This window comes from Candidatus Saccharibacteria bacterium, assembly GCA_016700315.1.
Classification (GTDB): Bacteria; Patescibacteriota; Saccharimonadia; order Saccharimonadales; family SZUA-47.
In genome coordinates this window covers 343,503-400,897 of the sequence record CP065013.1, presented here as the reverse complement: position 1 = coordinate 400,897, position 57,395 = coordinate 343,503, and the positions used below count along the sequence as shown (strand labels likewise).

General features: G+C 45.5%; 56 protein-coding genes and 4 tRNA genes (2 of these 60 cut by a window edge). 31 read left to right on the top strand and 29 right to left on the bottom strand.

Features of this window, described 5'->3' with window-relative positions:
• The 6 genes from IPO96_01995 to IPO96_01970 all read left to right on the top strand — a co-directional run.
• Window positions 1–958, top strand: the 3' portion of a protein-coding gene (locus IPO96_01995) for a glycosyltransferase family 4 protein (protein ID QQS65304.1). 179 nt of this gene lie to the left of the window's left edge; only the last 958 of its 1,137 coding nucleotides appear in the window; the start codon falls outside the window, past its left edge; its stop codon occupies window positions 956–958.
• Window positions 958–1,341: a hypothetical protein gene (locus IPO96_01990; protein QQS65303.1), complete on the top strand. Its 384-nt coding sequence runs from the start codon at window positions 958–960 to the stop codon at window positions 1,339–1,341. The genes IPO96_01995 and IPO96_01990 overlap by 1 nt, the downstream gene beginning before the upstream one ends.
• 144 nt (window positions 1,342–1,485) lie before the next feature.
• Window positions 1,486–1,971 carry a hypothetical protein gene (locus tag IPO96_01985; protein ID QQS65302.1) on the top strand — a complete coding sequence of 162 codons (486 nt, stop codon included), beginning with the start codon at window positions 1,486–1,488 and terminating at the stop codon, window positions 1,969–1,971.
• Window positions 1,972–2,073: 102 nt separating this feature from the next.
• A complete protein-coding gene (locus tag IPO96_01980; GenBank protein QQS65301.1) occupies window positions 2,074–2,661 on the top strand; it encodes a hypothetical protein in 588 nt (195 codons plus the stop codon).
• A gap of 102 nt (window positions 2,662–2,763) precedes the next feature.
• A complete protein-coding gene (locus IPO96_01975; GenBank protein QQS65300.1) occupies window positions 2,764–3,534 on the top strand; it encodes a hypothetical protein in 771 nt (256 codons plus the stop codon).
• Window positions 3,535–3,536: 2 nt separating this feature from the next.
• Window positions 3,537–6,614, top strand: coding sequence for an SGNH/GDSL hydrolase family protein (locus tag IPO96_01970; GenBank protein ID QQS65299.1), 3,078 nt, complete (start codon window positions 3,537–3,539; stop codon window positions 6,612–6,614).
• A 73-nt stretch (window positions 6,615–6,687) separates the two neighbouring features.
• Here the strand turns inward: IPO96_01970 and IPO96_01965 are convergent, their stop codons facing one another.
• From IPO96_01965 to rpmH, 4 genes are all read right to left on the bottom strand, one after another.
• Entirely contained in the window at window positions 6,688–7,152 is a 465-nt protein-coding gene (locus IPO96_01965) for a KH domain-containing protein (protein ID QQS65298.1), read from the bottom strand.
• Window positions 7,152–8,129 carry a YidC/Oxa1 family membrane protein insertase gene (locus IPO96_01960; GenBank protein QQS65297.1) on the bottom strand — a complete coding sequence of 326 codons (978 nt, stop codon included), beginning with the start codon at window positions 8,127–8,129 and terminating at the stop codon, window positions 7,152–7,154. The genes IPO96_01965 and IPO96_01960 overlap by 1 nt, the downstream gene beginning before the upstream one ends.
• 65 nt (window positions 8,130–8,194) lie before the next feature.
• Window positions 8,195–8,530, bottom strand: a complete 336-nt coding sequence (gene rnpA / locus IPO96_01955; protein ID QQS65296.1) for a ribonuclease P protein component — start codon at window positions 8,528–8,530, stop codon at window positions 8,195–8,197.
• A gap of 12 nt (window positions 8,531–8,542) precedes the next feature.
• Window positions 8,543–8,683, bottom strand: coding sequence for a 50S ribosomal protein L34 (gene rpmH / locus IPO96_01950; GenBank protein ID QQS65405.1), 141 nt, complete (start codon window positions 8,681–8,683; stop codon window positions 8,543–8,545).
• A 342-nt stretch (window positions 8,684–9,025) separates the two neighbouring features.
• On the opposite strand from rpmH, the gene dnaA reads away from it, so the two are divergent.
• The 4 genes from dnaA to recF all read left to right on the top strand — a co-directional run bounded on the left by dnaA (window position 9,026) and on the right by recF (window position 13,227).
• Complete coding sequence (dnaA, locus tag IPO96_01945) at window positions 9,026–10,417, top strand: chromosomal replication initiator protein DnaA (protein ID QQS65295.1); 1,392 nt, start codon at window positions 9,026–9,028, stop codon at window positions 10,415–10,417.
• A gap of 241 nt (window positions 10,418–10,658) precedes the next feature.
• A complete protein-coding gene (gene dnaN, locus IPO96_01940; protein ID QQS65294.1) occupies window positions 10,659–11,753 on the top strand; it encodes a DNA polymerase III subunit beta in 1,095 nt (364 codons plus the stop codon).
• Window positions 11,754–11,809: 56 nt separating this feature from the next.
• On the top strand, window positions 11,810–12,163 hold the full coding sequence (locus IPO96_01935; GenBank protein QQS65293.1) for a four helix bundle protein: 354 nt from the start codon (window positions 11,810–11,812) through the stop codon (window positions 12,161–12,163).
• Window positions 12,163–13,227 (top strand): DNA replication and repair protein RecF, encoded by a 1,065-nt coding sequence (gene recF, locus IPO96_01930; protein ID QQS65292.1) that lies wholly within the window; start codon window positions 12,163–12,165, stop codon window positions 13,225–13,227. Before IPO96_01935 ends, recF begins: the two co-directional genes overlap by 1 nt.
• Here recF and IPO96_01925 read toward each other — a convergent pair.
• The 8 genes from IPO96_01925 to IPO96_01890 all read right to left on the bottom strand — a co-directional run bounded on the left by IPO96_01925 (window position 13,224) and on the right by IPO96_01890 (window position 24,352).
• Window positions 13,224–14,684: a hypothetical protein gene (locus IPO96_01925; GenBank protein ID QQS65291.1), complete on the bottom strand. Its 1,461-nt coding sequence runs from the start codon at window positions 14,682–14,684 to the stop codon at window positions 13,224–13,226. The two genes, recF and IPO96_01925, sit on opposite strands and share 4 nt — an antisense overlap.
• Window positions 14,681–15,985: a hypothetical protein gene (locus IPO96_01920; GenBank protein ID QQS65290.1), complete on the bottom strand. Its 1,305-nt coding sequence runs from the start codon at window positions 15,983–15,985 to the stop codon at window positions 14,681–14,683. The genes IPO96_01925 and IPO96_01920 overlap by 4 nt, the downstream gene beginning before the upstream one ends.
• A complete protein-coding gene (locus tag IPO96_01915) occupies window positions 15,982–16,539 on the bottom strand; it encodes a hypothetical protein (GenBank protein QQS65289.1) in 558 nt (185 codons plus the stop codon). Before IPO96_01915 ends, IPO96_01920 begins: the two co-directional genes overlap by 4 nt.
• Window positions 16,539–19,748, bottom strand: coding sequence for a hypothetical protein (locus IPO96_01910; protein QQS65288.1), 3,210 nt, complete (start codon window positions 19,746–19,748; stop codon window positions 16,539–16,541). Before IPO96_01910 ends, IPO96_01915 begins: the two co-directional genes overlap by 1 nt.
• Window positions 19,749–19,751: 3 nt before the next feature.
• Window positions 19,752–21,683 (bottom strand): DUF87 domain-containing protein, encoded by a 1,932-nt coding sequence (locus IPO96_01905; GenBank protein QQS65287.1) that lies wholly within the window; start codon window positions 21,681–21,683, stop codon window positions 19,752–19,754.
• Window positions 21,684–21,780: 97 nt separating this feature from the next.
• The gene (locus tag IPO96_01900) at window positions 21,781–22,239 is read right to left on the bottom strand and encodes a four helix bundle protein (protein ID QQS65286.1); all 459 of its coding nucleotides are present in this window, start codon (window positions 22,237–22,239) and stop codon (window positions 21,781–21,783) included.
• Complete coding sequence (locus IPO96_01895) at window positions 22,239–23,048, bottom strand: hypothetical protein (GenBank protein ID QQS65285.1); 810 nt, start codon at window positions 23,046–23,048, stop codon at window positions 22,239–22,241. Before IPO96_01895 ends, IPO96_01900 begins: the two co-directional genes overlap by 1 nt.
• A 23-nt stretch (window positions 23,049–23,071) precedes the next feature.
• The gene (locus tag IPO96_01890; GenBank protein ID QQS65284.1) at window positions 23,072–24,352 is read right to left on the bottom strand and encodes a PrgI family protein; all 1,281 of its coding nucleotides are present in this window, start codon (window positions 24,350–24,352) and stop codon (window positions 23,072–23,074) included.
• 123 nt (window positions 24,353–24,475) lie between these two features.
• On the opposite strand from IPO96_01890, the gene IPO96_01885 reads away from it, so the two are divergent.
• A complete protein-coding gene (locus tag IPO96_01885) occupies window positions 24,476–25,258 on the top strand; it encodes a hypothetical protein (GenBank protein ID QQS65283.1) in 783 nt (260 codons plus the stop codon).
• A 20-nt stretch (window positions 25,259–25,278) separates the two neighbouring features.
• Here IPO96_01885 and IPO96_01880 read toward each other — a convergent pair whose 3' ends face one another.
• Complete coding sequence (locus IPO96_01880) at window positions 25,279–28,674, bottom strand: hypothetical protein (protein QQS65282.1); 3,396 nt, start codon at window positions 28,672–28,674, stop codon at window positions 25,279–25,281.
• Window positions 28,675–28,850: 176 nt separating this feature from the next.
• Between IPO96_01880 and IPO96_01875 the strand changes: the two genes are divergently transcribed.
• The 8 genes from IPO96_01875 (at window position 28,851) to IPO96_01840 (ending at window position 32,773) form a co-directional block, all read left to right on the top strand.
• Window positions 28,851–29,363 (top strand): hypothetical protein, encoded by a 513-nt coding sequence (locus IPO96_01875; GenBank protein ID QQS65281.1) that lies wholly within the window; start codon window positions 28,851–28,853, stop codon window positions 29,361–29,363.
• Window positions 29,364–29,418: 55 nt separating this feature from the next.
• Entirely contained in the window at window positions 29,419–30,054 is a 636-nt protein-coding gene (locus IPO96_01870; protein ID QQS65280.1) for a hypothetical protein, read from the top strand.
• 1 nt (window position 30,055) lies between these two features.
• Entirely contained in the window at window positions 30,056–30,364 is a 309-nt protein-coding gene (locus IPO96_01865) for a hypothetical protein (protein QQS65279.1), read from the top strand.
• A 2-nt stretch (window positions 30,365–30,366) separates the two neighbouring features.
• Window positions 30,367–30,756: a hypothetical protein gene (locus IPO96_01860; GenBank protein QQS65278.1), complete on the top strand. Its 390-nt coding sequence runs from the start codon at window positions 30,367–30,369 to the stop codon at window positions 30,754–30,756.
• Window positions 30,756–31,235, top strand: coding sequence for a hypothetical protein (locus IPO96_01855; protein ID QQS65277.1), 480 nt, complete (start codon window positions 30,756–30,758; stop codon window positions 31,233–31,235). The genes IPO96_01860 and IPO96_01855 overlap by 1 nt, the downstream gene beginning before the upstream one ends.
• Before the next feature lie 10 nt (window positions 31,236–31,245).
• Window positions 31,246–31,713, top strand: a complete 468-nt coding sequence (locus tag IPO96_01850) for a hypothetical protein (GenBank protein QQS65276.1) — start codon at window positions 31,246–31,248, stop codon at window positions 31,711–31,713.
• Between the two features lie 58 nt (window positions 31,714–31,771).
• Window positions 31,772–32,221 (top strand): hypothetical protein, encoded by a 450-nt coding sequence (locus IPO96_01845; protein QQS65275.1) that lies wholly within the window; start codon window positions 31,772–31,774, stop codon window positions 32,219–32,221.
• Window positions 32,222–32,362: 141 nt separating this feature from the next.
• Window positions 32,363–32,773, top strand: coding sequence for a hypothetical protein (locus IPO96_01840; protein ID QQS65274.1), 411 nt, complete (start codon window positions 32,363–32,365; stop codon window positions 32,771–32,773).
• Window positions 32,774–32,891: 118 nt separating this feature from the next.
• Here IPO96_01840 and IPO96_01835 read toward each other — a convergent pair whose 3' ends face one another.
• Entirely contained in the window at window positions 32,892–33,515 is a 624-nt protein-coding gene (locus tag IPO96_01835) for a transposase (GenBank protein ID QQS65273.1), read from the bottom strand.
• A gap of 169 nt (window positions 33,516–33,684) precedes the next feature.
• Window positions 33,685–34,176, bottom strand: coding sequence for an Hsp20/alpha crystallin family protein (locus IPO96_01830; protein ID QQS65272.1), 492 nt, complete (start codon window positions 34,174–34,176; stop codon window positions 33,685–33,687).
• A 215-nt stretch (window positions 34,177–34,391) separates the two neighbouring features.
• Between IPO96_01830 and IPO96_01825 the strand changes: the two genes are divergently transcribed.
• Window positions 34,392–35,069 carry a ComF family protein gene (locus IPO96_01825; protein ID QQS65271.1) on the top strand — a complete coding sequence of 226 codons (678 nt, stop codon included), beginning with the start codon at window positions 34,392–34,394 and terminating at the stop codon, window positions 35,067–35,069.
• A 285-nt stretch (window positions 35,070–35,354) separates the two neighbouring features.
• Here the strand turns inward: IPO96_01825 and IPO96_01820 are convergent, their stop codons facing one another.
• The 6 genes from IPO96_01820 to IPO96_01795 form a co-directional block, all read right to left on the bottom strand.
• On the bottom strand, window positions 35,355–36,527 hold the full coding sequence (locus IPO96_01820; protein ID QQS65270.1) for a hypothetical protein: 1,173 nt from the start codon (window positions 36,525–36,527) through the stop codon (window positions 35,355–35,357).
• Between the two features lie 341 nt (window positions 36,528–36,868).
• A tRNA-Ser gene (locus IPO96_01815) sits at window positions 36,869–36,958 on the bottom strand.
• Window positions 36,959–36,971: 13 nt separating this feature from the next.
• Window positions 36,972–37,062: transfer RNA gene (locus IPO96_01810), tRNA-Ser, on the bottom strand.
• 192 nt (window positions 37,063–37,254) lie between these two features.
• Window positions 37,255–37,331, bottom strand: a tRNA-Arg gene (locus tag IPO96_01805).
• A 74-nt stretch (window positions 37,332–37,405) separates the two neighbouring features.
• The gene (locus IPO96_01800; protein ID QQS65269.1) at window positions 37,406–37,945 is read right to left on the bottom strand and encodes a hypothetical protein; all 540 of its coding nucleotides are present in this window, start codon (window positions 37,943–37,945) and stop codon (window positions 37,406–37,408) included.
• Between the two features lie 214 nt (window positions 37,946–38,159).
• Window positions 38,160–38,252 (bottom strand) — tRNA-Ser (locus tag IPO96_01795).
• Window positions 38,253–38,577: 325 nt separating this feature from the next.
• On the opposite strand from IPO96_01795, the gene IPO96_01790 reads away from it, so the two are divergent.
• From IPO96_01790 to IPO96_01780, 3 genes are all read left to right on the top strand, one after another.
• The gene (locus tag IPO96_01790; protein ID QQS65268.1) at window positions 38,578–38,973 is read left to right on the top strand and encodes an HIT family protein; all 396 of its coding nucleotides are present in this window, start codon (window positions 38,578–38,580) and stop codon (window positions 38,971–38,973) included.
• Between the two features lie 20 nt (window positions 38,974–38,993).
• Window positions 38,994–39,164: a hypothetical protein gene (locus IPO96_01785; protein ID QQS65267.1), complete on the top strand. Its 171-nt coding sequence runs from the start codon at window positions 38,994–38,996 to the stop codon at window positions 39,162–39,164.
• A gap of 72 nt (window positions 39,165–39,236) precedes the next feature.
• Window positions 39,237–40,085: an HAD-IA family hydrolase gene (locus IPO96_01780; GenBank protein ID QQS65266.1), complete on the top strand. Its 849-nt coding sequence runs from the start codon at window positions 39,237–39,239 to the stop codon at window positions 40,083–40,085.
• A 252-nt stretch (window positions 40,086–40,337) separates the two neighbouring features.
• Here IPO96_01780 and IPO96_01775 read toward each other — a convergent pair whose 3' ends face one another.
• A complete protein-coding gene (locus tag IPO96_01775; GenBank protein ID QQS65265.1) occupies window positions 40,338–42,881 on the bottom strand; it encodes a valine--tRNA ligase in 2,544 nt (847 codons plus the stop codon).
• A 758-nt stretch (window positions 42,882–43,639) separates the two neighbouring features.
• Window positions 43,640–44,746, bottom strand: coding sequence for a tRNA (adenosine(37)-N6)-threonylcarbamoyltransferase complex transferase subunit TsaD (tsaD, locus tag IPO96_01770; protein ID QQS65264.1), 1,107 nt, complete (start codon window positions 44,744–44,746; stop codon window positions 43,640–43,642).
• A 401-nt stretch (window positions 44,747–45,147) separates the two neighbouring features.
• Here tsaD and murE point away from each other — a divergent pair, with 401 nt between their 5' ends.
• Window positions 45,148–46,467: a UDP-N-acetylmuramyl-tripeptide synthetase gene (murE, locus tag IPO96_01765; protein ID QQS65263.1), complete on the top strand. Its 1,320-nt coding sequence runs from the start codon at window positions 45,148–45,150 to the stop codon at window positions 46,465–46,467.
• Window positions 46,468–46,542: 75 nt separating this feature from the next.
• On the opposite strand, the gene IPO96_01760 is transcribed toward murE, so the two are convergent.
• A complete protein-coding gene (locus IPO96_01760) occupies window positions 46,543–46,872 on the bottom strand; it encodes a hypothetical protein (protein ID QQS65262.1) in 330 nt (109 codons plus the stop codon).
• Between the two features lie 21 nt (window positions 46,873–46,893).
• A complete protein-coding gene (locus IPO96_01755; GenBank protein ID QQS65261.1) occupies window positions 46,894–47,760 on the bottom strand; it encodes an amidinotransferase in 867 nt (288 codons plus the stop codon).
• A 79-nt stretch (window positions 47,761–47,839) separates the two neighbouring features.
• Here IPO96_01755 and IPO96_01750 point away from each other — a divergent pair, with 79 nt between their 5' ends.
• The 5 genes from IPO96_01750 to IPO96_01730 all read left to right on the top strand — a co-directional run bounded on the left by IPO96_01750 (window position 47,840) and on the right by IPO96_01730 (window position 51,927).
• Window positions 47,840–48,379 (top strand): hypothetical protein, encoded by a 540-nt coding sequence (locus IPO96_01750; GenBank protein QQS65260.1) that lies wholly within the window; start codon window positions 47,840–47,842, stop codon window positions 48,377–48,379.
• Window positions 48,380–48,479: 100 nt separating this feature from the next.
• The gene (locus tag IPO96_01745; protein QQS65259.1) at window positions 48,480–49,205 is read left to right on the top strand and encodes a hypothetical protein; all 726 of its coding nucleotides are present in this window, start codon (window positions 48,480–48,482) and stop codon (window positions 49,203–49,205) included.
• A 115-nt stretch (window positions 49,206–49,320) separates the two neighbouring features.
• Window positions 49,321–49,587 carry a co-chaperone GroES gene (locus tag IPO96_01740; GenBank protein QQS65258.1) on the top strand — a complete coding sequence of 89 codons (267 nt, stop codon included), beginning with the start codon at window positions 49,321–49,323 and terminating at the stop codon, window positions 49,585–49,587.
• 39 nt (window positions 49,588–49,626) lie between these two features.
• Complete coding sequence (groL, locus tag IPO96_01735) at window positions 49,627–51,267, top strand: chaperonin GroEL (protein ID QQS65257.1); 1,641 nt, start codon at window positions 49,627–49,629, stop codon at window positions 51,265–51,267.
• Window positions 51,268–51,354: 87 nt separating this feature from the next.
• On the top strand, window positions 51,355–51,927 hold the full coding sequence (locus tag IPO96_01730) for a hypothetical protein (GenBank protein QQS65256.1): 573 nt from the start codon (window positions 51,355–51,357) through the stop codon (window positions 51,925–51,927).
• A 145-nt stretch (window positions 51,928–52,072) separates the two neighbouring features.
• Here the strand turns inward: IPO96_01730 and IPO96_01725 are convergent, their stop codons facing one another.
• Window positions 52,073–52,696 carry a hypothetical protein gene (locus tag IPO96_01725; protein ID QQS65255.1) on the bottom strand — a complete coding sequence of 208 codons (624 nt, stop codon included), beginning with the start codon at window positions 52,694–52,696 and terminating at the stop codon, window positions 52,073–52,075.
• Between the two features lie 88 nt (window positions 52,697–52,784).
• Between IPO96_01725 and IPO96_01720 the strand changes: the two genes are divergently transcribed.
• Both IPO96_01720 and IPO96_01715 read left to right on the top strand, forming a co-directional pair.
• Window positions 52,785–53,822 (top strand): hypothetical protein, encoded by a 1,038-nt coding sequence (locus tag IPO96_01720; protein ID QQS65254.1) that lies wholly within the window; start codon window positions 52,785–52,787, stop codon window positions 53,820–53,822.
• A gap of 98 nt (window positions 53,823–53,920) precedes the next feature.
• On the top strand, window positions 53,921–54,535 hold the full coding sequence (locus IPO96_01715; protein ID QQS65253.1) for a class I SAM-dependent methyltransferase: 615 nt from the start codon (window positions 53,921–53,923) through the stop codon (window positions 54,533–54,535).
• 105 nt (window positions 54,536–54,640) lie between these two features.
• On the opposite strand, the gene IPO96_01710 is transcribed toward IPO96_01715, so the two are convergent.
• The 3 genes from IPO96_01710 to IPO96_01700 all read right to left on the bottom strand — a co-directional run.
• The gene (locus tag IPO96_01710) at window positions 54,641–55,240 is read right to left on the bottom strand and encodes a sortase (GenBank protein QQS65252.1); all 600 of its coding nucleotides are present in this window, start codon (window positions 55,238–55,240) and stop codon (window positions 54,641–54,643) included.
• A gap of 72 nt (window positions 55,241–55,312) precedes the next feature.
• Entirely contained in the window at window positions 55,313–56,530 is a 1,218-nt protein-coding gene (locus IPO96_01705; protein QQS65251.1) for an ABC transporter permease, read from the bottom strand.
• Window positions 56,527–57,395, bottom strand: partial view of an ABC transporter ATP-binding protein gene (locus tag IPO96_01700; protein ID QQS65250.1) — the 3' portion only. Its footprint extends 1 nt past the window's final position; the window shows 869 of its 870 coding nt (coding positions 2–870); only part of the start codon is in view: it crosses the right edge, with 2 bases visible at window positions 57,394–57,395; it ends in the stop codon at window positions 56,527–56,529. Before IPO96_01700 ends, IPO96_01705 begins: the two co-directional genes overlap by 4 nt.

The following is a 57,395-nucleotide window of genomic DNA, read 5'->3' as shown; positions in this document are numbered from 1 at the left end:
CAAACGCTTTTCATTTAACCCAGCTGATCAGATTACTTTTGCAAAATTCCTGAACTCGCTTCAAGCGGATTTGGTACACTTTGCAATGACGCCGATGGAGCCGGTTTTTTATAGTAAGCCGCGCATTACAACAACTCACGATCTGACCATGCTCCGCTTCACTCGCGCTGGCAAACTACCGACACTTCTTCATTGGATTAGAATGGCCGGATATAAATTTTTGTTTTGGCATTCGCACCGAGCCAGCCGCAAAATAATCGTTCCAACCAATTTTGTTGGCCAAGACTTAATTAAGCTCCAGCCTTTTACGAAGAAAAAGATAGTTGTTACATATGAATCAAGCGAGCCACCTACAGAGATTGAGGCTACCCCCCCAGAAGCTATCTCAGCCCTAGGACCTCAGCCCTCAGCTCTCGCCTTTCTGCTTCACGTTGGGTCGCCCCTACCTCATAAAAACATTGAGTGTCTAATAAAAGCCTTCACCTTATTAAAAGAAAAACACCCCAATCTGCTTCTGGTTCTTGCTGGCAAAAAAGAGCAATATTTCGAAAAATTAGAAAACTCTTTGAAGAACTCATCAGTCAAAGATGACATCATATTGCCCGGTTTTGTCAGTGACGGCCAACTAAAATGGCTGTACGAAAATGCGGCTGCTTACGTCTTACCTAGCTTAAGCGAGGGTTTTGGTCTGCCTGGTTTAGAGGCAATGGCTCATGGGACGCCACTCGTCAGCTCAAATGCGACTTGTCTGCCCGAAGTTTATGGCCAAGCCGCCCAATTCTTTGATCCCAAAGATTACCTCGATATGGCCGCTAAAATTGATGAAGTAATAACTAACCCCGCCCTGGCAGACAGCTTGGTAAAGAACGGCCACAAACAACTCAAGAACTACTCATGGTCAAAAATGGCGTGTGAAACTCTAGGCGTTTATAAATCTGTATTAGAAGGCAAAAAATAGTGAAGAAGCTGCTCTATGTATTTTTCCTTGCTCTTGTTTTGGTTGGTCCCCAAGCCGATGTTTACGCCAGACAAACCAGCCTACAGTTCAACCAAAACGAGCTTCAGCAACCCGTAACTACCCAGGGCGACAATCAATCTACTAGTGCAACAGTAAGCCCGCAGAACGACGGCTACCAAGCCTTAAACCCAGAGCCAATCGGCCAGTTCGAACTCAAAGTGTCAGGTGCCAAACCAACAGAACTCAGTACTGTCACTACACAAAGTAAAGCAACTGTTGGATTACCAATTATTTTATTGACACCAATAACCGTTATCTTGGCCATAATAATACTAACCATGAAATATCTCCGAAGATCAAAACTCAACTTGCCCTCCCTGTAAACATAAGCTTTAATATAGTTATGGCAACAAAAAGCAGTAAACTCAGAAGCCAGCCCAGTCAGACAAAATCAGACAGAGTTAGTAGACCATCTGCTCCGCTTAAACAAGTTGAGCTTCCCAAAAACAGCTAGTTTTGGTAGGTTTATGATTGCCTTGATTGTTGGTCTGTTCATTTGGATAGCAGTTATCCCATTTGTAAAGCAATACTATTATTACAGAAGTAACTTGGGTCTAATTAAAGACGTAAAGGCATTAAAGAAAGAGTTTGAAGATGAGCTAGGAATCCAGCTAACTTGGGAAAATGGATGTATGAAGCCTCAAGCCCTAAATGATGCATTATATAGCAGATGGTCTTGCCATATGCTATTTAAGAGCGACGAGGCCTATGAGTATGATTTTGATAAGATTACCAGTACTGTAGGTTCTAAGCGCTATGTTAAGGACACATTCAAACTCGAAGAACCAAGGAAGGGATTCGAGTTTAACTACAAGGGAAATGGTCCTGATTGTGGCATATATTTCGGACAAAAAACAGGCTTCACATACAGATGTGGCTTTTCGGTCGATAAGCTGTACAAAAACCGAATAAACGCCGAACTAGGACTAAATAATAAAGGTTATCAAAAATAGCTGGGGAGAATGTCTTTCGCCTGGGTAACGCCTGATAGTAGTTGGCGGTTTGGTCTAAAAAAGTTGCTTGCTCTCTCGTAATACATAAGCTTTAATATAGTTATGGTTAAAAAAACCAATAAAAAGAGTTCTGCAAAATCGAGAATATTTACTGGTATTGATTTTTCAGGCTCTAGGATTTTAGTATACATTTTAGCCTTTCTCGTATTTGCATACTTTACCGGCGGCTATATATTGCAATCAGACAAAAGAGCTTCAATAAAAAATGCCAAAGCGATAATTGACGATGTAAGGGTGTTGAAGCTAGAACTGGAACAGAAGCTAGGTGTTAGCCTGTCTGAGGACGCCGACTGTACGCAGTCTAGCGGCAAGACAGATACGAAGTATAGTAGTTGGGGGTGTCATATCAGTTTTGCCGCACAAGGCGTAGACGGCTCATATATTGTGAGCTTCAAAGAGTTGATTGAGCTACAATATCACACTAAAGATAAGTTTAGTAACTCCACCAATTTATCAGACTTTGGTTTTTACTATTTTAGCAATCCTGGCCCTACATGTGGGACACACAGCCAAGAGAACACCGTGAACCTATATTGTAGCTTCGGAGTCGACAACGACGCAATCGGCGACGTTACAAAGTTATTGGGCATAGAACAGCCCAAGGGAAATGGTCGCGGTATCTTCCTCTAATTCTTAGCAGATTTTTATACAAATTTGTAAAATATTACTAGCGCAGTCAATTTTACCAAAAATAGTATTGAAATGTATTCTGTCTAGTAGTATTCTCAACTCATGAAGTTGAGATTCTGGCTACTTATTGTTTTATCATTAGCATTTTGTGTTTATTTTGGTACTCCGAAAGTCTTTGCCCTATCTGATTGGCAAGATATTAATCAGACAAACTTTAGCGACTCTGACTACAATTCAAGTAGCCTCATCGAGGGCAACATGAATTGTATTTCTAGAACACTCAAAGTGCCACTAGTATCGTCTCAAACTGTCTACAACCCCGACGGCAGCATCAATATGTCTGCAAGTACTTTTAACTACCAGAACTACAACGACTCTTGCATGGGCGCAGCTAATGGTATGTACATGTCGTATTTTGGTGAATATGTCAGCGACTCATTAATTGGCAACACGATACCCTTCTACTCTCCAACTAGAGGATCGATAAGGTGGCTGCCGGGCAACACTAAAACTGCTCTAAATATTAATCTAACTCCGTATTCTATTTACACCACAAGAATAAGCATTAACTATAATTTTCTCGGGATAAGCACTCTAAGGAATGATGGCGGAACAGTCGTATACAAGCCAAGTACGGTTGCGGACTATATAAGATATGCTGATGGCTCGATTATAGACAACTTCGATGGTACCGCAAGAAGTTCGAACAACGGTGAATTTTTACTGCTCCGAATGTACGGCGGCCAGATGCTTAGAGTCAATACTAGAACCAAGGAAATAACTCCTTTTGCTCACTTTTTTACTGGAGTTGGCTCTGGTTTGACCGCATCAATCACTAACGACGGAAGATATGTTTTGTTGGACAAGGTGTAAATATGTACATTTACGATCTTGTAGCCTGCCAAGCTAAGTATGCCAATAACCAAATGCCTTTTAGCGTTAACAGCCAGATAAGCTTTGCCGGCTGTACCAACATAAATAAGGATGTTCGCACTTTGAGCACAAATTTTTCAGATGCATCTGGATTTTGGAACTCACGTTTTGACGACGATGGGACAAGACTTATGGCTGATGCTTATTGGCGAGACAACAGCAACCAAGGCCATTGGAAGAGAGCGATTATTAAATCTGCTTCCCATAAAGAGCCGGCTGGGTATTTGGCGATGGGTGATAGCTTTGCCAGTGGCGAGGGAGATAATGATGATTACTACTATGAGGCACCAACCAATACTCGTGCTACTAGTACTAGTGAAGATAAAAACCTTTGCCACCTTTCTAGGCGAAGTTACTCATATCGGATAGCTAGCATATTGAACCTTAGCAGTGCCTTTGTAACACCTGCACCCGATGGTTTATTCCACAGCATTACTTGTAGCGGCGCAAAAACATTCAACATTGATGGACAACGAACAGAAAGTGACGTCGTAAACGAAGGGCCAAACCAGTATGATTATTTCAACAACGATGCATTAAAAGAATGGACACCCGGATACGATTATCAAACCAGTTACCTTAACGGTTTACATAACATAGGAATTGTCAACCCAAAGACTAATCCAAAAGTGATTACACTAAGCGTTGGTGGGAATGATGCGGGTTTTGCAGAACGTCTAGCTTACTGCATACTCCCAAATAAATGCGCCCCAGCGACGCCCAACAATACAGATGCTAGAAGTATTGTTGCTATAGAACTGGCTAACCTAAAAGATAGACTACAAACAACCTATACTTCAATAAAAAGAGCGGCACCCGAATCCAGAGTATACGTTATTGGCTACCCACAATTTGTATCTCTACAGTCAACTTGTGGTGTAAACGCTTCCGGGCTAGACAGCGACGAGAGAATTTTCATCAGAGAGACTGTGTCCTATTTCAACAGGGTAATAGCCTCCGCTGCAGCAGAAGCTGGAGTAACATATGTGGATGTCGAGGACATACTTGAATACAACAATCTTTGCAGTGGTAGCCTTGACACAGACACATGGGTGAATGGAGCAACTTTTGGTGATGATATACCTGACATTAGGGGAAAAATGTCTTTCTTGAGAATACTTGGTAATGAAAGTTTCCACCCCAATGAGAAAGCTCAGTCTCAGTACGCTTCAGCAATACTGCTCAAAACCTCGAATCTCACAGCACCAATGCCCACAGCAACCAAGACCCCCCTGCCGATTCCCAATGCATATTTTGGTGCTGCCGTAGCACACATAGGTGCGGTAAATTCTGGAACAGCAAGTTTTACAGACACACAAGAGCTGCACAGTATGATTAGTAGTTTGGATAGAAATAAATTGTTTATTGATGTGAGTAAATTATTGCCCTTTACTACATACAAGTTTTTCATTCATTCGACACCAACGTATTTAGGCGAAGCAATAACAGATCAAAACGGCAATCTTAGTGCCTCATTTGAACTGCCCAATGGCCTTGAGCAAGGCTACCACGAGCTACATATGAAGGGCAGTAATATAGCTGCAAAGAATTTAGATTATTACCAACCAGTTTTTGTGGCATCGTCTGATCCGAACGACACCGATGGTGACGGGATAGTAAACGACCAGGACAAGTGTTTGTTTGTGCCTCAGGCCAATCAAGACTATGACAAAGATGGTATTGATGACGGTTGCGACGGGTTTATTGCGGAGCCGCCAAAAGACACCACACCTCCAACCGTAACAGGGTCCACCAACACTGCACCAAATGAAAATGGCTGGTTTAATCAAGCTCCTACTATTGACTGGGCCGCAGCCGAAACTGGTTACAGCGAAGGGCCAGCAACAACTCCAGCACCAACAACCGCAGATCAAGAGGGTGAGCATACCTACACTAGCTCGCAAAGCTGCGACCCAAGCGGTAACTGCGCAACCGGCCAACTAACCGTCAAACTCGATACAACCGCCCCGTCGATCACACCCACTTACAGCTCTCAGCCAAACAGTGGCGGCTGGTTTAACCAGCCCGTCACTGTGAGCTTTAGCTGCAGCGATGAGACGTCCGGCGTTGCCGACTGCCAAGAGCCAATAACTGTCACGACAGACGGTGAGCTAAATGTCATTACCGCAACCACGCACGATAAGGCCGGCAATGAAACGACACTAAACATTTATCTTAAACTTGATCAAACTAAACCAAGTATTTCGTATAACCTTAGCCCAGCCCCGAACAATCAAAACTGGTTTAGCCAAGACTTTGTCGCAAGCTTTGTCTGTTCAGATGAGTCAAGCGGCATTGAGTACTGCTCAGAGCCACAGACCATTAGTTCTAGCGGCGTTATAACTGCAGCCGCCCGGGATTTGGCCGGCAATGAAAGCACGATAAGCTTTCAAGCACAAATCGACAAGCAATCACCCAGTATTGTTGCCGCAGCGAGCTCGGCCGCAAACACTTACGGCTGGCACAACCAACCCTTCACAATTAGCTTTGAATGTAGTGACGAGCAATCGGGAGTCGCAAGCTGCCCAGCACCGATTAGTGTTGGCAGCGAGGGCGAACAAATCCTGACAGGCATAGTAACCGACAACGCTGGCAACTCTAGCATGGTTAACATCTTGGCAAAACTAGATTTAACGACTCCAACTATCACTCCAACCTATAGTGTCCAGCCAAACTCTAGCGGTGTATTTACAAGTGGCGTCACTATCAGCTTTAGTTGTTCTGATGGTTTGTCTGGTATTGCAGCCTGCCCTAATCCTGTGACTATCACGACCAACGGCAGCACCACGCTGAGCGTAACTGTAGTAGATAAGGCTGGCAACAGCTACAACTGGACGAAAACTATAACTATTCAGGCCCCGCAAACCACTACTTGCACTGTTCAGCTAGTGCTCAAGGGCAAATGTGCGCCAAAAGATTTAACTCAGTGTAAAACCCGAATTTGGCCTAAATCGGTCTGCAACTCACTAGGTCTGCTGTTTGAGATACTGATTAGACTTTACAGTCTATATAGGCCCTAGTTGGCTGCCCAAGTCTGTCCGCATGGTCTGCTTACATATTCAGGGATGGATCGTATTAGTTGCACTCTGATGGCTAATTACTGGGGGCTTCTACTCCGATAACAATGTGGCGGTCGCGGCCTTCACCTTCACTGTGGGTGGTAAGACCGTGCTCACCCGCTAGCCGGTGTATGGTGCGGCGATCAGCAGCATTCATTGGGCTTAGGTGTTTGGCTTCGCCGGATTTTTTAACCTGCTCAAGCCACTCGACAGCTCGGTCTTCGAGACGATGAGCCCGCTGTTTCTTGTAGTCAGCGACGTCGACATTGACGCGGTTGTGCTCATAGCCAGCGTTTTTAAGCGCCATACTAACTAGGTACTGGAGCGATCTTACTGTGTCGCCATGCTGCCCGATCAAAAAGCCGTTTAAGTGGGTGCTCGGTATGTTTAGCTCAATTACTTCGCCGTCCTCACTAGTTGCATAGACGTCAGTATTGAGACCAAAAAACGACAGCACGTCCTCTAAATATTTCTTGGCAAAAAGTATACTCTCTTCCACTACCTTCTCCTTTTTTTATGTTTTTGATTTTTAGAGTTTTTAGATGAAGAGGTTGCGACCGCTTTTTTGGGACCGCTAGTTTTTGCTTCGCTAGTGATAATTGTGGTGGTAACGCCAGATCGAGCCTTACCGCCGCCAGTAGCTGTTTTAGAATTGGCAATTGCTTCAAGCTGGTACTCATCTTGCTTAAGCAGGTAGGCTTGTTGGATATAGGCCACCAGACCGCTAACCAGCCAGTAAAGCGACATCGCCGCGGCAATACCCACAGTGATCATAAAAATGAATATTGGCATGAAGAAACTCATATTACGACCCATCGCGGCATTCACTTCACTGGTATCGGGCTGTTCGCCCGTTTTAGCATCTCTGAGTATATGGCGGAGTTTTCTGGCTTCTGGGTCATGGGGCATGGTTTGGCGAATTTGTAGCCACTGGACTAATGCACTGCCCGCAACCACAATCATCGCCGCCCAATAAACACCCCCGGCCTTCTCGACCGCAGTACGCCCGAGATCAACCAAACCAAAGAGTGTGTTGTCGAATTTAGAAATATCAGCGGCCAAAGTTTTCATCCAGGGCAAATCTTGTAGCCAGCTATAAGAAAAATTTAGGATAGAGTTTGGGTCTTTAACTATACGCTGCAACCCAGAATATAGAGCGATAAACAATGGCAGCTGAACAATCAGTAAGCCAATTGCGCCAAAAGGATTAATGCCCCGCTCCTTATAAAGCTCCATGACCATCATCGACTCAGTCTGTTTGTTGCCAGCTGCGGCCTTTTTTATACGCTTTAGCTCGGGCTGTAGTGAGCGCATGGCAAGTGTGTTACGTAGTTGTTTTTTGAGCAGTGGCAACATTGCCCAGCGCACTAGAACTGTAAATATTATGATGGCAAGGCCAAAGTTATGGCCAGGAATAATAGCATAAATCGCCACTAGTAGGTTGAATAATGGCTGCACTATAAGGGTTGTGAACATTAGCTACTCCTGTTATTTAGCTACATTATAACAACCCCAAGGCTCAAGTAACAGAGTAAAATTGCCTACAAACCAGCTTTTTTGAGCAGATCGTCCAGCTCAATTGCTACATCGCCAGCCGGTTTAATGCTTATACTGTTATCGAATACCGAGATTACGAGATCGTTGGAGCCCAAACGACTACGCTGATTTTCCATATACGTAAATATGCGTCGTCGAATCCGGTTCCGCACTACGGCCTTCTTATCAACTTTTTTTGAAACAACTACCGCTACTTTCGGCCCGCCAGATTTCTTGGCGAAAACCCTAATCTGTAGAGCAGAGCTACGATGAACCTGCCCCCTTCTAAAGGTATGCATAATCGACCCGCGTCCATGGAAGCGGTACTTACTTGCTAACAAAATTTCTCCTTACTACTTCGAAAGAGCTCTGCGGCCTTTGTTGCGGCGTCTTTTGAGTACGTCGCGACCAGACCTGCTAGCCATACGAGCCAAGAATCCGTGGACTCTTGAAGCATGGCGCTTTTTTGGTTGGAATGTTCGCTTTGGCATAATTAAATACTATTATATCTGTAAATTAGATTTTTAACAAATGAAATTGCTCGCTAAAACGAAGGGCAGTCAAAGGAAGATGTATTTTAGCCAATGATTTAGGATTTTTTATTGATTATTTAAATATCTTAGATGCCAAAAATAAACAAGTCGTCCGTAATTTTCACCACAAAAAGTCACTGTTTTTGATAGTTTTTCCACCATGGCTGAAGGCTTTTCCACAGAAGTTGATCTGTTAAATTTTGCTGTGTACAAAACTACCCTGTTGGCTGGTCGAAACAAGCTGTTGTTAAAATTAGACTGGCTTAGCTGTGGAAAAGTAAACAATTTACGGGTATAGTTTAGATGAGAATAGAAAAGAGGGGAAATAAACAGGTGCAAGAACTTTCAGGTATATGGCAGGCTGTGCTTGGCGAGATTGAACTTTTGATTTCACGAGGCAGTTTTATGACTTGGTTCAAAAACACCCATCTCCTCAAACACGACGGCGACAATGCGGTCATTGGCGTACCAAATATTTTTATTAAGCAACAACTTGAACGCCGCCACACCGACCAGATTTTAGAGCTTTTAAAAAAGAATGGCCTAAATCTCCGTTCGATCTCCTTTAAGATACACTCCGGGCCGGTAAAGTCTCGTAGCAGCGATGACGCCGTCATACTTAACCTACCAGAAGAAACGACGCAGTCGGAGCGGCGCAACACCCTAAGCCACTCATACCGTCAGGGGATCAACGAAAAATACACCTTCGAAAACTTCATTGTCGGATCAGGCAACGAGCTTGCCTACGCCGCCTGCCAGGCGATTGCCAGCAAGCCCGGCTCAAAATACAACCCGTTATTTTTGTACGGTGGAGTTGGGATCGGCAAAACTCACTTAATCCAGGCTGTCGGTAATGCAATTGCAGCCAGACGAAAGGACGCTAGGGTTGTTTATGTTTCAACTGAACAGTTTGTCCAAGAATTCCTCGACGCTATCCGCTACAAAAAAAACACCGACTTCGCTAGCTACTACCGATCGGCTGATGTTTTGATCGTCGATGACATCCAGTTTATAGCCGGCAAAGAAAAAACCCAAGAAGAGTTCTTCCACACATTTAATGCCCTACACCAGGCAAACAAACAGATTATTTTAAGTAGCGACAAGCCGCCTCGCGACATTCCAACCCTAGAAGATCGGTTGCGCAGTCGTTTCACTTGGGGCATGGCCATCGACATGCAAAACCCCGACTTCGAAACTCGTTGCGCTATTATCCAAACCAAGGCCGAGCAGGCTGGGGCTGAGTTGCCGCAAGATGTTGTTGAATACCTTGCCCGATTAATCCAGACTAACATTCGCGAACTTGAGGGTGCACTAAACCAGCTGCTGGCTTTCTGTGAAATGCGCGGGCTTAAACCAGACCTAGTCATTGCCTCCAGCTTGCTTGGTAATAGCAAAAACAGACCGAAGCACATTAGTGCTAGGTCCTTGGTTGAAAAAACCGCACGTCATTTCCAGATAGGCTTAGACGAGATGGTTGGGCCGAAGCGCGACAAGGAGATTGTCTATCCAAGGCAAGTTGCTATGTATCTGCTCCGTAGCGAGCTTCACCTTAGTTTCCCCAAAATTGCCCGCGAGCTTGGGCGGAAAGACCACACCACCGCCATACATTCGGTGGAGAAAATCGAGGCAGACATGAACATTGACCCGCACACCCGCCAACACATAATTGAGATAAAGGAAAAACTCTATGCATAGACTTGTGGAAAGTATGTGGCTAGTTATAGTATCTGCTTGTGTGAAAGCGCCTGGGTTTGTGAACAGCACGGCACTTGGTCTTAGGTGCCTGTTTATAAGTTTTACCTCGAACCATCGATTAAACCACAGCTCTAGCCCAGCCAAAAATACTTTTTTTGATCTGTTGTTGTTGGGGTTATACCCATCTTCCACAGGCCTTATTAAAATAACTAAGAATATAAATAATATATAAGGAGAATTCATGAAGCTTCAAGTAACCCAAGAAAACCTGCACCGCGCACTAAGTGCCGTGTCGCGTGTTGCCAGTAACCGCAACTCCCTTCCTATCTTAGCTAACATTCTACTTAAAACAGTCGACAACCGGCTAGTAATTGCCGGCACTAATCTCGACATTGCAATCACCGAAACTATTGGCGCAAAAGTAACCGAGGAAGGCTCGCTAACCATACCCGCTCGCCTGCTACAGGATTTTGTTAGTAATCTGCCAAATGATGTGGTCGAGCTTCAGAGCGATGATTTTAAACTCAAGATTAGCACCGGCAAGTACACGTCTACTATCAACGGAATGAACCCGGACGAATTTCCTGTGATGCCAGCAATTACGAACGGCAAAACCATTAAACTAAAAACCGCCGACTTCAAGAAAGCCCTTCAGCAAAGCGTTTTCGCTGCCAGTAGCGACGATACAAGGCCAGTGCTGACTAGCGTTTACGTTCACAGCCATGCTTCCAAACTAACACTTGCCGCAACCGACAGCTATCGTCTAGCCGAAAAAACTACCAGCGGTGTCAAAGAAGAGGTAAAGCTACTGGTCCCAGCCACCACCATGAGCGAACTCTTAAGGATATTTGGGGATCACAACAACGAAGAGACTACCCTTACTTTTGACGAACAGCAAGTGCGTTTCCAGGCGGGTGACGTAGAGGTGATTTCACGTCTGATCGACGGCAATTATCCAGACTACCGCAAGCTGATACCGGCCAAGTTTGAAGTCTCGGCCGAAACTCTAAAAAGCGAGCTACTTGCCGCAACCAAGGTGGCAAGCTTGTTTGCCCGCGAAGCAGCCGGCAGCATCCAGATAGAGGTTGACGACACCAAGAATGAGCTGTCTGTTAAATCTGTTGCGTCTCAGGTTGGTGAAAACAGCTCTGCGGTGGCAGCCATAGCCTCAGGCAATGGTGCGGTGACACTTAATTCTCGCTATCTTATGGACGCCCTCAACGCCCTGACTGGCGATAAGGTAGTTTTCTGTATGAATGGTAAGCTAGAGCCATGCATACTCAAAGACCCAGCCGACCCAAGTGCCCTTCAAGTAGTCATGCCCGTTAAAAGCTAAAAAAAGCTATTAGCCGCAAGCTTTTAGCTTTTAGCCAGAAAGGATAAAATGTCTATATGGCACAAGATTTCAGAGATATAATTGCTTGGCAGAAAGCCCGATCACTAACACTGTTAATATACGAAGCACTTGAAAACTGTAAAGACTACTCGTATAAAGACCAAGTTCAACGCGCCTCCGTGTCGATAATGAACAACATCGCTGAAGGCAGCGAAAGAATTAGCGACAAATCTTTTAATAACTATCTAAGAATAGCTCGCGGATCGTCGGCCGAGATAAAGTCTATGTTGATTCTTGGCTTTGACAGAGCATACTTTGACGAAGAGAGTTTTAATAAGCTATTTGCGCACACTAATGAAGTGGCGTCAATCCTTAGTGGTTTTATGAAAAAGCTAATGGCTAAAGGCTAATGGCTAAAAGCTTTTTGGCTTCGCTGCGCTTACAAAGTTTTCGTTCCTACCTCGATGGCTCTTTTGAGTTTAGTAGTGGTGTGAACATTATTGTTGGGCCGAACGCTAGCGGCAAGACCAACCTACTCGAAGCTATTTTAATGATCGCTTCCGGTAGCACCTACCGCGGACGGGATCAGCTGGTTGTTAGGTTTGGGTCAGACTGGGCGAGGCTAGACGGGCTATTAACAAATGGCGCCGAAAGAACGCTAAAACTAGAGGTCGTCGCCAGTGATACCCTGCAAAAAAGCCTCATCATAGATGGCAAGCCACACAAAAGGTTTTCGGCCCCTCAGATGATGCCGGTTGTCTTATTTGAGCCAAACCACCTCAGTCTGATAGCGGGTGAGCCAGCTGAGCGACGAGAATATTTGGATAGCTTCGCCGCCAGTCTTGATACTACGCTTCACGATACCCTCAAGCGCTACAGAAGAATCTTGTTCCAGCGTAACCGCTTACTAAAAACCAATGCTAGCCAAAGTCAGTTTTTTGTCTGGGACGTGCAGCTGGTAGAGTTGGCAGAAAAGATTGTAGCGGCTAGGGCCGAGCTGATTAGAAGTATAAACAAAAAAATTACCAGTACCTACAAACAGCTAGGAGGCAAAGCTAATAAAATTGAGTTAAGCTACACTACTAAGATAGCCTACGACCAAAGCTACGGCAGTAAACTGCTGGCCAGGCTTAAGTCTAAGCACACGCTAGAGCTAGAAACCGGTTTTACTGTTAGCGGGCCGCATCGCGACGACTTTGTTGTCCTGTTCGAAGGCGTAGATGCTCGCGAGCGAGCCAGTCGTGGCGAAGTCCGGAGCCTACTCCTGGCGCTCAAAATAATTGAGCTCGAGATGTCGTCAAAGACTCAAAGCCCCATCCTGCTGCTCGACGATGTCTTTAGCGAGCTTGACGGTCGCCGCCGCAAAGCTTTGGCCGAGAGACTCAAAAACTATCAAACATTTATCACGACCACCGACGCCGACGTAGTAATAGAGCATTTCCAAGAAGGCGCAACGATAATTGCTATAGGCTAATCTAGAAGTGGCGTTATTATTTTGAAAGACGTAAGGTCAAGCGCCTGAGCATCTTTGGCTATAGACGACTTTACGCTGCTCTTTACCTCATTGCTAAAACCAAGGCCCCCGATAGATTGTATGAAAGTTGGCTGCCCCAAATTTGGTGAGATGTATATTATATTTTTATACACCGACACCTTATCGATATAGGGCTTGCCACGAAGTTCAAAAATCTTAGTGTCTATAGAGGTATCTCCTAGTTGTTTGTTTAGGTTGATAGCAAGAACTCCGTGTTCATCTCTAATGCTCACAATCAATCCATCGTCTGCGACTGCGGCAGTCCGATAGGAATACCCACTAAAGGTGTAGACATAGAAACCCCTAGACTCTTCAAGGCTAAAGTCCAACACCCCTAAATTGTCTACGAGGTAGGTCTTGGAGTCGTCTGCGATAACATCACCAATATTTGGGATAAACATTGTTAGCGCACCATCCTTGTAAAGATTTAGCCCCTTCGTCGTGACTACGCACAAAAACTCTTTACAGTAGACAATCTTTTTGATGTTTTTCAGCACTATTGGCGCTTGCTTGTTGTTTGATGACACTATCTCCGAGCTGTCTTGTTTTACCGATTCGTCTATGGGCGGGCTATATAAAACAGCATATTCTCCATTTTTTGAAAAAGCGAAAGACTGAATCTCTAGGCTTGGGTTTGTGCTTTGTGGGATTGAAAGCCCTTGTGGTTTATCTAGTGCTGAGAGGCCGGGATAGTAGTATATACTCGAGTCCGCAACTGAAGATAAGACAAACCCGTCCCTGTATGGATTTACTACATAGGTAGTCGATTGTTTTATCCAGGGTAGTTGGGCGGTAGGGCTAAATTTTATTTCATTGTTTGAGGTCGAGAACTTGCCTATAACTTGCAAGCTCTGGCCGAGGTTGGCTGTTTGTATTAGCACTAAAGACTCGCCGCCAATGCTAAAAATACTCTCCACGTCTCCTGATATGGATCTGTCGCCCTCGGCCACCGGGGGGGTTGTCGCCATGGCTGGTTTATGTAGCACAACCTCGGCAAAAGGTCCGCCACAATCACTGCTCACAACCAGTCCCCCTATCCAATTGATACAACTCTTTGGGTTATCGGCCAAGACTTCTCTACCGTACTCTCGTATCAGCTTTCCTTTGACCTGGCTCAATTTTAAAAACCCAGATATTTTTACTGCTGAATAGAGACTAGTCTTGTTGTCTTTGTCGTACACCCTTACTGCGTAGTTGCCCTTAGGGATGAAAATTTTCTTATTGTCACCATAGTAATATCGTTTGCCAGTAGCTGAAATGACCTCCAGCTTTATGCTTGCAGCGCCGTCTGTGAATATCTGTAGTTGGCCGGTTGACGATACTTTAAACAAAACTATCACGATAAAGGACAACAGTATTATTGCTATTAGGCCAGTTTTTATTATTTTCGAACTCATCTCGGCACTCCCGAAGAGTACTTAACCAGGATGTCTTGAGCCAGGCGGATACGGTTTTGTGTAGAGCCACTTGAGGCTGATTGGCAGTCAGCGCACCTTTCATACTTAACCGCAAAAGCAATCGCGGCTTCCTCAATAGTGTTTGCTTGGTTAATAATGTTTCCAGCGCTTTTCTCTGATGAAAGATTTTTGGGGTTTCCGCGCCAGGCTGTTCCCTGTAACTGATTCCACAGGAATTCCAACTGAAACTCAATAGTATCAATCTCCTCGTAAGCTACGCCTGCCTCAGTAGCAGTCGCAATTAGCTTCCTAACAGGTGTCCATTGGACTACACCATAACCTAAGCCGCTATTTATATCTACGTCCCGAGAGGAAACGGTTCGGTTGTAAACTCCTTGCATTCTCATAGCAGTTATCCCCGACTCAGCCGCCATATTACCCATTACCCCCGCAATCCTCTCAACCGGCCAGTTCTTGCCAACAAAGAAATTCCAAACCTTCTCAGCATCATTATTGCCTGGAAGCTTTTGGCCAGTACAACCGCCGCTAACTGAAGCCCCACCACCACTAATCCCGCTTGCCACAGTATTAGCAAATGCCTCCCGCCCCTTGCCTGACGAAGGGTGTACACCGAGTCCGTCGTTTGCGACTAGCTCAGGCTTAATGCTTGAGGCCCAGTCAATCACGGCTATATCTTTATTATTCGATAGAATGTTGTTGGACGCGGTGAAGTCAAGCCCACCCCTCTCTCTTAAGCTGTTGACCACACCTAGGTTTACCCAAAAGATTTTAGCCTTCGTAGCACTAGCTTTGATCGACGCGATAGCTTTTTCAACTGATCCTGTTGTTAGCCCACTGTTCGTACCTAACTCCACGACAACTACGCTTGCATTTTGGATTTGGGGATCTTGCAGGTCCTTCTCAAGCACTGATTGACCGTCTAGCTCGCTACTGCCTGTGCTGAGACGGCGACTGGCTTTACCGTTTATTATTGGGGTAAAGCCCCGACCATTAAAAGCGACCCTTAGCTCATTTACAGAACCCTCGGTTATCGAGTCGCCAATCATATATAGTGCACCTCCCGTACCACCGCCAGTAGGCACAATTGCCCCGGTGCTACTTGAGCAAGTAATATTACCATTACAATTCACGATTAATACCCCCAGATCCCTCAGTCTTTTTTCGGTACAAGGCGGGTCGTTTTCGCTTTGGATTGCCAGCGCTGTCTCCGGTGCAGCATAAGATATTACTACTGCTATGCCAATCGCCAGCGCCAAGAGTCTCCTTGCTAAAATTCTCATTGGTTTTGTCTCCCTTGGATAATGTCTGAAACCTCTCTAGGTAAAGACTCGTCGCTTACTCCATCTAAATCGAAATTAGTTCCACTTGCATACTCTTCCCAACCTTGTCCATTAAAGTTGTATATAAAGGTATCTCCGTCACCCTCTCCGTCTTTTATGACAACACTTATAATTAGCCAACTTTTGTCACTGGTCATCTTTACTGAACCGATAGTAAATATGTCCGATGCCCCGAAAAGCTCTTTGGCTAGTTCTGACGCTTCAAGCGACTTTGACCTTAACTCAACAGTCTGTTTTTTGAAGGGCCTAACCTCAAAAGTTTGCTGTGTAGCCGAGACCAAGGGGCCAACTGCTTTAACGGTATGAAGACCCTTTTCTAGCTTAAAATTTTTGTTGTTTTTATCATATAGGTGATTATCAAGAACAAAACCTGAAACATTATCGTCAACTTGAAAAACAACCTCACCGGTGCTTGACTTCTTGACAATAAACACTCCCAAACAAGCAACCGCAGGAACCAATATTAGTAGGGAAAGTATTTTTTTTCTGCTCATCATGGCGGCCCCGAACCAGGCCCAATGTATCGACCGGCGTACTTATAGTCGTGAGCACCAGTACCCCCCAACTTACTTAGAGGATGAATGTAGAACCCAGACTCTTTTTTGCCAGCACTATTTGTTGCACCAGACGACTCCAGAGTAGTAAATGTGCCATTCCCGTTGTCTTTCACGAATATGCCAACATGTCCTGGAGAGCCCGAAGTGTTACAGCTCTCACTTATGGTTAAGAAGTCCCCAGCTTGAAGCATGCTGGTTGAGAGTTTTTGCCCGCCCCTTACTGCTGCTGGCGAGAGAACTGGTGTTACATTTGGGTCGGTACCCATAGCGTAGTCTTTAGAGCAACCATTCTTAGTCTTGTACTGGTAGGCTATCCATAGTGATAGGTTGGCGAAGCCGCTACATTCGACGAAAGCATTTGTGCGGATAAAGTTTAGGTCATTATTATTTTTCGCTAGCCACGCCTCGGCATTGCCCCCACCCCTTAAAGCGTTTTCGTAGCCTGGTCGGGCATGGGCGTAAGGGATGCCACTGTATGCTTGCGCTGCACAGACTATTTTGCCGTTACCTCGTGCCGCAGAACAATCGACAATAGTCGAGTTGCCGCCTAAAGAGGGGCCTGCACCGGTATCAATGTCTTCGGGTATGATCTCCGCGTCGAAACTGTCTTGGGCGTCCAGCCAGGCCAAGTGTGCCTTAAACCTCTGGGTTAGTGGGCTGTTGGCTAGACAGTCGGTTTTTGGGGAAGGATCACTCGGGTCGTGAGCCTCAAGCGCACTAATTATATTTGGGTTAGTAACGCAGTTTTTTACATGTTCCGCGAAGTCGCCAATTGGCTTAAAGCCAACAGAATCGATGTAGGGCCCCCCATTTTGATTACTAAGCAAGAAGTCCTGATTAGCAATAGGGTCTTCTAGTATCGAGCGAATGTCATCTCTCATCACGACTAGATTGTTACCGGCTTGATCAGTTGCCAGGTGTATATCTCGATTGCTTATTTTGTAATCCAGAAAACTAATACTGTCACTATTCTCAGCAGCAGCGTAGGCTTTACCGCCGACCAGATTTGATGCCAGGTTGGCGAGAGGTTCTGCTCTAAGCGTAGTCGTAGCCATTCTGAAAAGATTACTTGGTAAAATAGCCAGGCCCTCGGTCCCACCAGGTGTATTAATTACAGTTCTAGCAGCTAGTTGGTAGGCTAAGGATTTCTCATTGCCGCTATCGAAGATTCTTTGGAAGAATCCTAGTTTTTTAAAATCTTGTGCGTTTTCGTTTAGATATGCAGTCTCGATCTGGGAATACTGTTCGGGAGTTGCGGGCACATAACCAGCCTGTAACCAACGCATTTTATTTGCGGCCCCTCCACCAGCAAAATTTATGTCTGCCAATGACCCGCCTCGCTCCTGGCCAGTAAAATTAAAATACATTGTTTTCTCTGCGTAAAGCTGCACTAGTGACATAATCTCGCTTATGCCAATACTGGCTATGGTTGAAGCTAAGAACTTTACTGCGAACTGTTTTGTCATAACATTCTGTAAAAAATTCCTAAAGTATAGAACCACCGCTTCTTTAGACGCCTGGATCCCTGCTTGAACTCCTGCTTCCCCGGCGCCACCAGTAAAGGCCGCAATGGCAACCTGCGCGACTGGCTCCAGTATCTGAGCGAAAGGGTTTTGGGCTATAGAGCATCCAGGAATATTGTTGAATTTGCTTTGGAGAACACCAAATACTCCACCCAGATCACCATCTGTACTAACTTTTGACTTAGTTGAGTCGTTGCGGCTTCTGCTAAATTTATTTAGTAAAGCTCTTTTTAGACCTTCAGAATCGCCAAATGGCCGATTGTTTTTGTCGCGCCCCATGACCCGCTTCATCATCTCTTTTACTAGCTTAGCGTTGGACTTCCCAGTCCTTACGCCGTCTGCCGCTCCTACGAACAGGGAGGAATATCTGATTAAGGATAGTGACCTAACTATTCTGCCAGCGATTGAGGCCCCATTTAGTCGGTTGCGTGCCGTGCAAAACTTATCCACCGTACCAGTCAAAGTTAGGCTTTTCAAAAATCCTAAAACACTTCCAGATTCAACAGTGTTTTTAACTGCGTCTAGCGCCTCTTTAGTTGGTGCAGACTCTATGCCGTCTATTGCTTTAGCCAAAGGTATAGCTGAATTATCTAGATTCTCACCATCTAGAGCAGCGCTTTTTATGGGACCTGTTAGCCCACTGTCTTTAGCGAATTGTGCTGCGTCGGCCTGAGCCGCTTGCCTTGCCTTAATTTGCTCTGGCGATTCTTGCACAGGATTTCCGTTTTCATCGACGGGCGCGCTGTTTATGACATTCTCAGATGCCTCACCTTGCAAGACGCCTCTAGAGATATTCTTATTAATAGTCTTCTCGACATTTTGTAAGTCGGCCGCGTCCTTAACTTCAACCGGGGATGCCCTACTAACGCCAAACCTCGTATAGAAGGCGTTCATTCCTTTAGTTTTCCAGTTTTTTGATACAATATTTTTTATCGGGTGTGCATCGTCAAGGTGTTTCTCAATGGTACCAGCGATTGCCGTTCCCTTTACGGAATTACCGCTTTGATCGATTATTTCCGCAATATTTCCTTTGGAGTCATATTTAAAAATGAAGCCTCTTTTGCTCATTTCCGTTATTATTTTTTTACCGCGTCTACCGTCACGATTGAATACGTCGCTCATTTTCAAACGTAGTGGTCTTGAATACTTTAAAGCTTGGCTACTTTGAATTTTCCCAGTTTTTTGGAAAATCCACTCACGCAGGTTATTAACTATTAACTGCGGCAATAGCATGACAATCCCAATAACGATGCTTGCTATGCCAGCAGTAATACCTGCGGCAACCGCAGCTCGTTGCTTTGACATGATACTTTTTTTCTTAGGGCTGTCCGAGTACGGGATTTCTGGGTTATTACTAGCTTCGTTGTCTGTGGCTGCTGTGTCGGCAGTTGTTTGGCCGTCGTCAGTATCAGCGTTTTGCTCTGACGATTCAATGTCGTCATCTTCTTCATCTTCGCTTGGCTCGGCTTTGTTACGAGGATTGCCCTCGTCGTATTCGGCATTATCCGCATCCCAGCTAGCCTGCAGCGCGTCAAGCTCGGCCAAGCGAGTTGCCTCAGCCTCATCACTTTCGTTGTACCAGCTTGGGTCTATTTCTGGGTCGATCAATCGTTGGGGTGACATGATTTACCTTAGCTCCACACTCCCTGAGCTGGCCGTTTCCAAGCTCACATCACCCTGAGCCTGGCCATAAAATTGGATCTGCTGTGTTCTGTTGTCGCCAGGATTGGTGGTGATGAGACTTTGTTCGGTTGGGCTTGCGGCGATTTGTATATGAACGTGATTTTGGCCAGCAAAGAAGAGGCCTTGTCCTACCGGGAACTGGCTGAGACGTTTCTTTTCCTCGCTGGTAAGCTTAAAAACGTCACTCAAAACATCAACGGCTGACGGCGATTGCTTGAGCAAAATCTGCATGCTGGCGTTAGCAACGATTGCCCGCCCCATACGAGAGCCCATAAAATCTTCCACGTCCTGAGTAATGGTGGTGATACCAAGGTTGTATTTACGAGCTCGTTTGGCCAGGCTAAACAAGAAACTGGCTGAATCCTCATATTTCATCAGCTGCCAAGCTTCGTCAACGATCAAGATGCGCCGTTTTTTGTCGGTTTTTGTTTTGTTCCAAATGAAGTTTAGAACTATATACATGGCGACTGGGCGGAGCTCATCCTCAAGATCACGAATGTTAAAAACGACCATAGCATTGTTGATATCGATGTTGCTTTGCTGGCTAAAAATACCAGCAAAGGTTCCGCTGGTGTATTTACGCAAGCGTTGGGCTAGCTGCGGGCCGTTGCCACCCATGTGAAGCAGTGTTTCATATAGATCTGAGATTGTAGGAGGCATAGAGCCGTGCGTTAGCGGGTCGTTGGTGATGCCCGCCTTGGCGTAGGTTTCAATAAGTGCAGCATCGAGGTCGGCCTCTTCACTTGGTGCTAGAGCCGGCATCATGACAGAGCCTTGCGCTCCTTGGCTGGCAGCCATCTGAGCTTGGGCGCCACCCATCATCAAACGCAGCAGACCGTGTAGCGTAATGAGGTTTGAACGCAGGGGGTTGTCACCGTCTTCGGCGTCTATGACTCTCGGTAGGTCAAACGGATTGATACGGGTTGAAGAGCTCAAGCTTAAGCGAACATAGGCGCCGCCGACGGCTTCACACATCCGCTGGTATTCATTCTCTGGGTCAATTATAAATATCTCAGTACCAAACATCATACTACGCAGCGCCTCAAGCTTTACGGTGAAGCTTTTGCCAGCTCCAGACTTTGCAAAGACAACCGAGTTGCTGTTTTCGAGCGAGAATCGATCAAATATCACTAGGCCGGAGTTGTGCATATTGATGCCGTAAAGTATACCGTTATCTTGGGTCAAATCGGCGCTAGTAAAAGGGAAGGAAGTGCTTATGGCGCCGGTGCTCATGTTTCGTCGTATTTGCAGCTGGTCTACAAACTGTGGAGCAACGGAATTTAGCCCCTGCTCTTGCTGTGCACTAGAAGGTTTGCTGTAGACAAGCTGCTGGCCAAGCAGGCTTTCAACTTTATGTGCGACAAATTCTAGCTCCTCGTCATCTCGAGCATAGATTGTGAAGTAGAAGCCTAGTCGGAAGAACTTCTCTTCGCCAACCTGAAGCTTATCGCGCATTTCTTCAGCGTCTTGGATTGCTGCCTGTTTTGCAGGGTCGCGCACGCGTCCCTTGTCGGCATCGATCATTAGGCCGGCTTCAAGCTGGGTGACCTTTTTGCGCAAGTTCTCCATCACTACCTGGCTCTCAACAGGGTAAACATAGATGGATAAATCTATTACCTCGTCAATGTTGACCATGCCACTCATCCAGCCAGTGTATAGACTACGGGGGTAGCCGTAAACGTAGTATGTTCTTGCTAATCTAGTCCCAATTTGGACACTGCTAGACTTGAACTCTAGGCTGGCAGGAGCAATAAAGTCTCGAAGCTCGGTGATACCTTTTTGGAAAGCCGCCGCGACCTCGGCTTGTTCTCTGTCGCGTTGGGCTTGTGCTAGAGCAATTGGGTCAAGCTGCTGTTGTTTCTTTCGTCCAAACATTACAAAACCCCCTTGGGTTTTGTAATGCAGAACGATGAACGATGAACGATGAACGACGATAAAATGCTAGGAAAAATAATTTCTTGTTTGCGTAGGCTCATTTTCGCTCCTTAGTTGCTTTTATCAGGCCGCCAAGAATTTTATAAGCTTTTTGGGCTAGCTCATAATATGAATCAAACTCATCTGGCTTAATATACGTCAGATCTTTTGCTAAGTATGCTTGCGAAATTAGTTCAGATATAGACGTGTGAGCCATAGTATAAAAATGACATTTATAAGAGTAGCTTTCTCTTGAAAATCCTTCAGCAATATTTGATGTAACGGACACCGCTGCTCGTCTAAGTTGGCTTGTTAGGCCGTACAATTCCTCATTTGGAAAACTTTTTGTTAATTTGTAGGAAAGCAGGCACAGATTATGAGACTCCTGCCAGGCATCCAAATCAAAGAAAGTTTTAATCTTGCTGTCGTTCCTCGTTCCTCGTTCCTCGTTCCCGATAATCGAAACGGAAGAAATTATGTTATTCTCCTCGTTCCTCGTTCCTCGTTCCTCGTTCATTACTGCAAAGTCCTATTCAACTGCGGTTGCGGTGCTTGACCCTGGCCTTTAGTGATCACAGGCACGCTCAGATCATCAAAGTTTTTTATCTGCTGTCTTGTAGCGGTGTCTGGGTTATAAAAGTCGTAGAAAAGCTCTATTAGCTCTTGAGTATCGAGCGGGAGACTCTGCACAGAACATTGCATCAGACCTTGCATGACGGATTGGACGCGGTTTTTCAGCTCATCCTTGGCTTTTTGCAACTCTGCTTCGTTGATGGTGACATGGCTTTCTTTTTTGTTGAAAGTACTAGATAGCCCACTCAAAAAGTTCTTGCTACCTTGGACAATGGCCTGAGCGTCAACGGTTGGTATAAAGGGTACTACCACGTAGAACTTTTTATCCATGATATTAACTTGGTCGGCCAGAGATGCCATGTAGGAAATGTAGTCCTCCATCATGAGCGCCAAAAGCATGTTGTCATGCTCGCTGCGTATTTTTTGCATCTTCTCTAGATACGGTCTTAAGTCAACTTTTTGGCTACGGATGAAAATCTGAATCGGGTAGTAAAGCGAGTTCAGAAAGCCTTGATAGGCGTACTCTACGCCTTCGCGTTCCTGGGTACTCATTAGATCGAAGTTAATGCTCTTACACATTAAGACCGCTCGGTAAGTGCCATCGTTCATAATCACAATTCCATCGCGAATTTCGGCAATTTGAAGTGTGTTCTGGGTGCTATTCGAGTTATTTTTTGCTGTTGACTGTTGTGGGCCAATCACATTGGCTTGGTTGCTAGCTCCTGAACCAGTTCGAAAATTATTAGGATTCATTCAAAAACGCTCGCACCCCTTTACTAATGATCAATATGGAAAACAACTTCGCCGTCGCCTGTTTTATTTTCACGGGCCTGGCGTGCCAGTGTGGACACTGTTTTGTCGTTGTCTTTGGACATGTTAATTATAACAGGGTTGGGGCTTTTGGGGCTATCCTGCTTTTGCTTATCTTGCTCCTCACCGTCACCTACTTCTCGTTCCTCGTTCCCTTCTTTCTGCTCCCTGTCACCCCCGCTCCCCTGTAATGGCTTAAGTCGTTTCAAATGTCCGAAGGTGTTAGCTTGCGACGATTGCGTTTGCTTCTGCCGGACCTTCTCTAGCAGTTCCTTTTCGTCGAGACTAGAGGGGTCAGCGGCATCGTTTGTTGTAGAGGTCGAACCGGCTGCGGCTATAGAGCTAACGCTTGCCGTACCTGGGGTGATAGTTTGGCCACCACCACCATGCACATAATTTACGTCGGGCAAATCCGCATACTCTAAGGTCTCTTCTTCTTTAGGGTGTGCATTTGGTACTGCCACCCTTTCGCTAGTTCCTTGATCGACGTTTGGCTGTCTGCCCTTACCCTCGAACCACATGTTGACAGATTCTGGTACGTTTGGCTCTGGCAACGAGGTTGTCTGCTTTTCATATCGAGCGCGGTCAATTTGTTCTTGTAGCAAATCGCGGTGCTCCCGCTCACTCTCATCGATCAGTTCGTCAAAATGTTGCGCAGTAGAGTTGTTTGATTCATCAAGGATGTCGTCGGCAGCAGATATGTCGGCCATTTCCACCTGTTGTGGTACTGCTAGGGCGGGAGTCAGCCTGTCGTCATCTTCACTGGTATAACCGTCATTCTGCATTACATTTAGATTAACATTTACGTTCTTAACTGCCCAGCCGCGGCTGTCCATAACATTAGCCAAAGCTCCTAGCCGGCTTCTGGCTTCGTCTTGGCTAAAGTTTTTTGTAAGCCGTCTTTCAAGCTTTTTTGGTGCGGTTATAGTGACCAGCTGTTTTGGCCCAGCCTGGTTCCATATCCGCTTTCGAGGTTTTAGCATAAATCTTATCCTAGCTAATAGCCATAATTCGGTCGATTGGTCGCCACCAATTGGAGCTGCCAGCACCGCAAAAAGTAAGGTTGGCGGCAACAGCAGAGTTATAAATAGCCAACGCAGTAGGCCCAAGACTTCCGCGATTGCCAACTTAAATATCAAAAATCCAAGGAAAATTGCTATCAAGGCAAAGATAAATTGCTTCAAACTCAGCGGGCCAACTAACTTATCCTCAGCCTCAATATCCTGGATCACCTTATAAGTAGCCATAAGCTAATTGTACAAGGCGTATGGCAAGAGACACAAGGTTCTAGTGAGGTGTAGACGAGTGCACGCAAGAATCAACTCGTACACTAATATTGACAATATTACCATTCATGCTAAAATATCATCATGTCTAACCCTATAGTTCTAAGCAAAGTTCTGACCCCTGAAACTAAGCTACCACCACAGCATAAAGCTGGATACCCGAAATCCTTCCCGGGCATATTAGAACCTGCAGACGAAGCAAGAAATATAGTTAATGTTTATACTATAGCGGGACTTATGCCCCCCGCAGAACGAGAGCGAAACTACATGAAGATTCTAACTCAGATTCACGATCTATTTTCGAGCAAGGCAGACAAGTATACGCGTATTGAGCCAGTAGTAGCCATAAACTTCGTTGATGGTTTTGGGCCAATTGATTTAGTTAAACGAGTCAACAATGCTTTTAGACACATAGGTGGGATAATTTCATTAGAGGGTATAGATATTCTTGATTATTTCCCTAACGAATTGTTGAATAAGCGTAGTACAGGAGGTCAGAATATCGATAACGGCACAGTTGTTGGCCACAAACTAACAAAGAATTCAGGTGAAAATAAGATTGTGCCTAACGCCCAAAAAATGAAGTTTAATTTTGAAGACATGTATGGGGCAGTTGAGGGAGAAAACATGCTCAGTTTTTCAGACTATATATTATTGCAGGCCTTGCGCGCATATAAGAAACATCGCTTTATTGACCAGTCAGATGGTGGAGATAGTCAATCTACTGTCTTTTTGCAGTATGGCACGAGACTTTACCCTGACAAAAAGTATGCTTTGAGAGCTCTTATAAATCATGAAGGTAAGGTTCAGGTTAGTACCCATACAGGGCACCCGTCTCAAGACCATTACATAAGATCTCTCATATAATTACTACAAAAGTCGATTTCCTAAAAAGGTTTGGGGCCACCAGGCTGTTGGTTTAGGGTGCCACCAGGGGGCTGTCCTCTTCTGGCCATTTCTTCTGCTGCTGCCTGCCCTCTTAGCTCTGCCTGAATCGTACTGTTATACTCCATATGCATCGCTTCCATAGTTTTAGCTAAAACGGGCACGCTGCCAACGTAGGCCATCTGCTCAAGCACAGTAGAGGCTTGACGCTGCTCCGTCCTGGGCACCCTAATTGTTTTGGCTGGCGTGCCGTCTAGGGGTGGTAAACCTACTTTTTCGTCATAGACAGTAGCAGTGTAATCTATCGGAGTTAGCTTTGTCTGAAGAGCTCTTCCTAATAGTTTTGCTAGCTCTGGCTTAGTGCTCCTAGCAGTTTCATGCAGTGATTTCACAAAGGCCAGTTCGGTAGCATAGTTTTGCCATTCTATTGAATCTTCGCGTTTGCCTACTGTTGCCTGCCTTGATTGGTCAAGTCTTCTCATGAGTGTTGATATATAGTTTAGTCCCATTGAACCGGTTTTCATCTGATGATGGAGCGCGATTGATGCTGGAGAATTTTCATACATATGATCTGCGTAATTAAATGCTCTCTCGTCCTTTCTTGTTCGTAGCTCCCTGATCTTTCTATCATTCTCGTTTCTGACTGTCTTGATTTGCTCTTCGTTTCCGCTCTCAACGGCGGCTTTTAGCTTCCTGTTACCTTCTATCTCTGTCTCGCGTATTTCTCTATCAAGTTCGCTAATCTCGGCCATACGGGCAAAGGTTCTTCCGAAGGCACCTCCACCCAAGTCCGCTCTACCAGCATTTACTGCTACACCTCTCTGGGTCGCTGCCATATGCGCCCGTAAGGAGGAGTTGCCCCTTGTAGATTTTTCCGCAGCCCTTAGCAGGTGTTCTTCGTTGGAATAGTATGTGCCACCCTCGTTAGCTGCTTGAACATAGGCCATCTCAAGGGATTGTTCGTCGTATTTACGCTTCTGAGCATCGAAGTAAGCAACATACTCGTCAAGTGCTTTAGTATCTGTTCCAAATGTTTCAGCCTGAACGAGAGCCTCCCGAATCGCTTCCGTAGATCCTTTTTCGTGGTGAATGCTAGATATTTTATCGAGAGTGCTCGTAAGTCTCTGGTTACCTTGGGCACTGGCTATTGCTATACCTCGCTTGTCTCTCGCTACTACTTTATTGCCTTTGTCATCGAGTACGAATTTGCCGTCTTGCATCTCGAATTCAACTAGATTTTCCCAACCTTTCACCTTGCCTTCACCCCAAATCTTGAGGAAGCGGTCACGGAGGTCCTCGGTGGAAAGTTCGCCAGAAACTGCTGAGGCGAGACCCGAAAAGTCGTCAAGTTTCATATGTGGGCCTGCTTTTTTTAGTATTTCGGCCATTTCGTGTGCCTTGTTTTCGGTCTCTCTTGCATCGATCTGGCTGGCCCTGTAGTCTTTATTGAGTGCTTTTCTAATACCTCCATCAAATGCGGCGTCCATGTTTGCTAGCCTGCCCAGTCTGTGATTGAGTCTTTCAGAAAAATTATGTCCTTCTCCGCCGGGGAGGAATTTATTGTTTCTCATTGACTTCCAGCCTTTAGAGGCTGTGTTGCCGAGAAGCTTAGAGCGCATTTTACGATTCCTATCAAAAAAGCCTTTACTGCGATCGTTGACCATCCCAGCTAGATTGCCAAATGTACTGCCCGCCAACTTAAAAGTCCCTTTAATTAAGAAATACGGAGCGATATATGCAACTAATACTAAAATGCGGTTCAAGAAAGAGCTTTCAGAAACACCATCAACAATGAACGCAAAAGCCTTGCCGGAGGCGATTAGCAACATCACTATAGGGTATAGCATCAGAAGTTTAGTAAAAGATTCTTTCCAAATTTTCCACAACTTGTCGTTGCCTGGGAATATCCAGCTTAATATTGCTAGAGGCGAAAGAATCATTAAAGTAACTAAAATCATTTGTCTTAGTGCCATCACAAAGAACAGCACGATTATTGAGGCAACTGCCGAAAGACCAAATAACAAAACAACTCCTATCAACCCTATTGCCATAGTGCTTGCTGCTAGACCGGCAACAAGTAAACCTCCCCCTCCAATACCTACAGCCAATAAACCGTCACCGCCTAAGCCTGGGTCAAAAAGAGAGGCCAGTGTGATATTGTTAGCGTTATCGCCAGTAACGGCTCCCAAGATAAGCCCCATGATGCCTTTGCCGACACCATTTGCAATATCAGCCATAATTGTGACTATCGGCAAAGAAAGACTAATAAATATAACTGCTGCCAGAAGTCTAGGCATAGCTCGCTTGACCGTGTAAGCATCTACAAATTTAAACCCTAGTGCCGTACTTATTACCATCACTAGCATTACCGGAATCAAGATTATGTAAGCTAGATTCCTCATGCGGCTCCAAGCATTTTTTACGGTACAGCCAGAACCATCAGGTTGGCACTTGTAGTAACTATCTGGGAGGTTAAGCAGGCTATTTAGTTGACTGTCGATAAAATTCAAAATGCCGCTAACTAGCTCAAGCGCTGGACACATCAGCCAACTAAAAGACCCCCCCTCGCTTTCGCAAGAGGGCTCAGTTGCAGAGGCATCACCTACTCCTCCTGGTAAAGGGGCTAGTCCAGCATACGAACTACCATTATCCACTGGAGCAATTGGTATGCTCGATGCAGTCGTGTCCAAAGAGCCATCGGACCTTACCGGAGGGGTAATGTTGTTATTGACATATCCAACCTTACAAGACGGGTCATGCGCATCAGGAGGCGACGGGACGCTCCCATCTTTAGAAAGTGCGTAAAATATTACTCTACCATCTGGCTGGACAGAAATTCTATCACGACAGGTTTCCGCTGTATCTCTGTCTTGCAAAAACAAATTTGGGTTTGACGTACTTTGCGTGAACGTACCGTCCCACCCAACCTGATCACCATCTGCTTTCCCGTTCGCAACGTACGTTATATGCGAGCTGTCAGTATACCTGTAAAGGATTTTAGAATTCTGTCTTGATCCAACGATAATGCTCACTTTTCCAGGATCTGTGTTTTGCGAGGATGAGTCGTTGTTATCCTTAAAATCGAGATCAAGAATAGCAGTGCTGTCTTTGTTAGAAACAAGCCCGGTACGGTCAGGAAGATTAACCCGACCAAAACAGCCATCGTAGTTCATAACCTCGAACTGGTCTACCTGGTCATCGATGTTTACATCCTCGAAAAATAAGGTATTCGTTACATCACCACCGATCACGGCTCTGATATGTGCCCTGTCAACCCAATCAAGTTTAGTATCTCCTACAATCTTGTCGTTACTGAAGGTCGTACAAGGTACCTTTGGGTTTGTTGCAGCAAATGCTTGGCTATTGCCTAGCAATATACTCTGCATCGAACTAGCCAAAAGAAGTATTATAAATACGACCAGTGGGTAGATACTCGATAACTTATTTCTAACCATAACTTATACAACAAATATACCAGAGTTCTAGTTAAAAGGACACCTTATAAAGGTTCTATAATGCGGTAAATTACTGCGGTCGTTTGTCTTAGTTTGTATCGTGTGACAAAATGTACTTAATGACAAAAAAGTCTAAAATATATTTTTCGTCTGCTTTGATAGCACTACTGGGGTTGTTTGGTATAGCACTTAAGAAAAACGTTGTTAATGCAGCAGTGGACCCTTTCGAAATAGAGATAGTATGCAATGATGGCTCCAAAGTTACGGCTAAGAGAACGGGGGCTATATTTACGACTGCTGATTATGCAAAAGCTTGTGGCACAAAAGGCTATACCGACAAAACAGCTGCGACAAAAATTGATACCGAGTGTGATAATATCAACGACCCCTCTAAGCCCTGTCAGATGCTAGTGTATCTAAAGAATGGGATTAACTTTCTGAGTGCAGTTGCAGGTATTGCGATAACTTTCTCGCTCATCTGGGCTGGCTACCAGTATATGACGGCTCGTGCTAACGCCGGGATTGTGACGGCTGCCAAAAACAGGATAATCATGACCTTGGTGGCGCTTTTGCTATACATCTTTATGTACGCCATTTTGAACTGGCTAATTCCAGGAGGCCTGTTCCCCTAATCAAAAGCACAAGTAACTTGTTAAAAATAAACATTAATGACAAAATAAAACCATAATGAAGCAAAACACAAAAAAGTTTCTTTTAGCCAGATTAGTTGCTGCAAGTGTGGTTAGTTTGCAGGCTTTTTGGCTAATAATGTTGGCTGCTGCACCAGCTCAGGCCGCTACGGCTGGCTGTTACCAGAACGATAACGGCAAGATAACAAAAGTTGAATGTCCTAACGAGTTTATTGCCGAAGTAGACAATGGCTCCTGTTTTCTCCAAAGGGTCGCTAACGGTGATACGCCGTTCAACAAGGTCAGTTGTAGTTCAATCCAACAACCTTCGGCTCCAACGTCCGTTACAGATAGTAGTTGTAATGCGGGCCGTCAAACGGTTTTGGGCATCCCAACCTGGTACAAATACCTCAGAGGCACACTTGATGAAGACGGCAAATGTAGCTTTAATCTAAAAGCGAGTAAGGACTTCTTGCCAATAGGCATTGCCGTTTTGGACATTATGATTAGGCTCGCCGGTCTTGTGGCAGTAGTGTTCATCGTCATTGGTGGCGTTAAGTATATTACTAGCCAAGGTGAGCCAGAATCTGCCAAAAACGCCAAGTCGACGATTATCAACTCTCTAATTGGACTGGTCTTGGTCTTAATATCTGTAGGTATCGTAAGTTTTGTGGGTAATAGGTTTGGGGGCTAATATGCTAGTGGCTATTAAACTTTTGGCACAAGCTATCAATCCAGATGAGCTGGAAATACCGAAGGCTAGCCTAGATACTAGAGTTGGGTCTGGCAGTACCTTGACAGATGCTCTACAGCTGGTACTTGCGATTGCTGGAGCCATAGCGTTTTTGATAATTGTCATTGCTGGACTACGCTATACTTTAAGCGAGGGCAATCCACAATCTACCAGCAAGGCCAAGAATACCATTATATATGCCTCAATCGGCTTGCTGATCATAGCTCTAGCATTCTCCATAGTCAGGTTCGTAGTAGGAAGGATTAGCTAGATATGAGAAAGCTCGCACTGCTTATGTACATCATGATCGGAATTTTGGCAGCAACGAGCCTGAGTGTAAAGGTTGCTGCTTTTGATCCTTTAGATAGCGCCTGTAATGGTGTTTCAGACAGTACGGTATGCAACGATAGGCAAAGTACAAGTAATCCCGTCTCGGGGCCTGAGGGTATCATTGTTAAAGCCGCTAACCTCGTACTCTATGTTGTAGGTGTCGCCGCAGTAGTAATGATAATTTATGGCGGAATAAAGATGATTACTTCTCAAGGAGACCCCAAGGGTTTTTCTGGCGGTCGCGACACTATTATCGCTGCCCTAGTTGGCGTATTGATCGCGATTTTGGCCAAAGCTATAGTACAATTCTTTGTAGAAAGGACAATTAAATAATGAAACAAAGACTAAAAATGCTCATCTTGGGCTTTAGCAGCCTGTTTGCCATTGGTGTAACTTTGGCTCCAGTGGCTGTTCAAGCTAGCGCAGCTAGTGACGCAGTTTGTGAAGGACTCGGTGGCTGCAGTGAAACCGCAGAAGACCCGGGCATCAGCACGACCATCAAAAGGGTCATCAATCTGCTCTCGATTATTGTGGGTATTATTTCGGTAGTCATGATAATCATAGGTGGTCTAAAATATGTTACCTCTCAAGGAGATGGCAACGCTGTAAAATCTGCCAAAAATACTATCCTGTACGCACTGGTTGGGCTGATAGTAGTAGCTCTTGCTCAGTCAATCGTCCGCTTCGTACTAAATAAAAGTGGTGCAACTGGCGGCGGGTCATCGGTTCAGACAATTACCTGCCCCGATGGTAGAAAAGTAAGCGTTAACAGCGCAGCTGGTGGTGCAAGTACAGCTGAGCTTTGTAGATAAGAAGGAGAAAATGATCAAAATGCTGGCAAGAATTATCAAAAAAACGTACCTAGGGGTAGCTCTATTAGCTTTTGCGACCATACCATTTAACGTAGTCGGGCAAGCGCAGGCTCAAGGCATTCAGGAAGGATTATGCTCAGGTATCGAGCTCGACCCGACGGGCGGGAGTGCCTGTGGCGATGCTGACTCAAACAATAAAGGTGTCTCCAGTACGATTAGCTCAGTAATAAATATCTTATCTATTTTGGTTGGAGTAGTAGCCGTCATTATGGTGCTTTTTGGCGGTTTCAAGTATATCACTAGTGGTGGTGATTCAGGCAAGGTAACCAGCGCCAAGAACACCATCGTCTATGCATTAATTGGCCTAGTAATAGCAGCACTTGCTCAGGTAATTGTGCGATTTGTATTAGCGAAAGCAACTGCTACTGGAGATGCAGCATCGGGCGGTGGTGGTGGCGGGGGGGCTACAATACGCTAGCCTATTGCCTAATAATATTTGAACTGCTATAAATAAGATTAATAAATAAGGAAAAATTATGAAAAAACTAATCAGCAAAATATCAACATTTTTCAGCTCGGCGTTACTGTTAGCGTCTTTTGCAGCACCAGTGCTTAGCCCAGTTGCGGTTCACGCTCAAGAAACGCCAGCCATAAAGCAAAAACTTTGTGAGGGGGCCAACCTCCAAATCGGTGATAACACTAACTGTGCAGACGAAGCCGCTCTAGAGTCTGAGAGCAATACTGCAGTCAACAAGACAATTACTTTTGTAATTAACCTGTTCTCTGTAGTAGTTGGTGTCGTAGCAGTTATCATGATAATTTTTGCTGGTTTCAAATACATTACCAGTGGCGGCGACTCTGGCAAAGTTACTAGCGCCAAGAACACCATAGTCTACGCTGCTATTGGTTTAGTAGTTGTAGCATTGGCCCAGTTTATTGTTAAGTTCGTACTCGGCAAAGCCAGCAGCACTACAAGCAACAATTAAAGCCACGCAACTACTTTAATTAAACCCTCGGGCTGAGTCCGAGGGTTTTTGTAAGAGCGATTCTTGCTTTATGGATTTAGACCAAGGCGCTATACTATCTGTATAAACAAACTCATTAACTTTCGACAAAGGACGGTAAGGATGAAAAATATATTTAAGCGAATGTCACTAGCTTTATCAACGGTACTAATTACAGGATTGATTGCTGCACCAGTTATAGCGGCACCAGACATCCAAAATAAGCTATGCGAAGGTGCGAACTTGGAAGTTGGCGCAGGCACAACTTGTGATGCCACGAGCGGAGAGGCTAATGTCAAAATTAACGAAACAATTACTTTTGTGATCAATATGTTTTCACTAGTTGTTGGTGTTGTAGCAGTAATCATGATCATAATTGCTGGCTTCAAATATATCACCAGCGGGGGCGATTCAGGCAACGTCACCAGCGCCAAGAACACCATTCTCTACGCCATAATTGGCCTAGTAGTAGTCGCGCTGTCGCAGTTTATAGTCAAATTCGTCCTCGGCCGTATTACCACCACCATTAGCTAGCCTCCAAATTTGACAATCCAGTAAGTTCTTTAATAACAGGGTCAGACCCTGACATCTGTTATTTTTTGCAATATAGGTTTTGTGGCATTGCGCGAGAAATTTATGGTTAGTCTAAGGGCTAAGGATGGGCAAGTTCAAACTTCTTAAGTATCGGCAATGATTCTTCGTAAGATAATCTATCCTCGACGAATATTTTATATTCTTCCTTCTCGAACATCTCTAGTATGCGTTTTGGGTTCAGCCATTTAGGGCAGATAGAGCCATCTAGGTAATATCTCAAACTCGAATAAAAGTAGTTTTGATAATTTCTAGGGTTAAGGTGTATGTATCTTGTTATATGTAACAAGTACGATTCATCAAGTATCATACTCGCCTTATATACTCCCTGAAATAAGCTCCCTACTCTCTTGTAGCGCTTGTTATAGTGCATTGTGTAGGCTGTCATAACCGACTGTATGAATATCGGTAGATTCTCTGCCCTGCCTTTGACGTAAAGCAAAAGATGAAAATGGTTACCCATCAGACAGTAACTGAGTAATTCAATGTCGTCGTTAAACTTGCGGTAAGGAAGCTTATCAGACCTAGTGGACTTATCCGTTGGGTCTAGGTGGCGCTTAATTATGTGTAAGAAATGGGATTTATCAAAGCTGTCATGAAAAATAATTTGCTTACCAACACCACGGTTATAGACATGATAGTAGTGTTCGGACGAATAAATTTTACGAGAATTTTTACCAGGCATTCCTACTTAAATATACTATACTTTGTATATAACAAAAAATAACAGATGTCAGGGTCTGACCCTGTTATTAAGTATTATAGTAATATTGTAAAAAACGGTATGTAGGTAATGATGTGTCAAAAAATCGCCCCTCTTTCGAGGAGCGATTTTTTTGTTCCGTGTGTTTGTTTTACAAAACCTGGATCTTCTTCACGGTATCTTGCTTCACTTTAGTAAAGCTAATGGTCAACACGCCGTCTTTGAGCACGGCTTCAATCTCATCTTCTTTGACGGGTACTGGAAGTGCTATGCTGCGGCTGAATTCTCCCCAGTAACATTCTTGAACAAAATAGTTCTCAACGCTTTCTTCTGTACCGTCACTAAGTGTGCCACGAATGCTCAAAGTATTGTCGGCGATAGAAACATCTAGATCGTTCTTATTAACACCTGCTGTGCGAGCTTTGACGACTAGTTTCTCACGTGTTTCAAAAACATCAACAGCTAGCTGGCCAGGTACCGTCTCTTCTTCATCCCAGTCATCTGCCGGGCTGTCGCTAACTTGCGGGCTACTTGTTGGGTCATTACTGGCTGACTGATCGTCCATCATTGGGTCATCACCCAAAAACGCAGCCGTTAGCTCATCTTCCATTAATAAGTCGTCATCACGATTTTTGCGGGCCATTTTCCCTCCTTATGGCTAAATTAGTTCTTGCTCATGGTTAAAGCGCTGTCAATCTGTATAATCCCAAGTATCCACCTTGTCGGGTGTTAGATAAGCGCTGATGTTTGCCTTTTTGTGTTAATCCCAGTATAGCTTAAGGCTTAAACCGAGCGCAACCGACATACTAAATTTACAACGCAAAAATCACAACACTAGCTTTTAAGGGAGTTAATACCATGAGGGTTTTAGATAAATTATTATCGTTCGTAGCTCCGAATGACTGTGTTGGGTGTGGTGACGAAGGCGATATTGTCTGTGAGGCATGCCGTTTGGAGTTTGTAGTGCCACCACCGAGTCGTTGCGCACACTGTCTAAAGCTAAGCACCAGCTATAGCCTGTGTGACGCTGCAAAAAAGGAATTTCCTGTTGCGCACATATGGGTTGCTTCAGACTACAGTTCGGTCTCCAAAAAGCTTGTAAAAGCTCTCAAGTTTGGCGGCAAACGCCAGGCGGCTCGCCAGATGGCCAAAAGTCTTGCAGAGACCCTGCCTTATATGAAACCTCAGACGCTTATTATCCCCTGTCCGACGATTACCAAACACGTCCGTAGCCGTGGCTTTGACCACAGCCAGATGATAGCCAAGGAACTTGCCTGCTTACTTGGTGCGGTTTATGAGCCTGTTTTGGCTCGTCTGGATCAAAAGGCTCAGGTAGGCACAAAAGCCGATGAGCGCCGCAAACAACTGATTGGTAAAATCTATGTTACTAAGCCGCGATACGTCGTCGGCCAAGATGTATTAATAGTTGATGATGTTTATACCACCGGCTCGACAATCAGAGAAGCAGCTCGAGCCCTGCGCGCCTCTGGCGTCCGCCACGTTAACGCCGCAGTCTTTTCTCAAAAAACCAGGTAAATCCATAAAATTAGCATCTTGCCTTGAGACAGAGAGATAAATCTTGGTAATAAGACTAGTTAACCCCGGCTCGACATAAGACAACCCAGATTGATGCCTGTTTATTACTGTGAATATTATCTTTGTCTAATATTTTTGGTAACAGACAGCTACGAAAAACATAAGATAAAGCAATCTTTACTACTTAAAACAACCATTAACAGGTGTTGCTTATGTCGAGCTGGGGTTAGTCAGCGAACTCAATTGTGCAAAACACCCTTCTATATAAAGAACTGTCGGTTATTATTATGTAGCTATGTTAAAGGCAAGATTGTTGGGGTCAATACCGTTGGCTACCGCCGTGTTTTGCCATAAATGGCGGAACATAGCATGCGCTTCGTCGCCCTTTTTCCCTGACGCTGCAACTTGTCCGGCAACACTCTTCAACACCTCTGTTCTATGAGAAGTTAGTGAAATACCAGGCTCTTGAATTGGTTCGTCAGCTATACCAATACCTTCGGCAACATTCTGAGGCGTGCGACTATGAGGACGGCCCCTAAAAGCGTCTGAGTTGTCCTGTGCCAAAGCAAGCACCATAGCTAAAGTATCATCAGCGTGTTCGCCGTCTGTATATACCACAATTCCATCGCCGCGCAACCCTACTTCATCGCCTTTAGCGGCTTTAAGGTGTGCGTTTAGTGCCTCCGTTGCTCGTTGAACCATCTTTAGTTGTATAGGTATACCTGCTTGGTTGGCTGCCTGAAGCAATTGCTCAAACAGTCTTGGCGTAGCTTCCATATCGGGATTTAGGTATATTCTTTTGTCTAAAATCGTGCTCGTGCCGGCCATTTTTTCCTGCACGCGACCGTCGGAATAGGCCATAATAAATGTTGTAAAGTTTTGACGCTGAATATGGAAGTTGGCGCGTACGCCCGGGCGATTAAAATCGAAACCCCTATACTCTAATCCTGATATTGTTTCGTCATCTAAAAACTTGTCTTTATTTGTTGCCTGCGGGTTTGTTGCGCTAATATGATGGCGTTTCAGCCCCTCTGGTACATTAACTCTGTATCCCCATAGTCTTTGGAGTGTCGCCTCGCCATCTCTTTGGATTTGCTCTGCGGTTACACCAGCTTTACCCTGGTCTACCTTTACGCGCAAATTACGGGCTATCATTTCCGTTGTTTTAATATACAGCTCGGCGATGCGGTCTGAGTCGCCTATGACCTCTTTATCTCTGTAGGTTGGCTTTACGTCGTCAAGATAACTCTTGATACCGTTAATCGCTGTAGGAGTATCGGTAAAAGTGTCAATAAACTCGTCAGAGAAAGGTCTTGGGGTCGTTCTAGCTTCTGCGAAAGTGTTGAAGCGTATCTGCAAAGGGGCGTTACCGCTCAAAATTGATGGGTCTACAGCACCACCCAGGTCAGAGCTGTCATGAGACGATTGGTGGGGGTTAAACGGGGCTTTTTCTGGCATATTTTTGTTTTGAACTTTGCATATATAATACTAGCATAAAATGCTATAAAAATCAAACGCAAAGCGCTTATACTTAAGGCACACAACGTCGTTTCTGTCCTTTTGGGCAGCCGACCCGATAGACCTGACTTTTTTCTAATTCAGAAAGAAATTGGGCGCGGGTAGAAATCCAAAAAATGCAAAAGTCAGGGCTGGCGGAGAGGGAGAGATGAATCTACCTAATTAATCTATTAGCCGAGATATATCTCGGTAATAAGACTAATTAGCGAACTCTTTATGTTCAAATTTCTCTTCTTTATAAAGAAGAAAAGCCCACATCTGAAGATGTGAGCTTCCCTCCTTGGCGGAGAGGGAGAGATTCGAACTCTCGGTACCGTTGCCGGCACGACGGTTTTCAAGACCGTTTCCTTAAACCACTCGGACACCTCTCCATGGGCAAATATATGGCGGAAGGGGAGAGATTCGAACTCTCGATGCCGTTTCCGACATACTGCATTTCGAGTGCAGCGCACTAGACCAACTATGCGACCCTTCCATAAGGGGGCTTTAATAAACTGGTACACCCGGCAGGAGCCGGTCACCTTCGGCGACCCCGAAAAAACTTCTTTGAAAACAAGTTTTCAAGAGTTTATTTCCTTGCGAATTGCCACAGGCAATTCTCACCTATTCCCTTCAACTGAAGGTTTTTAGCAGGTAGCTTGTGCTTACAATGTACGAATTATTAATTTGGTACACCCGGCAGGAGTCGAACCTACGACCTTCAGTACCGCAAACTGACGCTCTATCCATCTGAGCTACGGGTGCTTATCTTGCATGCCTTGCTGAAGGCTGTCAATAACAGAGGTAATTATATTACAAATTCATCAAAAAATAAAGCTCTAAAATCTAAATCGTTGGCTGACTCGGTCGATGGCGTCGGGGGCACGTTCCTCGTGCGGCAGATACTGGCCGAGTGCGTCGATAATCTTGTCGGCATCTTCTGGCGCGAAGTACAGTGCGACCGTCGGCGTGTACTTTTTTAATGATCTTAACCAGATTGTGTAGATCGCACCCTCTGGGACTAGAGAGAAGGACTTAAATTGACTGTAGGAGAAGAAGCGTCTTCCTACCCTTACCCCTTTGGCATCAATCTCGTACGGTATTTGACTAGGTTGTCTAGCACCGAACACCGCCAAACAGATGCAGGCTAGCAGAACCGCCACAGCCGAAAACGGGCTACGGGTAAGCGCGTAAACCAAAACTCCGATTATCAACGAAGCGCTGCCAAAAATTATGTACCAGCCCAACGACTTTTCGTGCCCGACATATTCTGAAGCTGACCATTGAATTGGCTGTACTACCCCTGCATCAGTACCTTGCTCGGGTAGCGCTTCGTCTGTTTGGTACTGCCAGTTCCCCGTCTTATCATCATTATCCATAAGCTTATTGTACCACCAATGTCACAAGGGTTCGTTTATCATTGGGTCAAGCTTCTGCGGTAGGTAAAATAGACTTAGAATGCTCGAAAAACAGCACGCCATTGCTAGTTCCCCAAACAATTCCGATTGTTTGGGGAAAAGAATAAAACTCCGCACCAGGTGCTAATTTAGATTATAAACATATTCTAAATTGCACTTTAGCAGAGTTTTATTCTGGCGGAGGAGGAGAGATTCGAACTCTCGCGGGAACTTGCGCCCCCCTAACGATTTAGCAAACCGTCCCCTTCAGCCACTTGGGTACTCCTCCGCATTGAAAGCTTACGTTATTCACGTAGCTCCTGTGTGTCCGTAAACTGAAGGGGACGGCAAACCGTCTACAAATTTACGTTTCACGCAGCAGCCACTTGGGTACTCCTCCGCATTGAAAGCTTACGTTATTCACGTAGCTCCTGTGTGTCCGTAAACTGAAGGGGACGGCAAACCGTCTACAAATTTACGTTTCACGCAGCAGCCACTTGGGTACTCCTCCGCGGTTATGTCGCGCGCCCTAAACTACTATAATATGTTACCGTATCTGTTAAAATTATGCGAGCCAATTTAGTGTAGATGGTGTTTAAAGGTATAATAAGGGTATGCAGGATTCAGTTTTTACCAAGATTATTATGGGTGAGTTGCCGGCTCACAAGGTTTACGAAAATGATGGAGCCATCGCTATCATGGACATCCACCCAATTCAGCCTGGGCATGTTGTAGTGATTACCAAAAAACAAGTTCCTCATTTCGAAGACCTGTCGCCGCTTGAGTATCAACAGTTTACAAAAGCAGTTCAGGATGTGGCCAAAAAACTCCGTACAGTTTTCCCCGACAAGCGCAAAATAGCCGTACAGATCGAGGGTCTACAGGTCGAGCACGCCCATGCCAACCTCTTCCCTTTTGACACTCATGAGCAATATCAGTCGCCCAATGATCAGGCTGAACCAAACCACGATGAACTAGCCAGAATAGCCGAAAAACTTAAGAACGCTTAAACAGCAAGGAGAATTTTATTATGTCTAACACTTTAGTAGCCCTTCTAACAGCACTCGGTAGTGGTACTTGGGTCTACACTAAAGCACTTCGTAGAACTGGCGGCAATCAACAGACAGCACTGACTGCAGGGGGTGCTGTCGGTGTTTTGGTTTTTGTAGTGGCGTTAACGGTATTGAGCTTTATTGTATAAGGCCTAGAGTTAGCAGCTAGCCGTTTAATACTAGTCTTAAGGCAGATTTACTGGTACTATAAGCTTATGAATATGGGTGGCGATACAGAAGCCGTTGATGAAGTTAGTCTTGGAAAACGTTTGCAACAAGCACGCCAATCGGCCGGGCTAACACAGCAGCAGCTAGCGCAGGCAACAGACTTGTCTTATTCAACATTGGCCAAGATTGAACGTGGTGCGATCAAAACTCCATCTGTTTTTACAATCCAGCGAATCGCCCAAGTTACGAAGGTTTCATTAGACGAGCTAATGGGTTTGCCGCACGCCGCAAAATCGTTGCAACAGAAGTCGTCGCTAAAATTTATCTATTTTGATATTAATGGTTGTTTGGTTCGCTTTTTTCACAAAGCTTTCTCGGTATTAGCAGAGGAAACGGGTGTGCCCAATGATCGCATTGAGACACTATTCTGGCATTACAACGACGCTGTTTGTCGTGGCGAGATGAAACTTAGTGATTTTAATGATATTCTTGCCAAAACATTAGGAGTTAGCAGCGTAGACTGGACTGACTATTACCTGGGAGCAATCGAGCCAATTGATGGTATGAAAGAACTTTTGGAATGGACGGCTGAACGTTATCAGGTTGGCCTACTAAGCAACATCATGCCCGGTTTTATCCAGATTATGATCGACAAAGGTGTGATTCCACATCTCGACTATGCTGCAGTGGTAGACAGTTCCGAAGTCGGCGCTATTAAGCCCGAGTCAAAAATATACGAAATCGCGCAAGGATTAACAGGTGTACTCCCTGAGGAAATCTTATTTATCGATGATTCGCGCGCCAATCTCATGGCCGCCGAGAAATGCGGCTGGAAGGTAATGTGGTTCGATGATTATTACCCCGAAGAGTCGATCAAAAGAATCAAAAACGCCCTCGGCTAGAGCTTAATGTTAAGCCTGTAAAATATAGCAAGCTCAGTGGGCTGCTTCTCGCCATCAGCACTGGGGCGCTACAGCGAGTCGATGCTTACTCATAAAAATTCGCAAAAAAATCACAACTAAATCCAAAAAACTAACACCTGTAAATCATCAAATTCACATTTCTCTCCTCTGTATAAGGACGGACCTTATACAGAGGAGAGAAATGTGAAGCAGCGTTGGCTATGGGTGTTTTAGATTAATTTGGGGGTTTACTTATAGTTTCTCGAAGCGTTCAAGGTCGGCCGTGAGCGTTTCTAGACGCGTCTGAGCGGCTTTTAGCTCCTGTTCGGTCTGTTCGACCAGTTCGCGTGGCGCTAGCTCGAGATAGGCTTTGTTGGCCAGTCTGCCCTGCAAGTTGGCAATAGACTTTTTGAGCTCAATGGCTTTGCTACTCAGTGTGTCGGTGTATACCTTGGCAGTAGCGTGGTCGATATCTAGCCAGACGCGGTACTCGGTTGAGCTCAAGAATAGACCAGCGCCATCGTCTACCTTCTTTATATCTGTGAGGTTGGCTAGCCGTTTAATCAGTGGTGCGTTTTCTTCGATCAGTTCCCCGTCGGAGTAATACATCGTGAAAGACTTAATTTTCAGATCCGATGAAATTGCTCTTATCTCTGTTACGAGCTTAATAATCATATTGAAGTTAGCAGCCTCATCGGAGTTGGCATTACCTAACTTCTCCCAGGTCTGACCGGCTAAAACACCCTTTTCCCAAGCTAAGGTTTGCCAGATTGTTTCACTAACGAAAGGCGCAAACGGGTGCACTAATATCAAAATGTGGTGAAGCACGGTAGCCATCATGTCGGCACTTCCCTGCCCCTTGCTGGCCTCAATATACCAGTCAGCAACACTGTCCCAGGCTAAATGGTAGACAAGGTCATAAGCCTCACTGAAGCGGTAGTCATCGAGCAACTTCCCTACCTCGATATATGATTGTTGTAGTTTACTCAACACCCAATGATCTACTATAGTTTCCGGCTTGGCAGATATAGAGACTTCGTTATCGCCTATTTTGACTTGAATGAATCTGGCTATGTTCCACAGCTTGTTACAGAAGTTCCGACCAGCAGTGATTTTTGCCGGAGCAAAAGCAGCACTGTAGCCCGCGCTTCTGCCTGCAAGCATACCCATACGAAGAGCATCGGAGCCGTATTCTGCTAAGTACTTATTTGGATCGACGACATTTCCTAGGCTTTTACTCATTTTACGCCCATCCTCGGCCCTAACCATGCCATGGAGGTAAACGTCTTTAAAAGGAATCTCACCTGTGATGTATAACCCCAGACAGATCATTCGTGCCACCCATTGGTAGAGAATGTCCTGCCCTGTCTCCATAATCGCATTTGGGTAGAACTTCTTGAAGTCATCAGAATCGGGGAAGCCAAGAGTTGCAAATGGCCACTGGCTGCTTGAAAACCAAGTGTCGAAAACGTCGGGATCGCGCCGGTAAACCTTACCATCAATTTCTATTGTGTGTTGCTCTACTCTGTCGTCAAATATCCAATCGTCCTGGTCGTCTATATTCTGAAAAGCCGGAATTGGTATCCCCCAAGCAATCTGCCGACTGATATTCCAGTCTTTGACGTTCTGTAAGTACAAAATCGTTTGATCCTGTTTGGCGTTTGGGTAAAACTTGATCTTGTTTTTTTGCAGTGCCTCGATTGCTGGTTCTGCGAGCTTTCGCATGTTAACGAACCACTGGTCCAGTAGCATTGGCTCTATCACCGTGCCGCACTTATAACAGAGGCCAATCCTGGTTTCGTAATCTTTTTCAACTTTCTCAATCAGCCCCATCTCATCTAGTTTTTTGGCAACTGCCTGACGAGCTTCTAAAACCGTCATGCCCTCGTACGGGCCGGCGTGGTGGTTCATTTTGCCGTCGTGGTTGATTACGCGAACTGGTGGCAAGTTGTGGCGCTGGGCAGCGTCCCAGTCGTCAAAGCTGTGCGCAGGTGTAATCTTGACGACCCCCGTACCGAAGTTAGGATCGACGAAATCATCGGCGACTACTCTGACCTCGAACGGCCCGTTTACTCCTTCGACCGTCACCGTCTGGCCAACCCACTGCTTGTAACGTTCGTCGTTTGGATGGACGGCTACGCCAGTGTCGCCAAACTTAGTTTCTGGTCTTGTTGTCGCCAACGTGAAAGGGCCATATTTGATGTAGTAAAGTGGAGTCTTAACAGTTTTGTATTCTACCTCAATATCGGCGAAGCCGGTGCGATGTTCGGTGCAATAATTAACTAATCTTTCACCTCTGTAAATCAAACCGTCATCCCACATTTTTTTGAATGTTTGGTAGGCAGTTTTTATGATCTTATCATCTAGGGTAAACGTGAACCTACTCCAATCGCAGCTAGCACCTAGTGAGCGAAAGATATTGAAAAATCTTTCTTTATTACCGTCTACAAATTGATATATCTGATCGTAGAGCTCTTCTCTGGTAAGATCAAAACGACTCTTACCCTCTTTTGCTAGGTGCTTCTCGTAGACAACCTGTGTTTCAAAACCAGCATGATCGGCTCCTGGCAGCCACAAAACTGACTTGCCTCGAGCTCTTTGGTAGCGGATTATTACATCTTCGATGGCAAAAAATAGCGAGTGGCCAATGTGTAAGCCAGCATTCGCATTCGGTGGCGGCATAACCATACAGTATGGTTCACCTTTTTCGGTGGGCTCAAAAACACCACTCTTCTCCCAGAGCGCATAAATGTCTGACTCGTAGTCAGAAGGTGTGTAAGCCTTCGGTAACTCCATATGAAATAAGTATAAAGTAGAAAGTGGTAAGTATAAAGCATAAGCAAGAAGCAAGCGAGACAAGAGTCATGAGACGCCTGTCATGAGGAGAACCCCAGCTTCTTAGAGTTGAATATAAAACCAGCATACTTTAGTTGCAAGAGAGGCCGGCAGGCAATATTTGTCAGCCATGACATAGAACATTGAACAGGAAGGTCGAGGGGAGCGTATTCACACGACCACATGAAGGCTACGGTAATGAAAGGTGACCATAAAACGGTAAAAATACCAAAAAAAGACAAAAACCAACATAAACTTTCACGTGAAAGTCATCTGTTAGCTCCTGTCTAAGTTGTATTTTGTCTCAAAAGTGCGAACCGCATTGGCTTGCAGTCAGTACAACCATTTTTGTTTTACAAGCATAAGCATATCATAGTTCGTCAATACTATCAAATACAGAGACCATAACGTTGCTATATTTACTACGTAACCCCAGCTCGACATAACGACACCTATAAATATACATTTTAGCTAGTAAAGATTGCTTTCTGTCGTATCTTACGTAGCTGTTGTTACGTAAAATACGCCGTAGTGATTAGATTTACAGATACAAATGTATATTTACCAGGAATTACGTGTTTAGTGCATTTTCGGATGAAAATAGAGTACCGCAAGCCGAGCCGTACTTAACGTACGGTGAGCACGGAACGGAGATTTTCGCCAAAAAGGTGCAAACGTGTAATTCCTGTTTACTTGGGTTGCCTTATGTCGAGCTGGGGTTACATAGATAGGTTGGGATTGATTTCTAGAGAGTATGGCTCGGCTTTGGGTTGGCCTAATAGAGCTTTGTATGCCCCAAGGCAGGCAATCATAGTTCCATTGTCCGTGCATAGCTTGATATCGGCATAGTTTATGTCCATCGGCAGACGTTCAGATAGTTGGCGGCGTAGCTCCGTGCTGGCGGCGACACCACCTGCGATGATCACAGAAGCGGGACCGAACTCTTCGTAAGCCAAAGCTGTCTTGTCGACCACGGTTTCGATCGCGACACGTTGGAACACGGCAGCAATGTTGGCCTTCTGAGGCTCTGAGAGGCGTTCTGGCAGGTTCTTAGACGGAAAGGTGAAATCCTCACCACACATGGCCTGAGCCTGTCTTAGAGTAGCGGTTTTTACGCCAGAGAAGCTGAAGTCGTACTTACCTGGCATTTTCGCTTTTGGCAGATCGAAGGCTTGAGTATCGCCCTCTTTGGCTTTGGCGGCAATCGACGGGCCACCAGGGTAGGGGAGACCAGTTATTTTGGCGCATTTATCAAAAGCCTCACCTATAGCATCATCGTGAGTTTGGCCGAGTAACCTATAATCAAAGTGATCTTTAAAGAGGACTAGTTGAGTATGATTTCCGCTGACAATCAGTGCAAGGATAGGGAACTGGGGTGTGGTAGATGGTAGCTGGTAGTTGCTAAGTTGAGTTTTCTGTCGACTGTCTTCTGTTGACTGTTGGCTTGTTAAAAAGTTAGCGTACACATGACCTTCGACGTGGTTGCAGGCATATAGTGGTTTGTTCTGGGTAATGGCTAGGGTTCGTGCAGTCATTACACCGACAAGCAACGATCCGCCAAGCCCGGCGCCGTTAGTTACGGCTATAGCATCTATATCTTCCCAACTCATGCCAGCTTGCTCAAAAGCTTTTTCGATAACGATAGGCATAGCTTTGATATGTTCACGGGCAGCTATTTCGGGTACAACTCCACCGTATTTTGTGTGTAAGTCCATGCTTGAAAGCACGGCGTTGGCATAGAGTGTCGCCCCTTTGCTTGTATCGTTAAGCTCGACAATCCCGACCGAAGTTTCATCGCAACTGGTTTCAATCCCTAAAACGATCATATCTGTTACATGGTAGCAGAGATAAGAGGTAAGAACCAAGGCTAGCCGGTGCTCCTTAGACCTGTTGGGCAAAGCCATATAGCGATCTAACCATAACTCAGACCTCCACAACACTCTAAATCTTGAGCAAACCGCCCAATTCACGCCCAACTCCTCTGTATAAGGTCCGTCCTTATACAGAGGAGGGAAATGTGAATTTGGAGTTTTAGAGGTGTTAAATAGTGTGAGTTATGTTGTGAATTATGAACTGAAGTCGGGTTGATTGATTGGGGTGTTTAATGTATGGAGGTAGCTTACGGGATGATAGATCTTGGCTGGCCCTTCGGTTTTAGTAAAATTTATGAACTGATCGTTATTGAATATTTTCCTAAATACCTGACCTGCGGGATATAATTGAGTCAATGAACTTACGAGCCAAACAAGTGGCAGAAAAAATGCTGAAAGGCCAGCTATATAACAAGGCTGTTTTGCCCAAACATTTTGCAGTGGCTTTTTCTGAAAGCATAAAGCATCGCTGGCCAGCTAAGGGGTTAAAAGTGATAGGTGTAACAGGGACGAATGGCAAAACCAGCACCTGTTTTTTGATCCACCGTATGCTGGTAGAGTCGGGGATTAAGGCTGGTCTTATGACAACCGTTGCTTATGGTGTTGACGACAAGCTAGAGGCCCAGATTCATCATATGACCAGCCAGCCAATCGGCCTGCTGCTTAGCCGAATTGAAAAAATGAGAAGGGAAGGCATGGAAGTGCTGGTACTTGAAGTCACAAGTCATGCTCTAGCGCAATACCGAGTTTTAGGAGTGCCCTTCGATATCGCTGTCTTGACCAACCTAACTCATGAACATTTGGATTATCATGGCAGTTTTAAGGCTTACCGAGACGCCAAGCGAAAGCTGTTCAAACAAGCTAATCGCAATCATGGTGGCCGCAGAATTGGTGTTATCAATGCTGATGATCCGAGTGCGCAGTATTTTGCCGATGATATCAAAAATGTCGTTGGCTACTCGCTCAAAAAATCTGATGACCCCAAGATTGTTTGGCCAAGAAATCTCAAGCTGACGCCTAAGGGCTGCAGCTATAACACAGAGGTAAATGGCCAAAAGCTGGACATAAAATGTAATTTGCCAGGCAGCTTTAACACCGCCAACAGCCTTGCTGCTGTGTGTGTCGGCGCCAGTCTGGGCTTAAAGCCGTCGCAGATTGAGCGCGGGATTGCTGCTCTGCAAAGTGTCGAGGGGCGAATGACACGGATCGACGAAGGTCAAGATTTTGATGTGATTGTTGATTTTGCTCATACGCCCGATAGCTTCGAAAAACTTTTTAAAGACCTCCGACCAGTAGTGAAGGGTAGGTTAATTAGCCTGTTTGGATCAGCCGGCCGGCGCGACATAAGTAAGCGCGCGATTCAGGGGCGCTTAGCTGGCGAGGTAAGCGATATTGTGGTGGTGACAGAAGAGGACGACCGCGATGTCGACGGTTATCAGATTATGGCGCAGATTGCCGAAGGAGCACGCGAGGCAGGCAAAGTCGAAGGCAAAGACCTTTACACCATTTTGGATCGTACCGAGGCTATCAAGTTTGCTCTGTCACAAGCCAAAAAAGGCGACACAGTAATCCTGCTCGGCAAAGGCCATGAGAAAACCATCGAGCGAGCCGACGGCGAGCATCCTTGGGACGAGATAGGCCTAACTCGGCAGATCTTGCGTGAAAAACCTAAGTAGCCGGCGAGTAACCGCTGCATCACACGCATCGCCTTTAGAGGTTGAAGTGTTTTAGTTGTAGTTGGTTTCTAGTCTTTAGGATGCTTGCGGAGGTTCTGGAATGTCGGTATGGCTAGGTCTTTTTGGAAACTGTATGATCTTGCCAAGTTTTGAGGCAGGGGTTTTAGGTGGAGAAGATGGCGGTCGAGAATTATCGTAGCTTGCGGCAATTCTGGCCGTAATATCTAGTCTACCGCTAGTCGTTCCAGGGTGACTGAAGTCGGCAAATTCTACACCTTTGTAGGGGCTATTAGGTAACTGCTCTTTAGTTGCAGGATCAGAGTAAGAGCCAGTCTGCGATTCTTCAAGGGCTACGCGAAGTCTGTCTAGAGGGATAATGTTTTGAGGTTTTTCTGGATTGTGCATAATTATACTATAGCACAAAGCTTATAAATTGTCTAGTGTCAAACTAGTGCAGCGGATGAAGCCGCCACCTTTCATTAACTCACTAATGTCAGGTGCGAGCACTTTGAGACCTCGAGATTCTAGCTCTGCTTTCAGTTTTGGCGCTCTACTCCCCATGATTACTGTCTCGCCAGTCGAAACGAGGTTACAGGCACTTGCGCCGAGCGCTTCCTCTAAGCTAACCTCTATTTTGTCTATGCCTTCTATAGCCCTAATCGCGGCTTGTGACTCTGACACTAGCGCTTCCGGGCACCAAGCTATCAGATTTGGTCGTATTACTGCAATTGCCAGATCAAGGTCGTAAAAGTAGCTGTCGGGCCATCCCGAAAAGCTGTTTACAACAGGCTGGCCAGCCTGGTCAAGCTGTGGAATGGCCTGGACACCAATCACTTTTTTACCAAATTCTTTCTCTAGAATTGGGTGGACCTCTGGGCTTGTGCGGTAGTGGCTGCCGACAAAAACGTAGTCGCCACAAGGTAGGGCATCGCCCTGACCACTGAATCGCAATTCGGGCGGGAGTTTAACTGTATTTAAGCTCAGTTTGTGTAGCTCGGCGTGGGCGTAAGGCTCTTCGGCTTTTCTGGCATTAGGTAGATTTGACAGTACAGCTTTGCCGCCAATAACCAGCGCCCAATTGGCTGTGTAAACCCCATCTTGGCAGGCCTTAGGAGGATCGACTTTGACTACTTCTATGCCAGCTTCTGCAAAGCAGCGCATGATCTCGTTGTGCTCAGCTACGGCTTTTGCAACATCGACAGGTACGTGGTCGTCCATGTATGAGTTGATGGCTTGAGCATCGTCAAAAAACTCCGCCCCGCTCATTAGAACTTTAGTGTTTATTTTGGTCATCCATGAATAATAGTACAAAATAGATCCTGCGAAAAAAACTCGAATTATTTACAATTGATGTTATAATAGTATTTACAATATGTTACATAATAATCCAGAATTCCCCCCAAGCACCCCTAAATGGAAACTAGGAATTGATATAGGGAGAGTAATTATTGGAGCCGATACAGATAACCCTAATAAATCTATTATTGGCCCTGATTTTTTAAAAACTCCTGAGATACCAGGTGCAGTCGACACAATTAGCTTTCTTCATAAATCGATGAAATGGGAAGAAATTCATTTAGTTTCCAAATGTGGTCCGAGAATTCAAAATCGATCCGTAGAGTGGCTAAAACATAATAATTTTTTTGAACGGACAGGGCTAAAGTCAAAAAATATGCACTTTTGTCTTGAGCGGAAAGATAAGGCTGGGATAGTTAGGGATACAGGTATCACACACTTCATTGACGACAGAATAGATGTTCTCGATTACATGATAGAAGATATAGTTGGTGGGATACTGTTAGTTGCTAAGCATGACAGCGAGCCTAAAAGGATTCGCAAGAATAAGATTACCATTGTAAAAGACTGGGCACAGATTCCGCGCATTCTAGAAAGCTACGTTGATGAATACTAGTAAATTAATAAAATATGTGATATAATCTAAATTGATCTAGGTAACCTGATTTACAAATTTTATGAAAACACTTACAAAAACACCTGAATATTCTCATCATATGCTGGAAGCTAAAACAGTTATTCCTGGCTTCCGCCCAAACCCATACTGGACGCCTGATCCTTTAATTTCTGGGCATGGGGTGTTTTCTGGAATACTTACAGGCGGTAATGAGATTATAGTTAAGCCTCATACGGTTACGCGGCGCGCCTATAATGAGGCCGGAAGAATTAATTCCGTAGTAAAACTGGGGATTAATACCCCTAATTTGCATGGGGTATATTTAGGTAATTATGCAACATATCTAGCAGTAGATCGTTACAGGGGACTACAAACCGTTGGACAGTTAAACCTAGATGTTGATATAGCAGATCGATCACTTTATAGGTCGATTAAACCTGCTATTTCCACAGCAGTTAACGGAATAGCGGGCATGCATTTAAAGGGGGTTGTGCACGGAGACTTTCAAGCTAAGAATGCAGCATTTGGTCCTGAAAACGAGTTTGTGGCAATTGATCTAGAAAAGTCCCAGCCAAATGTTTCACTAGAAAATGGACACAAAGGTAGAGCCAACGATCTATATCTTTTGGGGGCATCGTTATTACTAAGCAGGCTTATTAGTGGTAGGAAGCCACTGTATCGTGCAGGATTCGTCAGCGCACATGTATTAGGTGAGTATACAGAATCAGTAAATCAAGAATCTGACTTTGTCGATTACGAAAAAATTACAGACGCTTTTGAGAAGGTCGCCAAAACGAGCTTAAAAGCTCGATTCTCCAAACTTTAATCGTGTGTTGACATGGATTTTGGCACTCTGGTATAGTGAGTGCTAGAAACTGGTGTGTATTTGCGAGATTACATCAGTTAATCACATCTTAAGTATTAATTAGTGAGGAGTACTAATGAGTGTACCTATTAAGCCGCTGGCGGACTATGTCGTGGCTGTACAAGAAGAGGCGGTTAGTAAAACGGCAAGTGGTCTTTACCTGCCCGAAACCGCCAAAGAAAAGCCTCAAACTGCTGAAGTAGAAGCTGTCGGGCCGAATGTAGCAGACGTCAAAAAGGGTGATCGAATCATCTATGGCGGCTATAGTAATACAGAGGTAAAAGTTGCAGGCAAAACTTATTTGCTAGTCAAAGCCGAGAACATTTACGCGATCCTAGCTTAAAGACTTTATTCAAAAATCTGAAACCGAAAGGAAGAAACAATGGCAAAAAAGGTGTTTTACGATGACGATGCTCGCCGTAGGGTGCTGGGCGGCGCTAAGCTGCTTTATGACGCAGTGAAAACAACTATGGGGCCTAAAGGCCGTAACGTGGTAATCAGCAAATCGTATGGTGGTCCGACCGTCACACACGACGGGGTAACTGTTGCCAAAGGTGTAGAAATCGGTGACGTTGATGATGAGACTCTGGGCTACAAAGTAGGTGCAGAACTGATCAAACAAGCAGCAAGCAAGATGAACGATGTCGCTGGCGACGGTACCACGACCGTCACTGTGCTGACCTATCATATTTTGAACGAAGCCAATAAGCTGATTGCGGCTGGGCATAACCCTATGCAGCTCAGAAAAGGTCTTGAGTCTGCAGCTCAGGAGGTTTTGGCTGGTTTAGGAAAAATGAGTGAGCCTATCGAGGGCAAAAAAGGCCGTGTGGCCGAGGTTGCGACCATTAGTGCAGGTGATGCCGAGATTGGCAAACTGATCGCTGATGTTATGGAAAAAGTCGGCCGCGATGGGGTTGTTACGGTAGAAGAGGGCCAGGGCCTAGAGTTAGAAAGCGAAGTAGTCGAAGGCTTTACGTTTGACAAAGGCTTCGTTAGCCCATATATGGTCACAGACACAACACGTATGGAAGCTGTCTATAACAAGCCAGCTGTCGTCGTTACTGACAAGAAAATTAGCAATGTCCAAGACCTTGTGCCACTGCTAGAAAAGCTGGCTCAGGCAGGCAAAAAAGACCTAGTTCTGATAGCCGAAGATGTTGAGGCTGAGGCGCTTGGCGTCTTGATTTTGAACAGACTCAAAGGCGTTTTCAACACAGTAGCTGTTAAAGCACCTAGCTTTGGCGATCGCCGCAAGGACATTTTAAATGACATAGCTGTCTTAACGGGCGCAACTGTGATCAGTGAAGAGCAGGGTGCCACATTTGAAAACTCCGACCTATCGATGATTGGATCGGCTCGTAAAGTGATTGTCACAAAAGACGAGACAACAATCATCGAGGGCGCCGGCCAGGCCAGCGTCGTCAAAGAGAGAATTGCCCAGATACAAGCACAGAGTAAGGCTTCAAAGAGCACTTTTGACACTGACCAATTAGATAAACGGAAGGCCGCGCTTTCGGGCAAAGTGGCTGTGATCAAGGTTGGCGGTGCTACCGAAACAGAGATAGAAGAGAAGAAATTCCGTGTTGATGATGCTGTAGCAGCTGTAAAGGCGGCAATGGCCGAGGGAGTTGTGCCTGGCGGCGGCGTTACTTTGATCAATCTGATCTCCGCAGCATCTGTAGGAAGTGGCATAGGAGCAGAGTCATTCGGTGGTAGTATCTTGTTCCGCGCTTTAGAACAACCCTTTAGAATCCTTCTTGAAAACGCTGGGCTCAACCCTGACGAGTGGCTGCCACAAGTCCGTAAGGCCAAGCCGGGGCAAGGTGTTGATGTCAGCAACCCCGACAAATTAGTAGATATGAAAGCCGCTGGTGTGGTTGACCCTACCAGAGTTACTAAAGAAGCTATCCAAAACGCTGTTTCGATTGCTGGGACGAGCATGACGATGGGCGCGCTTGTAGTTGACGTACCAGAGCCAAAACCAGCTGCCCCTATGGGCCAAGCCGGCATGGATATGATGTAGAACCCTAAAATCTGCTTGCAAAAGTGTAGAATTTGTAGTACAATAGCTACATAAATCGTTAATGGTGGGCGATTAGGAGTATTACTTATGGCATTTTTCAAGCGTCAGAGAGCTGACACCGACATACCAGAACTACAGGAGTACTATGCTGCTAAGCGGGCAAATAACTCGGCTAGCGCCTGGGCTTTAGCTCTTTTGAGTCTGATTGTTACGGTCGCTGTGATTATGGGCGCCTTTTTTGGCGGCCGCTGGGCATGGCGCAAGCTAAAAGGTAATGACAACGCCAAACAAGTAGCTACAATTGTTGAGCAAAAAGCCGATCAAGCTGACGGTGTTGTGTCCAGTGAAGGCGGAGTTTCGACAACCGATGAAGAGCAGGCCGCCAAAAAAGCTGCCGCTGACGCTGAAGCTGCTAAAAAGGCTGCAGAGGCCGAAGCTGCAAGAGTGGCAAGCGAAGCTGAGGCTGCTAAGAAGAAGGCTGATGCAGAGGCTGTAGCCAAAGCTGCTGCTAGTAGCGCACAAGCCGTAACAGGTCAATCCAATGTTCCAACCGAGGGTAAGATACCAAACAGTGGCCCTGGTGACGTTGTGGCGATTTTTATTGGTGCGACCACTGCTGGCTACCTAATCTCCCGCAAAAAACTCCTACAAAGTAATTAGCCCTAAAAGACAAATCCACACAAGAATAAAAGCGCCCGCAATATGGTACTTTTACAATATATTAAAATATTACATAACAGGGTCTGACCCTGACATCTGTTATTTTTTGTTATATGTAAAAATGGGCTGTTTTGTGGGCAGCGGATTATTTGTCCGCTGCAGGTTGCTTCTGGCTTGAGAAGTAGTTGATCTCGTTTATAACATCGAGCAGGGCCTGGGCGCGGACTTTTTCGTCATCAATTTTCTGGGCTTGCTCGTAGGCTTTTTGGAGGAGTTCCTGATTGTCGGTTGCTTGGATCATCATCATGGTTGTTTTGAAGGCTTCTTCGGGGGTCTGGTCGAGTTTGTCGACTAGTGGCTCGAGCTGCTCAAGTGCACCCTGCTTCATTTTTAGTAGATCATCTGGGATGTTTGCGGCTTGATGATCGTCAGATTGAGCACCTACAGATGGCGCAGTAGTTGGTGCCGCAACGTCATCAAGAAAAGATGGGCCATCAACATCACTGAAAAGATCAGCGGCTGGCGCTGGGGCGTCTTGTGCTGGCGCTGGAGTTGAGCTCGGCTGCGGAGTACTAAAGCCTCCATCAGATGCTGGGCTACTGAAGCTGGGGGCAGTTTTGTCACTAGCACTACTGACAGGATCAGGTGTAGCGAAAGGGCTGGTATTGGTCGCAACCGGCGTCATGTGTGGTGCTGGCGCTCCGCTAAAAGTCGGCGCGCCGACGTCGTTCGTAGAGCTAGCACTAGTTTGATTATTATCTGGAAACATCCCCACCCCCGAGTAATTAATAAGCTAATTTTTCAATTTTCAATTTTCAATTTACAATATAGCAGAAGAAGAGGAGGCTGAAAAGCTTATGCTAGACGATCTGAAGTATATTCATCAAAAAGACACTTACGACGCTTTGGGGGTAATCTCCAAACAATCTGAGCAGTTACTGCAGAAGTACGACTTAGGTGAATGTGACAGAAGATTTGAAAATGTTGTTCATGCTGGTATGGGTGGTTCAGCACTTTGGGCAATTGTGGCAAGGTATTGGCCCGGCTTTAACGTACCTTTTGAAATTACGAAGGACTATGACCTGCCAGCCTATGTTAATGAGAAAACACTATTTATTGCGGCAAGCGTATCTGGTAACACCGAGGAAACCTTGTCTTCTCTCGCAAAAGCTGAGGCGGCAGGCGCATACGTGGTGGTTATTGCTTCTGGCGGTAAGTTGGCTGAGATCGCTCGCGAGAAAGGCTACCCATTCTTGGAACTACCAAAGGTCAGGCCGCCGCGCTATGGTATGTTTAACGGGTTAAAGGCGTTGACAGTTTTGGCTTCAAAATACGGCTTAACGAACAACTCGAATGCCGTGTCTGAGTTAGAATCGGCAGCTAGTTTTGTCCAAGCTGCTATCGACAGCTGGCGCCCCGACGTAGCCACCAACCAGAACCTTGCCAAACAAATTGCGCTGGAGTGTGCTGGCAAGTCTATGGTGATCTACAGCGGGCCAGACTTAAGTCCAGCTGCTCACAAGTGGAAAATCGGCTTTAACGAGAACGCCAAAAATGTTGCATGGGAGTACACTTTCCCAGAGTTCAGCCATAACGAGTTTACTGGTTGGACCAGTCACCCGGTCGAGAAACCATATCAGATCATTTACTTGCTTTCTAGCTTCGATAACGATCGGATAAAAAAGCGCTTTGAACTGACCGAAAAGTTCTTGAGTGGTCGTTGGCCTAGCCCACAGCACGTCGAGGTGCAGGGCACGACACTACTCGAGCAACTGCTCTGGGCGGTGACTTTGGGAGACTTTGTCAGTGTCTACACGGCTCTCCTAAATGGCACGAGCCCAATAGACATGGGCGACGATGATATCATTGAGCGTTTTAAGAAAGAGTTGTCTTAAAGATTTCTATGAGGACTCAAAAAGCCATCTGGCTAAAAGAGCACACTGAGAAATCGACTTTACCGACGATGGCTAATAGCGAGCCTACTAGCGGGGTAGTGCAATTTGTCGATTTTTTAAAGAAAAGGGGCGTGAAGCTAGAAGGTAAGGCTGTCGATATTGGTGCTGGGAAAGGCAGAAATGCAGTGTATCTTGCTAGATTAGGCTTCGAAGTTTGTGCTCTGGAGTATATTAAAGCTGCAGCAATAGTAGGTAAAGAACTGGCAAAAGCAAGATCCGTCGCCAATAACGTTAACTATTTTGTAACAGAAGTAGACAAAGTCTGGAGATTCCCCGATAACTACTTCTCAATTGCAATTGATTCTTTCTCTAGTATAGATATAGAGACAATGCAGGGCAGGGAAAAGTGCCGCGATGAAATGTACAGGACGCTTATACCTGGAGGGTTTGCCCTTGTAAATGTTTGTTCGATAAACGATGAGTGGGAAAAGGAGCTTATTGAAAAGTACCCCGGCCCCGAACCAAATAGTACAGTTTGGCCACAGAATGGGAAGTTCCAGAAAGACTACTCTGAGCAGGAGTTAAGAGAGTTCTATAAAATATTTGAGGTTGTTGAACTGGAATCTATTTATAAAGAGGCTACGAAATTAGGCAGAAAAGGCACTGCTACAAATTTTTGGGCGGTTCTTAAAAAAGCTAAAAACTGTCCGTGAAGTTAGAATTGTAGCTCTTGTTGCTCCACCAAAGGAAGATTATACCAGCTGCAAGGAGTAGTAGCAGGATAATTGTTCGATGATATTCTTTGATTTGCGGTCTTTTCATTGCTGGGTTTCCTCCGGTAGGGCGGTTATTACTAGTCTATCTTTGGCCGTCCACAGCGGTGTGCATGTGTAAAGCGTCAACCTGCGGTCGTTGGTCGGGGCCTCGACTTCAATGGCGCTCGGCGGCACTACCTTAATATCCGAAACTTTGTAGATTAACTCCTTACCTTGCCAGTAGACAGCCATTTTTTCACCAAGCTTAACGCGGTCTAAATTGTAAAAAGTCGAACCATTGCTACCATAAAATCGATGCCCAACAATCACCGAATTGCCTTGCTCGGTTGGCGCAACGCTTTTCGGTAAACGCCAAGTGCCGCCATTATGAATAACCCAAATGTTGTTGCCTTCGTTTATTGGCTCGTTTAGGCTAATACTCGGTATAACTAGACGATTGTCTTTCGGCGGATCTGCACGCTTGACATTATCGATTTGGGCTAGTTGACCACTGTAGGGTACGCCGCTGGTTTTGTCGGTGCGTTGTTTGAGCCACAGTTTAGCCAAAGGCAAGAATGGCGCGCCGGCAATGTAGAGCCCAAGCAAAATTACGACAGTGCTAAGAATGTTGTTCCAGAATCTGAGACTTTTAACTCTGACCATTTACACTAATTATAGTCTATATTTGGGTTTAGGAGTTTGCCTACTGCTTATTACTATCTACCTACTACTGTTTTATCGGTCGTAACGAAGTGCATCGATTGGCTTTTTGCGAGCGGCTTTGGCTGCGGGTAGGATCCCAGATAAAATACCGGTAAAAAGAGCTGCCAGAGCGGCTATACCGAGGATGCTGGGTGTGAGAGCTGGCTGTACATCGGTGGTAACTCTTAAGACGAGGTTGACTAGAAGAGACAAGACAATGCCGAGCAAGCAGCCCAGAAGTGATAGCATGGCGGCTTCAATTAGAAATTGTCCCATAATCTGACGATTGGTAGCGCCAAGTGCTTTTCGAATGCCGATTTCGCGGGTTCGTTCGCTAACAGTGGCAAACATGATGTTCATAATGCCAATGCCGCCGACAACTAAGGATATTAGTGCAACTCCGGTCACGAACCACGTAACTTGCCGAAAGACAGAATCGGAGCTACCGATAGCTTCGTTGGGGCTGTAAACTCCGATCAGGCTGGCGTTGGGGCTGTTTTGTGCAAGACGAGCTCGAATATTGTCTGTAGCACGACTTGCATTAACTTTCTTAGCGTCAAGTCCTGCCAGGATCTCGTAGATCGTGTAGCCGCCAGGTAATTTGCGCGCGGTTTCGCTCGGTATGACGACGGCGTTGTTGAAGTCTATCGAATAAGGCACGGCTTGGAAATTCTTGTTCTCGAAGACGCCGATCACTAAAAATTCCTGAGAGCCAATCTTAAAAGATTTTCCGGTCGGGACACGCTCGACGAACAAGCGGTCGGCCACGGCTCGGCCGATAACGGCAAAATTGCTACTAGCTTCTCGTTCGCTAAAGAAACCGCCGAATTGTACCTTCTGCTGCAAAAGTTCGGCAAAAGTTGAGCCAACACCGTAAACTGTAATATCTTTGTCTGTTTTGTCACCGTAGCTGACTGCACCATTGACAACTCCGACTGGGGAAACTGATTTTACCCCTTCGGCTTGGCGAACACTAACAACTTCTTTATCTGACAGTGTGGTGCTTGGCAATACCGTTTGGTTGAGTATGTTGCCAGTGGTGAGTTGGCGTTGAACAGGTTGAATTATGCGCAGTTCGCCACCGATTTTGGCGGCCTGGCCAGAGATTTGCCGTTTTAGGCCATCGCCTAAACTTATGACAGTCACTACCGACGACACACCAATAATAATGCCAAACATGGTTAGCAAAGAGCGAGCTTTGGCTCCGCGAATCGAGCTCCAAGCCATTTTGAGGTGTTCTTTTAGCATCATTTTTTGCTACCTCTTTTTTTGAGGCGTGGAGTTTTGAGTTTTTTACGTATAGATTTGCGTGATGGTGCTTCAACAGAGGGCATTTCTTGGAGCATAGCCGAAACGCCAGCTAGCTCGCTGTCTTCTTTTGTCATGAACTTACGGCCTTGCATGGCGCGTTGCATGGCTTCGGGGATTTCTCCTATGACCGATTCTTGATCGTAAACCACTTGGCCGTCTCGCATGTAAATTACTCGGCTAGCGTAGCGGGTAAGTGCAGGGTTGTGAGTTACCATTAACACAGTGTTGCCCATCTTGTGGACCTCGCTTAGTAGCTCCATAACTACTCTAGTTGCGGTGCTGTCTAGGTTGCCAGTTGGCTCGTCGGCAATGATGATACTTGGGTTGTTGACCAAAGCTCTGGCTATCGAAGCACGCTGCAACTGACCGCCTGAAAGCTGGCTCGGTAGGTAATATTCTCGATCGTTTAGCCCAACTTGCTCCAGCATTTGGCTGGCGGCTTTGAGGCGCCTACGCTGCAACATACCTTTGTAAGCAAGCGGCAGAGCCACATTCTCGAGGATATTTAGGCGCGGCAGCAAGTTGAAGGACTGAAAAATAAACCCGACGTGGTCGCGGCGATGACGAGCTTGTTTTTGTGGCCTGAGCCTAGCCACATCGCGACCGCTTAGCTTAAAAGTCCCGCTTGAAGGACGGTCGAGTAGCCCTATGACGTTCATAAGTGTTGTCTTTCCAGAACCGGAAGGGCCCATGATTGCGATGAACTCGCCTTTTTCGATAGTCAAAGAGACTTCGTCGAGCGCTATAGTAGCAGCGTCGCCGAAGCCGTAAAGCTTGGAAACTTCATTTAGCTGGATTAGTGGCA

Excerpts from the sequence above, each read along its gene's own strand:
- dnaA (QQS65295.1), top strand. The coding sequence starts at position 9,026 with ATGAGAATAGAAAAGAGGGGAAATAAACAGGTGCAAGAACTTTCAGGT.
- recF (QQS65292.1), top strand. The coding sequence starts at position 12,163 with ATGGCTAAAAGCTTTTTGGCTTCGCTGCGCTTACAAAGTTTTCGTTCC.
- IPO96_01960 (QQS65297.1), bottom strand. The coding sequence starts at position 8,129 with ATGTTCACAACCCTTATAGTGCAGCCATTATTCAACCTACTAGTGGCG.
- IPO96_01835 (QQS65273.1), bottom strand. The coding sequence starts at position 33,515 with ATGCCTGGTAAAAATTCTCGTAAAATTTATTCGTCCGAACACTACTAT.
- IPO96_01750 (QQS65260.1), top strand. The coding sequence starts at position 47,840 with ATGTTACATAATAATCCAGAATTCCCCCCAAGCACCCCTAAATGGAAA.
- IPO96_01720 (QQS65254.1), top strand. The coding sequence starts at position 52,785 with ATGCTAGACGATCTGAAGTATATTCATCAAAAAGACACTTACGACGCT.
- IPO96_01785 (QQS65267.1), top strand. The coding sequence starts at position 38,994 with ATGTCTAACACTTTAGTAGCCCTTCTAACAGCACTCGGTAGTGGTACT.
- IPO96_01895 (QQS65285.1), bottom strand. The coding sequence starts at position 23,048 with ATGAATCCTAATAATTTTCGAACTGGTTCAGGAGCTAGCAACCAAGCC.
- IPO96_01755 (QQS65261.1), bottom strand. The coding sequence starts at position 47,760 with ATGACCAAAATAAACACTAAAGTTCTAATGAGCGGGGCGGAGTTTTTT.
- tsaD (QQS65264.1), bottom strand. The coding sequence starts at position 44,746 with ATGATCGTTTTAGGGATTGAAACCAGTTGCGATGAAACTTCGGTCGGG.
- murE (QQS65263.1), top strand. The coding sequence starts at position 45,148 with ATGAACTTACGAGCCAAACAAGTGGCAGAAAAAATGCTGAAAGGCCAG.
- IPO96_01790 (QQS65268.1), top strand. The coding sequence starts at position 38,578 with ATGCAGGATTCAGTTTTTACCAAGATTATTATGGGTGAGTTGCCGGCT.
- IPO96_01845 (QQS65275.1), top strand. The coding sequence starts at position 31,772 with ATGAAAAAACTAATCAGCAAAATATCAACATTTTTCAGCTCGGCGTTA.
- IPO96_01840 (QQS65274.1), top strand. The coding sequence starts at position 32,363 with ATGAAAAATATATTTAAGCGAATGTCACTAGCTTTATCAACGGTACTA.
- dnaN (QQS65294.1), top strand. The coding sequence starts at position 10,659 with ATGAAGCTTCAAGTAACCCAAGAAAACCTGCACCGCGCACTAAGTGCC.
- IPO96_01915 (QQS65289.1), bottom strand. The coding sequence starts at position 16,539 with ATGAGCAGAAAAAAAATACTTTCCCTACTAATATTGGTTCCTGCGGTT.
- IPO96_01855 (QQS65277.1), top strand. The coding sequence starts at position 30,756 with ATGAAACAAAGACTAAAAATGCTCATCTTGGGCTTTAGCAGCCTGTTT.
- IPO96_01905 (QQS65287.1), bottom strand. The coding sequence starts at position 21,683 with ATGTTTGGACGAAAGAAACAACAGCAGCTTGACCCAATTGCTCTAGCA.
- IPO96_01800 (QQS65269.1), bottom strand. The coding sequence starts at position 37,945 with ATGGATAATGATGATAAGACGGGGAACTGGCAGTACCAAACAGACGAA.
- IPO96_01980 (QQS65301.1), top strand. The coding sequence starts at position 2,074 with ATGGTTAAAAAAACCAATAAAAAGAGTTCTGCAAAATCGAGAATATTT.
- IPO96_01925 (QQS65291.1), bottom strand. The coding sequence starts at position 14,684 with ATGAGTTCGAAAATAATAAAAACTGGCCTAATAGCAATAATACTGTTG.
- IPO96_01935 (QQS65293.1), top strand. The coding sequence starts at position 11,810 with ATGGCACAAGATTTCAGAGATATAATTGCTTGGCAGAAAGCCCGATCA.
- IPO96_01775 (QQS65265.1), bottom strand. The coding sequence starts at position 42,881 with ATGGAGTTACCGAAGGCTTACACACCTTCTGACTACGAGTCAGACATT.
- IPO96_01860 (QQS65278.1), top strand. The coding sequence starts at position 30,367 with ATGAGAAAGCTCGCACTGCTTATGTACATCATGATCGGAATTTTGGCA.
- IPO96_01830 (QQS65272.1), bottom strand. The coding sequence starts at position 34,176 with ATGGCCCGCAAAAATCGTGATGACGACTTATTAATGGAAGATGAGCTA.
- IPO96_01850 (QQS65276.1), top strand. The coding sequence starts at position 31,246 with ATGATCAAAATGCTGGCAAGAATTATCAAAAAAACGTACCTAGGGGTA.
- IPO96_01920 (QQS65290.1), bottom strand. The coding sequence starts at position 15,985 with ATGAGAATTTTAGCAAGGAGACTCTTGGCGCTGGCGATTGGCATAGCA.
- IPO96_01710 (QQS65252.1), bottom strand. The coding sequence starts at position 55,240 with ATGGTCAGAGTTAAAAGTCTCAGATTCTGGAACAACATTCTTAGCACT.
- IPO96_01870 (QQS65280.1), top strand. The coding sequence starts at position 29,419 with ATGAAGCAAAACACAAAAAAGTTTCTTTTAGCCAGATTAGTTGCTGCA.
- IPO96_01875 (QQS65281.1), top strand. The coding sequence starts at position 28,851 with ATGACAAAAAAGTCTAAAATATATTTTTCGTCTGCTTTGATAGCACTA.
- IPO96_01825 (QQS65271.1), top strand. The coding sequence starts at position 34,392 with ATGAGGGTTTTAGATAAATTATTATCGTTCGTAGCTCCGAATGACTGT.
- IPO96_01975 (QQS65300.1), top strand. The coding sequence starts at position 2,764 with ATGAAGTTGAGATTCTGGCTACTTATTGTTTTATCATTAGCATTTTGT.
- IPO96_01745 (QQS65259.1), top strand. The coding sequence starts at position 48,480 with ATGCTGGAAGCTAAAACAGTTATTCCTGGCTTCCGCCCAAACCCATAC.
- IPO96_01725 (QQS65255.1), bottom strand. The coding sequence starts at position 52,696 with ATGTTTCCAGATAATAATCAAACTAGTGCTAGCTCTACGAACGACGTC.
- IPO96_01885 (QQS65283.1), top strand. The coding sequence starts at position 24,476 with ATGTCTAACCCTATAGTTCTAAGCAAAGTTCTGACCCCTGAAACTAAG.
- IPO96_01910 (QQS65288.1), bottom strand. The coding sequence starts at position 19,748 with ATGTCACCCCAACGATTGATCGACCCAGAAATAGACCCAAGCTGGTAC.
- IPO96_01890 (QQS65284.1), bottom strand. The coding sequence starts at position 24,352 with ATGGCTACTTATAAGGTGATCCAGGATATTGAGGCTGAGGATAAGTTA.
- IPO96_01705 (QQS65251.1), bottom strand. The coding sequence starts at position 56,530 with ATGATGCTAAAAGAACACCTCAAAATGGCTTGGAGCTCGATTCGCGGA.
- IPO96_01730 (QQS65256.1), top strand. The coding sequence starts at position 51,355 with ATGGCATTTTTCAAGCGTCAGAGAGCTGACACCGACATACCAGAACTA.
- IPO96_01970 (QQS65299.1), top strand. The coding sequence starts at position 3,537 with ATGTACATTTACGATCTTGTAGCCTGCCAAGCTAAGTATGCCAATAAC.
- IPO96_01740 (QQS65258.1), top strand. The coding sequence starts at position 49,321 with ATGAGTGTACCTATTAAGCCGCTGGCGGACTATGTCGTGGCTGTACAA.
- IPO96_01760 (QQS65262.1), bottom strand. The coding sequence starts at position 46,872 with ATGCACAATCCAGAAAAACCTCAAAACATTATCCCTCTAGACAGACTT.
- IPO96_01780 (QQS65266.1), top strand. The coding sequence starts at position 39,237 with ATGGGTGGCGATACAGAAGCCGTTGATGAAGTTAGTCTTGGAAAACGT.
- groL (QQS65257.1), top strand. The coding sequence starts at position 49,627 with ATGGCAAAAAAGGTGTTTTACGATGACGATGCTCGCCGTAGGGTGCTG.
- IPO96_01900 (QQS65286.1), bottom strand. The coding sequence starts at position 22,239 with ATGAACGAGGAACGAGGAACGAGGAACGAGGAGAATAACATAATTTCT.
- IPO96_01865 (QQS65279.1), top strand. The coding sequence starts at position 30,056 with ATGCTAGTGGCTATTAAACTTTTGGCACAAGCTATCAATCCAGATGAG.
- IPO96_01820 (QQS65270.1), bottom strand. The coding sequence starts at position 36,527 with ATGCCAGAAAAAGCCCCGTTTAACCCCCACCAATCGTCTCATGACAGC.
- IPO96_01985 (QQS65302.1), top strand. The coding sequence starts at position 1,486 with ATGATTGCCTTGATTGTTGGTCTGTTCATTTGGATAGCAGTTATCCCA.